Raw genomic sequence first — 44,867 nt, forward strand, 5'->3', positions numbered from 1 at the left:
GCGCGGGGTGTTGGGGCATCTGATCCGGCATCCGGAGCCGCTGCGGGTGGCGGACATCGGCGCGCACCCGTCGTCGGTGGGGTTCCCGCCGGGCCATCCGTCGATGCGGACGCTGCTGGGCGTGGCGATCACCGTCCGGGGCGAGATCTACGGCGACCTGTACCTGTCGGAGCGCCGCGACGGGCGGCCGTTCGACCAGGCGGACGAGGAGGTGGTGCGGGCGCTCGCGGGCGCGGCCGGCATCGCGATCGAGAACGCCCGGCTGTTCGGCTACATGCGGGACAGCGCCGCGCAGTTCCAGCGGCTGCTGCTGCCGACGCTGCCCGACCTGGCGCCGTTCGAAGGGGCCGCCGTGTATCGGACCGCCGCCGAGCCGGCGGGCGTCGGCGGCGACTGGTACGACGCCGTCATCCTCCCGGACCGGGCGTGCGCCGCCGTCATCGGCGACGTGGTCGGCCACGATCTGCACGCGGCGGCCGCGATGGCGCAGGCTCGGAACATGCTGCGCGCGCTGCTGTACGACCGTCGCAGCCCGCCCAGTTCGGTGCTGACCCAACTCGACCGCACCGTGGAGGACATCACCGACCTGCCGGTCACCACCGCGTGCCTGGCCCGGATCGAGCCCGCCGCCGGCCCGGGCTGGACGATGCACTGGAGCACCGCCGGGCACCCGCCGCCGCTGGTCCTCGGCCCGGACGGGCGGACCTGGTACCTGGAGGGCGAGCCCGGCATCCCGATCGGCGTCGACCCCGCCGTGCCCCGGCCCGACCACACCGATCCGCTGCCGAGCGGCGCCACCGTGGTGTTCTTCACCGACGGCCTGGTCGAACGCCCCGACCGGGACATCGACGACGGCCTCGACGCGCTCGCCCGGCTCACCGCCGCGCACGCCGACCGGCCGCTCGACGAACTGGTGCGCATCCTCGCCGACCGGCACCCCGGCGACGGCCACGACGACATGGCGGTGCTGGCCATCCGGACACCGAGCCGTAGCTGACCCGCACCCCGCGCTGCCGGACGGGCGGTGGGCGACGGGCGACGGGCGGTGCCGGACGCGCGGTGGGGCGCGGGTAGCGTGCGTCGGTATGCAGAAGGAACTTGTGGAGCAGGCGCTCCGGGCCGAGGCCGAGGCGCTCGGGGCAGCGATCGCCGGCCTGCCGGACGGGGAGTGGGCGCGGGCCACCCGGTGCGAGCCGTGGACGGCGGTGGAACTGCTGTCGCACGTGCGGGTCGCGGTCGGACGGGTGGAGGCGATGCTGGCCGCGCCCGAACCCGAGCGGGCCGAGGTCGACGCCGTCGGGTACTACCGTCCCGACGAGCGGTTCGACGCCGCCGCCAACAGCGCACGGATCGCGCTCGCCAGGGACACGGCCGGCGAAGGCGCCGATCCCGTCGGCGAGTTCGGGCGGACCTGGCGGGAGGTCGCGGCCCGGTTCGGGGCGGAGGCCGGGACGCGGGTGGTGCGCACCCGGCACGGCGACCCCATGCTGCTCACCGAGTTCATGATCACCCGGGTGGTGGAGCTCGCCGTGCACGCGCTCGACCTGGCCGATGCGCTCGGTCGGCCGGCCTGGCTGACGGACCAGGCCTCCGACGTGCTGGAAGCCCTGCTGCTGACGGAGGCCGACGGTGCGTCGGTGCGGGCGGCGCTCGGCTGGGACCGGGCGACGCTGCTGCGCAAGGCGACCGGGCGGGCCGAACTGGACGAGGCCGAGCAGACCGAGGTGAAGCGCGCCGGGATCACCTGGCTGACGCTCGGCTGAGATGCGGGAGGCACAGCCTCCCGGGGCGGGTGTCGACGCCGCCCCGGGAGGCCGTGACGTTACGCCCCGAGGGGCTCCGAGTGCGGCCACCGGGCGAGGGCCGGCACTTCGGCGGCGGAGACGGACGGCGGCGTGGCGGGACGGTGGAGGGTGAACTCGAAGCCCCGGTGCGCCTTGGTGCCCAGGCCCGGCGGCAGCAGCACCAGGCCGTGGGCGAGCATCCGCCGCACCCGGGGCCGGCTGAGGCCGAGCCCGAGCATCAGCAGCCGCTCCACCCGGACCGGCGCGGGCAGGTCGAAGACGACCCGTATCCGCAGCGGCGCGACGGAGTCGAGCGCGTACAGCGGCGTGCGGACGTCCAACTCCCAGGTGCCGTCCCAGTCCAGGCGGTAGTTGTTCCTGGCGGCGAGCGAGGCGCTGATGGTCAGTTCCCGCACCGCGGCCGGGTCGTTGTTCTCGTACGACACCAGGCGGGACGGCTCCAGCGTGGAGACGTGCACGCGTTCGTGGACGGGCACCTTCGAGGTGCGGTCGCAGTTGACACAGCTCAACAGCAGCCACACGTCGAGGAGTTTGCCACTCGCGTTGACCCGGATCTTCCCCGAAGGGCGGTGCCGGGTGCCGGGGCAGTCCGGGCACGGACGGACGACGGCGGGCAGGGCGGACTGGCGCACGGCCCACAGGGCCTTGCGATCGGTATGCATGAAGGTCGATTTGCTTTCAGGACTCGGCAGGGGCGCTCAGCGGCCGGCGCGCAGGCCGGACCGGGCCCCCGCGGTTCGGCGGGTGCACACGAGGGCGCGAATCATCGCCCCGGGGCCCGGCAGAGGGCGGCGAGGGCGGTCGCGCGACAGAGCTGCTGATACTGCGTGGCATCCACTAAAAGTCCATGCGGCGATGGTGATCGATGCTCCGGACGACGGCAACTCAATTTCCGTGGCGGGGAAGGCCGTTCGAGCCCGCGCAATATGCTGAGCGGATGATCGCATCGAGCAGCCCGGTCGAGCTGGTGATCTTCGACTGCGACGGCGTCCTGGTGGACAGCGAGCGGATCGCGGTACGCGTGCAGCGGGAGGTCGGCGCCCGACTCGGATGGCCGCTCAGCGAGGCCGAGGTCGTCCGGCACTTCATCGGGCGGTCGCACGCCGCCGGCTGGCAGGTGGTCGCCGAACGGCTGGGCGCGGAGGCCGCCGCCGAGTGGGAGCAGCGGTTCGAGCAGCGCCACCGGGAGCTCGTCGACGCGGAACTGGCCCCGGTGGACGGCATCGTGGAGGCACTGGCCGGGCTCGGACTGCAGTCCTGCGTGGCCTCCAGCGGCAGCCACGCCAAGATGCGGCACACGCTCGGCCGGACCGGCCTGTACGAGCACTTCGAGGGACGGATCCACAGCGCGAGCGAGGTCGCCCGGGGGAAGCCCGCGCCCGACCTGTTCCTGCACGCCGCACAGCGGATGGGCTACCCGCCCGAGGCGTGCGCCGTCGTGGAGGACAGCGGGCCCGGCACCCGGGCCGCGCGGGCCGCGGGCATGCGGTGCTTCGGCTACACCGGCGGGCCGACCGGGGTGGAGGCGCTCGCCGGGGACGGTACTGTCCTGTTCTCCGACATGCGGGAGTTGCCCGCGCTGGTGCACGGAATATGACGGACCGTCAATTCCGAGGAAGGTGATCACTCGATGGCGCAGGCAGTACTTCCCGAAGGGTGGACCGCGCGGGCGCTCGAGCCGGCGACCGATCTGTACGCGGTCCAGCAGCTGGTCAACGCATGCGAACGCGCCCTCGGCGGCACCGCGGTGAGCGACAGCGGCGCGATCGCGACCGTCCTCGCCCGGCCCGGGCTCGATCCCGTCACCGACACCCTGCTGGTGCACGCGCCCGACGGCGAACTCGCGGCCTGGGCCTGGACGGACCGGCGCACCGACGCCGACGTGCACCCCGCACACCGCGGGCGCGGGATCGGCACCGCGATGCTGCGATGGATCGAGGAACGCGCCCGCGAACGCGGCACTGCCGAACTCGCCCAGATCGTCCCGGACCGCGACACCGCCGCCACCGCGCTGCTCCGCGCCCGCGGCTTCCGCGCCGACGCGACCAGCTGGCTGCTCGCCATCGACCTCGACGACCTGCCCCACGCGCTGCCGCCGGCGCCCGAGGGCATCACGGTACGGCCCTTCCGCGCGGGCGACGCCGCCGACGAGCGGGCCGCGCACCGGCTCGTCGAGGACGCGTTCGACGAATGGCAGCAGCGCCGCAAGGACTTCGACGAATGGGCCGCCCACACCGTGCGCCGCGACAGCTTCGCCGCCGAACGCTCACCCCTCGCCTTCGCCGACGGCCACCTCGTGGGCGCGGCCCTGTCCCTCGGCCTTCCCGCCACCGGCGAGGGCTACGTGGAGAACGTCGCCGTCCACGCCGCCCACCGCCACCGCGGCATCGCCCGCCACCTGCTCCGCCACACCTTCCACGCCTGCCGCGACGCGGGCCTGCGCAGCTGCACACTGTGGACGCACTCGGCGACCGGGGCGCTGGACCTGTACCTGAAGGCGGGGATGACGGTTCGTCACAGTTCGACGGTGCTGAAGAAGACGCTTCAGTAGCCGAGCACGGCGGGCTGACGGACCGGTCGGCGGTCGGCCGTCGGCGTTCGGTGTTCGGCGTCTCAGCGGTCGAGGAGCGCGAGCAGGCGGGCGGCCTGGCGGGCGGCGGTGCCCGGCGGGTTGCGGGCCTCGGTGGCCGGGTCGGTGGTGAGGAAGACCAGCCAGAGGAGGGCGAACAGGCGGCGGCACTGGAGAAGACGGGCGTCGTCGGCGGGGGAGAGGGTGAAACGGGCGAGGAAGGCCGGGGCGTCGAGGTCGGTGTCGACCCAGGTGGAGATGTGCTCGACCAGCTCGGCGAGTTCGTAGGGGCGGTCGCTGCGTCCGGAGTCCTCGAAGTCGACCAGCCGTACCTCGGCGCCGTCCCAGAGGAAGTTGGCGAGGTTGCCGTCCGCCTGTCCGAGCACCGGCACCGCCACCGCGCTGCCCGCCAACAGCTCGGGCTCCGCGTCCGCCAGCCAGCGCAGGCCGGCGGTGAGCGCCGGGGCCGAGGCGTGCCGGGTGCGGTGTCGGATCGCGGCCACCGAAGCGGCGACGTCCCAGCGTCGTGCGGGGAGTCGGGCGGCGACGTCGGACGGGACGGCGTGCAGGAGGCGGTCGGTGGCGTGGGCCAGGGCGTCGAGGTGCGTGGGGGTGAGGTCGGTGCCGCGCAGGGGTACGCCGGGGAGTCTGGTCATGGTGACGGTGTGGGCGGCGAGTGAGAGGGGGCGCGGGGCGAGGCCGGGGGCGTGCTGGTCGAGGAGGGTGAGGGCCCGCCACTCGCGGGACGGATCGCCGTCCGCGTCCGGGCGGAAGTGCTTGCGGACGGTGGTGGGGAGGAGCTCGACGCCGTGGGTGGTCCATCGGGTGGTCATGGCGTCAGCTTCCGGGAGGAGTGGGCGGGTTGACGGTTCGGGTCACTAGGCTAGGGGCGGCAGAGCAGGAACGACGAGGGGTGGCGGCGGACATGGTGGGGACCGAACTGGCCGAGCTGGCGGCCTCGGGGGCGACGGCGCTGGTCGGCGCGGTGGCCACCGACCTGTGGGGGCAGGTGCGGGACCGGGTCGGGCGGCTGCTCACCCGGGGGCGGGAGAGCCGGGTGGAGGCCGCGCGGATCGAACTCGCCTACGCCGAGGTGCTGGACGCCGAGGAGAACGAGCTGCCCGAGGTCCGCGAGAACGTCCGGCAGGACTGGGAACAGCGCCTGCTCACCGTGCTGCGCGAGGACCCGACGGCCGTCGCCGAACTGCGCGCCCTGCTCGACGAGATCGCCCCGCAGGGCGGCGGGTCGCGGATCGAGGTGACCACCATCCACAACGAGATCAGCGCCGACGTGCACGGCATCGCGCTGCAGATCGGCCGGGTGGGCACCAACAACGTGCGGGTCGAGAATCCGGGCGGTCAGCCCTCCTGAGCGTCGAGGGCGGCCAACAGGTCCGGGCCGGACCAGGACGGCGGGGTCGGGGACGACTCGGCGGCCCGGACCAGTTCCAGCAGGCGGCGGTTGGCGGGCGCGGGCAGGCGGTGGCGTTCGGCGAGGGCCAGGATCTCGCCCTGGAGGGAGTCGATCTCGGTGCGGCGGCCACGCTGAAGGTCCTCCCACATCGAGGACCGGGCCTGCGCGTCGACCCGCAGACTGGCCGCCGCGAGCCGGCGGAAGAGCGCGTCCGGCAGGCGCAGGACGGCCGGCATCCACCCCGCCGGCACGGGGGAGAGACGGGCCGGGCGGAGACCCGCCGCCCGCAGTGCGGCCAGGCCCTCGCGCTGACAGCGGGCCAGCACCAACCGGTAGGGGCGGCTGCCGAGTTGTTCGCGCAGCGGGCGGCCGGACAGGGCGTTCACCGCGTTGTTCAGGTTCATCAACAGCTTGGCCGCCTGCACCTGCGGCATGTCGTCGCGCAGTTCCACCGGCAGACCGGCGGCCCGAGCGGCCTCGGCGAACCGCGAGGCGAACTGCTCGGCGGACGCGGCGTGTTCGGGGGAGGTGGGGGAGACGGGGGACTGCCCTGCGGGCGGCTGCTGTGTGGGGAGGAAGTGTGATGCGGCGGGGGGCTGCGTCGCGGGGGTGGGGTTCTGCCCTGCGGGCGGCTGGTCGGCGTCGGTGAGGCGATCGGTGGGGTTCTGCCCTGCGGGTGGCTGGCGGGCGTCGGGGGACTCGGATGCGGCGGGGGGCCGCGTCGCGGGGGCGGGGTTCTGCCCTGCCGGCGGCCATGCGGCGTCGGGGGACTCGGATGCGGCGGGGGGCTGCGTCGCGGAGGTGGGGTTCTGCCCTGCGGGCGGCCGGTCGGCGGGGGACGTCGGCGGGGTGGGGATGCGGGCGAGCATCAGGTGGCCCTGGGTGCCCTGGTGGAAGGCGGCGGGGGCGGTGCGGACGACGTTGTAGGGGACCATGCCGGCCAGGACGCGGTGGGCGGGGAGCGCGTCGGCGAGCAGGCGGGCGTTGTGGAGGCCGTTCTGGAAGCTGATGACGGTGGTGCGGGGGTCCAGGTGTGGGGCGAGGGCGCGGGCCGCGGCGGTGGTGTCGGCGGACTTGACGGTGACCAGGACGTAGTCGGCCCCGGCGGCGGCCGAGGCGTCCGTCGCGGTGGCCGGCCGGGTGTGCAGGCGACGGTCCCCGGGCCCGGTCAACGTCAGGCCGGCGCGGTCGAGTTCGGCCATCGCGGCGGGGCGGCCGACGAGGGTCACGTCGGCGACGGCGGCCAGCGCCCCGCCGAGGCGGCAGCCGATGCTGCCTGCCCCGAACACGGTGATCCGCAGCGGGGGTACGGCACGGTCCTCGGGCACCGGGGGCTCCTTCGTCGACGGGCGGCGGCCCCCGAGGTTACCGTCCGTCAGTTCGAGGTGGGGCCGCCCTTCGGGGTGTAGCGGGCGGCGAGGAGTGCGGCGACGTCGTCGTCGGCGGGGCCACCCGAGTAGCGGCGCAGGTCACGGCGGAGGCTGTCGAGGAGTTTGACGGAGGGTTCGGCGGTCCAGCGGGCGAGGCGTTCGGCGAGCGGGTAGAACTCGCCGTCGCGGTCGCGGGTCTCGGAGACGCCGTCGGTGTACAGCAGCACCCGGTCGCCGGGGCCGAACGGGACGGTGGTGGCGCGGTAGTCGGAGGCGACCAGCGCGGACAGGTTGAGCGGCGGCAGCGGGGTGTCCGGCTCCAGCAGGCGCACGCCGTCGGGCTGGATCAGGACGGGCGACGGGTGGCCGCAGTTGAGCAGGTGGGCCTCGGGGCGGTCGTCGGGGATCTCCAACAGGACGGCGGTGGCGAAGCGTTCGGAGGCGTCCCGCGAGCTGGCCCGCTCGGCGTACCGCTGCAGGCCGGTCTCCAGGCGGCTGGCGAGCGCCGGCAGGTCCTTGCAGTCGTACGCGGCCTCGCGGAACGAGCCGAGCAGCGCCGCCGCCATCTCGACCGCCGGCAGGCCCTTGCCCTGGACGTCGCCGAGGATGATCCGCACCCCGAACGGGGTCCGTACCGCCTCGTACAGGTCGCCGCCGATCTGCGCCTGTTCGGCGGCGGCCCGGTAGTAGAGGGCAAGGTCGACGCCGTTGATGCGGTCCGGCAGCGGGCGCAGCACCACCTGCTGGGCGGTCTGCGCGACCGAGCGGACCAGCGCCAGGTCGTGTTCGCGGCGCACCCGCTGGGCGGCGGTGTAGGCGGCCGCGAAGGTGACGGTGAGAGTGGCGGCGATCACCGAGCCGGCGGACGCGCCGACCTGGCCCTCCCGGATCAGGGCCAGCACCACTTCCGTCAGCATCGCGAGGGCGCCGATCAGCAGCGTCCCGACCGGGCCCCAGCTGGCGGCGGCGAGCGCGGGGGCGGCCACCACGAAGCGGTCGTAGCGCTGGCCGGCGGGGGTCTCGGTGTCGGCGGCCGCCGCCAGGGCGATCAGCAGGAACGGCGACGAAAGGATGATGGTGCTCAGAACCGTGCGGCGCGGCGTCGGATCCGGCATGTCGGTGATCGTGGGCATGACCCGGTGAACGGTACCCGGGCGAGGTCCCCGGGTGTGGGAGGCGCGGGCGGTGCCCGTCCGATGATCGGCGCGGCGCGCCGACGGCGGCTCAATGGTGGCCGCCACCATGCCGTTCGAGCCTGCGGTGGTGCACCGGGCCATGGGCGGCCGTCCGGACCGCGCCGATGATTCACGCCAACCGTGCTCGGCCACCCCCCACCCCGGCATGCGAGCACACAGCGAGAGCGGAGCCCCCACATGGCACGACACACGAGCAGAGCGGGACGGATCGGACGCTGGGCGAAGGCGCTGGTCGCGGGAGCCGTGCTGACCGCCGGCCTGCTGACCGGCGCGCCGCAGGCCTCGGCCGCCGGACTCGGGCAGGTCACCGGCTTCGGCAGCAACCCCGGCAACCTGGCGATGTACAGCTATGTTCCGAGCGGGCTCGCCACCGGCAAGCCGCTGGTGGTGGCGCTGCACGGCTGCACCCAGACCGCGAGCGACTACTACAACAACTCCGGCTGGGCGCAGCTCGCCGATCGTTGGGGCTTCGCCGTGGTCTTCCCGCAGACCGGCGCGACCAACAACGCGCTGTCCTGCTTCTCCTGGTTCGACAGCGCCAAGGACACCCGCGGCAAGGGCGAGGCGCTGTCGGTCAAGCAGATGGTGGACAAGGCGGTCGCGCTGTACGGCAGCGACCCGTCACGGGTGTACGTCACCGGCCTGTCCGCGGGCGCCGGCATGGCCGCCGACCTGCTGGCCGACTACCCGGACGTGTTCGCGGGCGGCTCGATCGCCTCCGGCCTGCCCGCGCAGTGCGCCACCACGCAGGCCGCCGCGTCCGGCTGTCAGAACGCCAACCAGAACCTGGCGCCCGCTCAGTGGGGCGACAAGGTCCGGGCGTCCAGCCCGGGTTGGACCGGGCCGTGGCCGCGGGTGGCGATCTGGCACGGCAGTTCCGACAGCACCGTCGCCCCGGTCAACGCCACCGAACTGCGCGACCAGTGGACCAACGTGTGGGGCATCCCGCAGACCGCCTCCGCCACCCGGTCGCTGCCCGGCAACACCACGCTGAGCGAGTACAACGACGCCTCGGGCAGGCCGGCCGTCCAGCTGTACAGCGTCTCCGGGATGGGCCACGGCCTGCCCGTCAGCCCGGGCAGCGGCACCGCCGACTGCGGCCGGAGCGGCGCCTACTTCCTGAACACCGTCTGCTCGTCGTACTGGACGGGGCTGTTCTGGGGGCTGGACGGCAGCGGCGGCGGCGACAACGGCGGCGGCACCCGGCTGCCCGCGCCGGGCGGGCTGGCCGTCACCGGCACCACCGACACCACGGCCGCGCTGAGTTGGAACGCGGTGGCCGGGGCGGCGTCCTACACCGTGTACCGGGGCGGCGCACAGGTCGGCGCCGCCACCGGCACCGCGTACACCGACAGCGGCCTGAGCGCGGGCACCGGGTACGCGTACACGGTGGCGGCGGTGGACGCCAACGGCGTGGTGGGGACGGCGAGTTCGGCCGTGACGGCGACCACTGCGGGGAGCGTGTTCACGCCCCGGTGCTTCACCGACAACAACTACAACCAGGTCGCCGCAGGCCGCGCCCACCAGAGCGGCGGGTACGCGTACGCCAACGGCTCCAACCAGACCATGGGGCTGTGGAACCTGTTCGTGACTCACACATTGAAGGAGACCTCGGCCGGGTATTTCGTGCTCGCGGACGCCGGTTGCGGTGCGTGAACACTGGCTAACCGGCTCTGACCAGCGATGATGTGGCCCCGTCGGATTTTCGGCGGGGCCCGCCAGAGTGTCAGGGGGGCAACAAGACGTCTGACAGATTGAACGATTGTCGTACGTCACAGTGGCGACCAGACTCGTGCACCTCACACTCGTGCCGAAACCCGATTGCCAAGGTGAAAATGACCGCCATCCCTGTGGCCCCGCCGGAGAACCGGTGGGCAACGCCCAAGCGCGTGAGCCTGGTTCCCCTGGTCGCCCTGATCTTCTTCGGCGTCTCGGGCGGTGCCTACGGAATCGAGCCGCTGTTCTCGACCTCCGGGCCCGGCATGGGCATCCTGCTGATCCTGATCGCCCCGCTGATCTACAGCGTTCCGCACGCCCTGGTGTGCGCCGAGCTCGGCACCGCCATCCCCGTCGAGGGCGGGTACTACCACTGGGTCAAGCGCGGCCTCGGCCGGTTCTGGGCCTTCCAGCAGGGCGTGCTGCAGTGGGTGTGCAGCTTCGTCGACATGGCGCTGTACCCCGTCATGTTCACCTCGTACCTGTCCAGCCTGATCGGGGCCGTCGCGCCCGGCAAGCACGTGCTGTTCGAGATCGGCAGCATCCAGGTCGACCTGAACTGGGCGATCTGCGTCGGCGTCATCGTGGTCTTCACGCTGGTGAACCTGATGGGCGCGGGCTGGGTCGGCGACTCCTCCGTGGTGTTCGCGATCATCTGCCTCACCCCGATGCTGATCCTCACCGCCATCGGCGCCTACCACCTGCTGAGCGACGGCATCAACCCGGTCTCCTCGCTGACCGCCGAACAGGGCCAGTCCACCTGGAACGCCTTCGGCTCCGGCCTGTTCATCGTGATGTGGAACTACTCCGGCTGGGACTCGGTCTCCACCGTGGCCGGCGAGATGGAGAACCCGAAGAAGCACCTGCCCAAGGCGCTGTTCTGGTCCGTCCTGCTGATCATCGTCGGCTACCTGCTGCCCTCGCTGGGCGCCCTCGCGGTCGGCGCGGACGGCGAGAACGGCTGGAAGAGCTGGCAGGACGGCGCGTTCTCCGACATCGCCGGCGAACTCGCCGGCCCGTGGCTCCAGTACACCGTCACCATCGGCGGCCTGTTCGCCTCGGTCGCGATGTTCTCCGCGCTGCTCGCCTCCTACTCCCGGCTGCCCTCCGCGCTCTCGCACGACGGCTACCTGCCCAAGTGGGTCTCCAAGGAGAGCAAGCGCTACAAGATGCCGATCGCGTCGATCATCGGATCGTCCGTCATCTACGCGCTGTTCTGCTTCTCCAGCTTCAGCAACCTGGTGATCTTCGACGTCTTCCTCACCAACATCGGCATCCTGCTGGAGGTCGCCGCCCTGATCGCGCTGCGCATCCGCGAGCCCGAGCTGGAGCGCCCCTACCGGATTCCCGGCGGCTGGTGGAGCATCGGCCTGATCACCTTCTCGCTGACCGCCGTCAGCGTCTGGGCCGCCATCGAGCAGTACAACGAGGAAGGCTCCAGGGCCGTCGTGTACTGCCTGATCGTGGTCGGCGCCTCGCTGCTGCTCTACCCGCTGCTGGCGGCGCGCAAGGCCGCCCGGGAGACCGCCGCCGCCGAGCGCGGCGCGGCCGACCTCGCCGCCGGCGTGCGGGCGTACGGGCTGTCAGGGTCGCAGTGGGACTCGGCACACAGTGACAAGGTCGCGGACGGCGCCGGAACGGATAGCGTCGAGGCATGATCGACAGCTTCGCCCTGCACGTCCCGGACGCAGAGCTGGAACCCGAACCGCTCGACCCCGAGCAGATCGTCTCCGGCACCCCCGAGGTCACCGGAAAGGTGGTCTGGGAGTCCGCCGACGGCCGACAGATCCGCGGCATCTGGCAGATCACCCCCGGGGTGGTCACCGACACCGAGGCCGACGAGATGTTCGTCGTCCTCAGCGGCCGCGCCACCATCGCCTTCGACCACGGCGCCGTCCTGGAGGTCGGCCCCGGCGACCTCACGGTGCTGCGCGAAGGCGACCGCACCACCTGGACCGTCCACGAGACGCTCCGCAAGGTCTACACCATCAACCTCGGCCCGGAGGCGGCCGAGGACGAGGACCGATAACCGCTCACTGCCGCGAGCACCAGCAGAGCCGGCCCGACCGCCCCCACGGACGGGCCGGCCCGAGGCAAGGAACCGAGAACATGGACCCCGTACACGCCCTGCGGGACGCCAAGCCCACCCCGTTCTGGCTGGAGGACCCCGGACGCCCCGAGGCCCGCTCGGCACTCACCGGCGACGTGCGCTGCGACCTGCTGGTCGTCGGCGGAGGCTACAGCGGTCTGTGGACCGCGCTGATCGCCAAGGAACGGGACCCCGGCCGCGACGTGGTCCTGATCGAGGCCCAGGAGATCGCCTGGGCCGCGTCCGGCCGCAACGGCGGCTTCTGCGCCGCCAGCCTCACCCACGGCCTCGGCAACGGCTACGAGCGCTGGCCGAACGAACTCGCCGCGCTCGAACAACTCGGCGCCCGCAACCTCCAGGCCATGGAGGACGCCGTCACCACGCACGGCATCGACTGCGACTGGGAGCGCACCGGCGAACTCGACGTTGCCACCGAACCCCACCAGGTCGAGGAACTCGCCGAGCTGTACGAACTCGCCAAGGAGTACGGCGACTACGAACTCCTCGACGCCGACGCCGTCCGCGCGCAGGTCGACTCGCCGACCTACCTCGGCGCGCTGTGGGACAAGGACGGCGTGGCCATGCTCCACCCGGCCAAGCTCGCCTGGGGCCTCAAGCAGGCCTGCGAGCGCCTCGGCGTCCGCATCTACGAGCACACCAAGGCCACCGACATCGCCGAGTCCGGCTCCGGCATGGCCGTCCGCACCCCCTACGGCCGGGTGTACGCCCGTCAGGTCGCCCTCGGCACCAACGTGTTCCCCTCGCTGGTCAAGCGGATCCGCCCCTACACCGTGCCGGTGTACGACTACGCGATGATGACCGAGCCGCTCAGCGCCGAACAGCTCGCCGCGATCGGCTGGCAGGGCCGGCAGGGCATCGGCGACAGCGCCAACCAGTTCCACTACTACCGGCTGTCCGCCGACAACCGGATCCTGTGGGGCGGCTACGACGCCATCTACCACTACGGGGCCAAGGTCCGCGCCGAGTACGACCACCGGCCGCAGACCTACCAGACCCTCGCCAAGCACTTCTTCCAGACCTTCCCGCAGCTGGAGGGCCTGCGCTTCACCCACGCCTGGGGCGGCGCGATCGACACCTGCACCCGGTTCTCCGCGTTCTTCGACACCGCCTACCGCGGCAAGGTCGCCCTCGCGGCCGGCTTCACCGGGCTCGGCGTCGGCGCGACCCGCTTCGGCGCGGAGGTCATGCTCGACCTGCTCGCCGGAAAGCCCACCGAGCGCACCACGCTGGAGATGGTCCGCCGCAAGCCGCTGCCGTTCCCGCCCGAGCCCGTCCGCTGGGCCGGCATCGGCATCACCAAGTGGTCGCTGGACCGCGCCGACCGCAACGGCGGCAAGCGCAACCTCTGGCTGAAGACCATGGACACCCTGGGCCTCGGCTTCGACAGCTGACACCCCGGACCCGCCGCCGGCCGCTCCCTCCTCCGGGGGCGGCCGGCGGCCGCATGTGCGTCAACCGCCGTCGCCGCAGAGCCGGTTCAGCTGCTGGAGATCCGCGTTCAGATCGGGGATCACCTCGTTCGGGTCGGCCAGCACTATGCCGCTCAGCCGGAAGCTCAACTCCTGGAACCCCTGCGCCAACCGCAGGATCGTCGGCCGCACCGGCGGATCCGCGTCCGTGCCCGCCCGCATCAGCCCCTGGTACGCCAGGTTCGCCGCGTCCGCCTGCGCCGCCCGGGTCGGCCCCGGGTCACGCCGGTACGCCGCCACCGCCGCCGACGCCTGCGAGCACCCGGCGGGCCGCACGGTGGGCAGCGACACCGGACGCGAGGACACCGGCTCGGGCGAGGGGGACGGCGAGGGGGACTGCGAGGGGGACTGCGAGGGGGACGGCGAGGGGGACGGCGAGGGGGACGGGGACGGCTCGGGCCCCGGCGACGGGGTGCTGGTGCGGCTCGGCGGCGGGCTCGGCTCCGGCGTCCACCCGGTGGAGGACGCGGGCGCGGGTGGCGGCGCGTCCGGGGGCAGCAGGTACGCCACCAGCGCCACCAGCGCCGCCGCAACCCCCGCCAGCGCGCCGACCGCCGCCCAGTCCGGCCGCCGCGTTCCCGAACTCCCCGGCGCCGACGGCGTCCCCGGCTCACTCTCCGTCATACCGCCCATCCTGGCGGCCCGGCCCGGCCGCCGTCCATCACTTCGCGGGCGGGACGCTCTCGCCCGCGGCCCGGGCCGCTTCGCGGGCGGCCTGTTCGAGGCGGGCACGGTGGGCGGGCCACCAGTCGGGGGCGACGTCGGGGAGGACCGGGTCGTCGGGGCGCAGGCCGGTGGCGCCGTCGAGGAGTTCGCGGACCACGTCGAGCTGGCCCGCGTGGCGGTGGGTCTCGGCGACCATGTGGAGGAGGATCCGGCCCAGGCCGAGGTGCAGACGCGGAGGCCAGGGGACCTGGCCGAGGGCGTCCAGGGGGAGGGCGTCGATCGTCTCGTCCGCGTGGGCCCAGACGCGGCGGTACTCGGCGACCAGAATCTCGCGGCTCTCGTCCGGGCGGGCCCACAGGTCGGCGTTGGGCTCGTCGGCGGTGCCCGCGACCCACAGGCCCGGGGCGTTCTCGAAGGGGCGGCCGAAGGTCTCGCCGAAGTAGACGGCCTCGGCGCCCGTCAGATGCTTCACCACGCCGAGAAGATTGGTGCCGGACGGGGTCATCGGGCGGCGGACGTCGTACTCGGAGAGGCCTTCGAGCTTCCACAGGACCGCTTCCCGGGCATCCTGCAGATAGAGCTTCAAGTCGCGCTTGTGGTCGTCGAGTTGGTTCGTCATGGGGTGAAGTGTGGCCCAGGACCTGCGAAAACGCGCAGATTTTCCGCGCCCCCGGCGGATAGGCTGCCGCGCATGGCTGTTGATCAGGAACTTGTGGACGCGGCAATCGAGTTGACCCGCCGACGGTTTCCCGGACAGGAGTGGGCCGGGGCGGCGGCGCTGCGCTTGGACGACGGGACGGTGCTGACGAGCACGGCGCCCGAGCCGCCGAACAACGCGGTGCGGCTCTGCCACGAGACCGGGGCGATCTGCGAGGCGTTCAAGCAGGGGCGGCGGGTGGTGGCGTCCGTGTGCGTCACCGCGGCCGACGAGGGACGGGGCCACTGGGTGCTCGCGCCGTGCGGGGTCTGCCAGGAGCGGCTGTTCGCGTACGGGCCGGACGTCGAGGTCGGGGTGCCGGTCCCGGAGGACCCGACGCGGTGGCGGACGCTGCGCCTGAGGGACGTCCAACCGCACTGGTTCGCGCGAGTGTTCCCCGACGAGACGTGGCCGTACGAGGAGTAGCGGCCTCAGTCGGTGATGGCGAAGACGAGCAGGCCCTCCAGGGGCTCGGGGACCACCTCGACGCCGTCGACCACCGCCCGGGACGGGCCGCGGCGCATCCACGCCACCATCTGCTCCACCGGGCCGTCGTCGCCCTCGAAGACGGCCTCCACCCGCCCGTCCGGCAGGTTGCGCACCCAGCCGACCACGCCCGCGTCCGCCGCCGCGCGCCGGCAGGAGTCGCGGAAGAAGACGCCCTGCACCGTGCCCGAGACCAGTACCCGCCGCCGGATCACCCGCGCCCACCTCGCCCCGCTCGCCACTGCCACTGCCCGCAAGGTATATCGCAGGCGGGACGGCGCGGGGCGGTAGGCACGACCGTCAGTCGGCGACCGCCGCGGCCCGCGGGACGGCCGCGGCGGGCCCACGGTCGTCGATCGAGCGGCTGAACGGACGCCAGGCGAAGGCCGTCAGCGCCGCCATCACCACCGCCGAGAACCAGAACGGACCGGTCAGGCCGAACGCACGGGCCAGCGGGCCGCCGATCAGCGCGCCGAGAGCCGAACCGCCCACCGCCAGCGCCATGAAGACGCTCATCACCCGGCCGTACAGCTCACTCGGCACCGCCCGCTGCACCAGCGTCCGGTCCACGCCCATCCACACCGCGCCGTGCACGCCGAACATCGCCAGCACCGCGCCCGCCACCCACGCCGAATCCGCCAACGCCAGGCCGACATGCGTCAGCGTCTCCAGCACCAGGCCCACCCGCAGCAGCACCGAGGACGAGAACCGGGCCTGAAGACGCGGCGCCACCGCCGCGCCCACCAGGCCGCCCACCGCGCCCGACGACATCAGCACGCCGTAGCCGAAACCCGACAGGCCCAGGTGCTCACGGGCGTACAGCACCATGACGGAGAACCCGGCGATCAGCGTCACGTTCATCAGGCACAGCGCCAGCGTCAGCGTCCGCACCGCCGGCTGCCCCCACAGCCAGCGCGCCCCCTCGGTGAACTGACGGCGCATCGGCGGCCGGGCCGCGGTCCGGGGCTCCGGCTCGTCGCGCGGCAGCAGGCGCAGCGTCGACAGCAGGGCGGCCGCGCCGGCGAAACTCGCCGCATCGACGGCCATCGGCAGCCCGGCCGCCACCCCGAACAGGGCCGCGCCCAGCGGCGGGCCGCACAGCTTGTTGAGCACCGAATACGCGCCGAAGATACGGGAGTTGGCGCTCGGCAGCTGCTCGGACGGCACGACGGCGGGCACCAGCGCGGAGGACGCGTTGTCGCCGAGCGCGGCGCAACTGCCCAGCAGCAGGCCGATCGCGTAGATCAGCGGCAGCGAGGCCGCGCCCGCGAAGACCGCCAGCGCCAGCACCGCCGTCAGCGCGGCCCGGGCCGCGTTCATCGCCACCGTCAGCCGCCGCCGGTCCACCCGGTCCACCAGCACCCCGCTGACGGGGGCCAGCACCAGCCACGGCAGCTGCTGGACGAACACCGACAGGCCGACCAGCACCGGATCCCTGGTCAGCGACGTCACCAGCAGCGGCGCCGCCGCCGCGACGATCCCGTCCCCGAGCGTCGACACCGCCGAAGCCGACCACAGCACCCCGAACGCCCGACCCAGCCCACCGGACCGTTTCATCTTGTTCCGCCCCACGCCGCACCGGTTTTTCGCAAAGCCCCGACGTTAGCCACCGGGTGGTGCTGCCCGCACCCGATTTACCGCCCGGACGGGCAGCGGTGGTCGGCACGACGAAGCCCCGGGACCGTCCTGGCGAGGTCCCGGGGCTTCGTCGTGCTCGGTCAGCGTGCTCGGTCAGTGCGTGGCGGCGGGCTCGGGGAGCCGTCGCGACAGGTTCATCTCCTCGACGGTGGCGACCAGCGGGGCCAGCTCGGGGTTCTTGGCGGCCTCGTCCAGTGCCTCCCGGAGGGCGGCCTCGTTGGTCGGCCTGGCCGCTTCCAGCAGCTCAAGGCCGGGCCCGGTCACGTCGGTGTAGATGCCGCGGCGGTCGGTCGCGCAGAGGTAGCGCGAGAGCAGGCCGCGGTCCTCCAGGCGCGTGACGAGGCGGGTGGTGGCGCTCTGGCTGAGCACCACCGCGTCGGCGACCTGCTTCATCTGCAGGTGCCCGCCCTCGCCGTCGTGCTGGCGGCTGAGCACGTCGAGCAGCGAGTACTCGCGGACGCTGAGGTCGTGCTCGGCCTGGAGGGTGCGCTCGATGTGCGCCTCGATCCGGCCGGCCAGGAGGTGGAGGGCGGCCCAGCCGTTGGCGAGGGCGGTCAGCGCGGGGTCCGTGGCAGTCATGGGCGCGGCTCTCCTTCCAGGTGCATGCCCCCAGGGTAAGCCCCTCCACGTATTACCGGCCATCGCCCACCATTGGCGATGGGCGAATGCCCGCATTTGCGTGTTGCCCGCGTCTGCAACTATTGTCGGAGCATGTAAGGCGCAACAGCAATCGTATGGAGGGCGGCACACCATGCCTCTCGCGCTCCTGGCCCTGGCCATCGGGGCCTTCGGGATCGGCACCACCGAGTTCGTGGTCATGGGCCTGCTGCCCGAGATCGCCGGCGACTACGGGGTGTCCATCCCGTCCGCCGGACTCCTGGTCACCGGCTACGCGATCGGCGTCGTCATCGGCGCCCCGCTGATGACGGTGCTCGGCACCCGAATCAGCCGCAAGAAGATGCTCATGATCCTGATGGGCCTGTTCGTGGTGGGGAACCTGCTCTCCGCCGTCGCGCCGACCATGGGCGTGATGCTCGCCGGCCGCATCGTGGCCTCGCTGGCCCACGGCGCGTTCTTCGGCATCGGGTCGGTGGTCGCCGCCGAACTGGTGGCCCCCGAGAAGAAGGCCGGCGCCATCGCCACGATGTTCACCGGCCTCACCATCGCCAACATCGTCGGCGTTCCGCTGGGCACCTTCATCGGCCAGGCCGTCGGCTGGCGGGTCACCTTCGCCGTCGTCGCCGGGCTCGGCGTGGTCGGACTGCTCGGCATCGCCAAGCTCGTCCCCGCCCTGCCCCGCCCCGAAGGCGCCCACCTGCGCCGCGAGCTCAAGGCGTTCCGCAACCCCCAGGTCCTGCTCGCCATGGCGATGACCGTCCTCGGCTTCGGCGGCGTGTTCGCGGCGATCACCTACATCGCCCCGATGATGACCAACGTCGCCGGGTACTCCGACGGGGCCGTCACCTGGCTGCTGGTCCTGTTCGGCGTCGGGATGTTCCTCGGCAACCTGCTCGGCGGCCGGTTCGCCGACCGCAAGCTGATGCCGATGCTCTACACCTCCCTCGGCGGACTCGCCGTCGTCCTGGCCCTGTTCACCCTCACCGCCCACAACAAGATCCTCGCCGCGGTGACCGTCATGCTCGTCGGGGCGCTCGGCTTCGCCACCGTCCCGCCGCTCCAGAAGCGGGTCCTCGACCAGGCGCACGGTGCGCCGACGCTGGCCTCGGCCGTCAACATCGGAGCATTCAACCTGGGCAACGCGCTCGCCGCGTGGCTCGGCGGCCAGGTCATCGCCGCGGGTCTCGGCTACACCGCCCCGAACTGGGTCGGCGCGCTGCTCGCCGGGGCCGCCCTCCTGCTCGCCGTTTGGTCCGCCGTCCTGGAGCGCCGCACCCCCGTACCGGAGGGCGCCGTGACCGCCGCCCCCGTCCCCGTCCACCACTGACCGACCCTCTCCCGTTCCTTCCAGGAGAAAGCACCGCCATGAGCACCACCCTCACCCCGCTGACCACCGTCGACGCCGAGACCCTGGTCGCCGCCGCCCGCACCGCCGCCGAGGCGGTCGGGGTCGCGGTCGGCGTCACCGTCCTGGACGCGGGCGGCCACCTGCCGGCCTTCCGCCGCGACGACCGGGCCGTGCTGATCTCCGGCGAGACCAGCACCCGCAAGGCCTGCGCCGCGCTCCAGCTGAACGCCCCGACCGCCGACCTGGTCGACCTCGTCAAGCCGGACGGCCCGTTCCACAGCCTGACCACCGCGCTCGACCGGCCGCTGCTGTTCATCGCCGGCGGCGTCCCGGTGCACCGCGACGGCAAGCTCGTCGGCGTCGGCGGCGGCGCCCCCGCACAGGACCACTCCTTCGCCGCCGCCGCGCTGACGGCACTCGGCTGACGGCACTCGACCGGTGACCGCCCGCACCCCGCAGGAGGTCTTCGCCGAACACGGCCGGCGCCTCGCCACCGGCGACCTCGACCTGATCGCCGGGAGCTACGCCGAGGACGCCGTCCTCATCACCCCCGAGGGCGCGTTCCGCGGCCACGCCGGGGTCCGGCGGGTCCGCGGCCGCCTCCTGGCCGATCTCCCGGACGCCGACCGGCAGTTGGACCCGCAGTTCGCCGACGACCTGCTGTTCCTCCGGTGGAGCGCCGCCACCGCCACCCGGCAGGCGACCGACGGAGTCGACACCTTCATCTTCCGCGCCGGCCCGATCCGCGCCCAGACCCTCAACTACACCCTCACCGAAAGGGCTTGATCCCATGACCGTCCCCACCGTCACCCTCAACAACGGCGTCGAGATGCCGCAGCTCGGCTTCGGCGTCTTCCAGGTCCCGGACGAGGAGACCACCGCCGCCGTCGCCACCGCCCTGGAGTCCGGCTACCGCAGCATCGACACCGCCGCGATCTACGGCAACGAGCGCGGCGTCGGCAAGGCGCTGGCCGCGTCCGGGCTGCCGCGCGAGGAACTGTTCGTCACCACCAAGCTGTGGAACGCCGACCAGGGCTACGACGCCACGCTGCGGGCCTTCGACGCCGGCCTCGACAAGCTCGGCCTGGAGACCGTCGACCTGTACCTGATCCACTGGCCCACCCCGGCCCGCGACCTGTACCTCGACTCCTGGCGGGCCGTCGAGCGCCTCGCCGCCGACGGCCGGATCCGTGCCGCGGGCGTCTCCAACTTCCAGCCCGCGCACCTGACCCGGCTGATCGAGAACGGCGGCCTGGTGCCCGCCGTCAACCAGGTCGAGCTGCACCCGGGCCTCCAGCAGGCCGAGCTGCGAAAGTTCCACGCCGCGCACGGCATCGCCACCGAGGCCTGGAGCCCGCTCGCCCAGGGCGCCGTGCTGGGCGACCCGGCGATCACCGCGATCGCCGAGCGCACCGGCAAGTCCCCCGCCCAGGTGGTGCTGCGCTGGCACCTCCAGCTCGGCAACCTGGTGATCCCGAAGTCCGTCACACCGGCCCGGATCCGGCAGAACCTCGACGTCTTCGACTTCACCCTCACCGACGACGAGATGACCGCCATCGCCGCCACCGACCGAGGCCTGCGCACCGGCCCGAACCCGGACGAGTTCAACGCCGCCTGACCGCCCCTCCTCCTGCAAGCCCGGGTGCGCCCCACGCGCCCGGGCTGACGGCGTCGCGGTCGCGGCCGATGCGGGCCGCCGGGTCGGGGCGCCTGGCGAACTCGGCGTCGGTGGCGGCCTGTTCGCGCTCCAGGTCGGCGAAGGCGGCGGCCACGGCGGACTGCTCGGGCGGCACGCCCTCGAAGTCGCCGTCCGGGTCGCCGTACAGCTTCGCGGCCGGCTCGCCCGGCAGCGACCGGATCTGGAACGAGGGCCTGCCCGACGACATCCCCGCCGTCGACGGGCACCGGCTGCTGGTGCTGGACCACCCGGCGTACCCGCACAGTTGGAACGCCGAGCGGTTCTTCCCGAGGCTCCCCGGCCGGGCCGAACTCGGCCGCGTGCTGCCCACCGACGAGGCCCGCGCCCGGTTCGCCCGTACCTGGTTCGCCGGGACCGCCATCGGGAGGGCACCGACACCGCGAGGACACCCGTCCGTCGCCGGACCGCCATCCGGACGGACCGGCGGGGGAGGCGGACGGGGCCGGTAGGATCGGTTAGCACTGACAACGTTGACATTCCGTCGGTGCCGCTGCCCAGCCACCCCGCCGACCCCCGTTGTGGAGCACCCCCATGCCCTTGGCGCTCGTCGCCCTCGCCATCACCGCGTTCGCCATCGGCACCACCGAGTTCGCGGCCATGGGACTGCTCCCGCAGATCGCGGACAGCCTCGACGTGTCCATCCCGCACGCCGGCTGGCTGATCTCCATGTACGCGATCGGCGTGGTGATCGGCGCCCCGCTGCTCACCGTCGGCGCCGCCCGACTGCCCCGCAAGACCGTCCTGGTCGGCCTGGCCGCGCTGTTCACCGCCGGCAACCTGCTGTGCGCGGTCGCCCCGAACTTCGGCTTCCTCGCCGCCGCCCGGCTGATCGCCGGACTCCCGCACGGCGCGTTCTTCGGCGCGGGCGCCGTCGCCGCCGCCGAACTCGTCGCCCCCCATCTGCGGGCCCGCGCCGTCTCGGTGATGTTCTCCGGCCTCACCGTCGCCAACATCCTCGGCGTCCCTGTCGCCACCCTGCTCGGGCAGCACCTCGGCTGGCGCGCCGCGATGCTCGTCGTGGTCGTGATCGGCCTGCTCGGCGCACTCGCCATCGCCCGCCTCGTCCCGCAGCTGCCCACCCACCCCGGCGGCGGAGTGCGCAACGAACTCGCCGCGTTCGGCAACCGGCAGCTCTGGTACGCGCTGGCCACCGTGGTGTTCGGCTGCGCCGGGCTGTTCGCCTGCTACAGCTACATCACCCCCGTCCTCACCGAGGTCGCCGGCTTCGCCGACTCCTCCGTCACCGTGATCCTCGCGCTGTTCGGCGTCGGCATGACCATCGGCAACGCCATCGGCGGGTACGCGGCCGACCGGGCGCTGCGGCCGTCGCTGTGCGCCTCGTTCCTCGCGATGTCCGGCGCGCTCGCGCTGTTCGCGGTCACCTCGCACGCCCGGTGGTCGGCCGCCCTGACGGTGGTGCTGATCGGCATGGCCGGGTTCGCGACCGTGCCCACCGTGCAGACGCTGGTGATCCAGAAGGCCCGCTCGGCGCCCACGCTGGCGTCCGCGACGGTGCAGGGCGCGTTCAACCTGGCCAACGCGCAGGGCGCGTTCTACGGCGGGCTGGCGCTCTCCTTCGGCTTCGGGTGGACCTCGCCCACGCTGGTCGGCGCGGGGCTGGCGTTCATCGGCTTCCTGATCGCGGCCGGGGCGTGGGCGGCGGACCGGAAGGCGCCGGTCGCGGTGGCGGACCGGGCGGTGGCGGGTGAGGCGATGGCGGGTGAGCCGGTGGCGGGTGAGCCGGTGGCGGACGAGTCGGCGGTGGCGGCACACTGACGGGTCCTCATGCGGGGACCGGGCTGACGGTATGATCACCGGATTTTCCGCGTCGGCGTGACGGGTCGCGCGGAACACCCTCCCGAGGAGCCCTCGATGCCCAGCACCGAAGCAGCCCCCGCCCCGGGCCGGACCGCCCCGGCCAGGACCGACGCAGGCCGGATCGGCGTCATGCTGCCCCGCGACCTGCCGGTCAACGACCTCCACCCCTACGCGCGCCGGGCCGAGGAGTTGGGCTTCGACGAACTCTGGGTGGTCGAGGACCTCGGCTGGCGAGGCGGCATCGCCCAGGCCGCGACCCTCCTCGCCGTGACCGAACGGATCACCGTCGGCATCGGCATCCTGCCCGCCGGCGCCCGCAACGTCTGCTTCGCCGCGATGGAACTCGCCACCCTCGCCCAACTCCACCCCGGCCGCCTGACCGTCGGCATCGGCCACGGCATGCCCGGCTGGATGCGCGACGCCGGCGCCTGGCCGGCCAGCCCGCTGACGCTGCTCAAGGAGTACACCACCGCGCTGCGCACCCTGCTGCGCGGCGAACCCGGCCCCGCGAACGGACGCTACGTGCAGTGCGAGGGCGTGCGGCTGACGGAGCTTCCGGAGGTCGTCCCGCCGGTGATCCTCGGCGTGCGCGGCCCCAAGTCGCAGGCCGCGGCCGGCGAGGTCGCCGACGGGCTGCTGCTGGCCGAACCCGCCGCCCCCGCGTACATCGAGGCCTCCCGCCGCCACCTGCGCCCGGACGCCACGGTCGTCACCTACGACGTCGCGGCGGTCGACGCGGACGAGGCCACCGCCCTCGACCGGGTCCGGGCCGGCCTGGCCGCGATCGGCGAACCCGACTGGGCCGCCCACATCGACCCCCTGCCGTTCGCCGCCGAACTCCGCGCCCACCGCGCGGCCTGCGCCGACGGCGCGGAGTTCGCCCGCACCCTGCCCGCCGAGCAGGTCCGCGCCCTCGCCGTCGTCGGCACCCCCGACCAGGCCCGCGCCGCCGTCGCCGCCCGCCACGCCGCCGGGGCCACCACCGTCGTCCTCACCCCGGCCGGCCCCGACGCGCTGGGCTCGCTGGAGTCCCTGGCCCGCGCGCTGCCGACCGGGCCGCCCGGCGTCTCCTGACCCGGCCTCCGACAGGGGAGCCCGGTGCTGCGGGCGCTGGGCTACTGGGCCTCGCCGCAGACGCCCGAACTGCCGGACGCGGCACGGCTGGTGGACGAGACCTGGGACGGGGAGGAACGGTCCCGGGTCGCCGCCCACCTCGACCGGGGCCGGCCGATCCGCCAGTACATGGGTGCCTCCCGCTGCCGCCGGTGCGGCCGCTCCAACGGCAACGCCGACCTGACCGACGGCCGGTACGTCTGGCCCGGCGGCTCGCCCACTACGTCACCGAGCACGCCGTCCGGCTCCCCGCCGAGTTCGTCAGCCGCGCCGTCCGCCGCCTCGACGACCTCGAACAGGCCGAGGCCGACATGGCGTGGTGGAACCGGGCCGGCCGACGGAACGGATGACCGGCGCCCCGCGGCGGAGGTCGCCGGCCTGCGCGGTGCGCCGGGCGTCGGGGCACCGCGCAGGCCCGGTCGGCGGGCAGGGTCGGGTCAGGCGGAGGCGACGTACGGGGTCGTCCCGATCTCGAACGCGGCCGGCTCGTGCCAGGAGGCCAGGCCGAGCAGCCGGCTGCCGAGTTCGGTGAGCCGCGCCGTCGGGTAGCGCCTGGACTCGGGCAGGACCGGGTCGCCCACCAGGGTGCGGTTCCAGCGCGGGGTGTGCAGGTGCCGCCAGGAGTCGACGCGGGACCTGCGCAGCCGTTCGTGCTCCTCCAGCGCGGGCATCATCGACAGGTACTGCACGGCCCGCACGCCCTGCTCGGACAGGTTGCGGGCGACGCCGTGCGCCAGCAGGCCGTTCCAGATCAGCAGGTCGCCGGGGTGCAAGTCCGGTCGGACGACCGGGAGTTCGGCGCGGTCGACGACGGGCCGGACGGGGTTGCGGCCGGCCGGCTGGGCGAGCTTCCACGGCTCGAAGCGCCGGAACAGCTCGGGGCTGCAGTGGAAGCCGCCGGTCTCCGGCGCGGAGTCGTTGAGGGCGACGATGCCCTGCACGCGCTGCGGCGGAACGCCCAGGGAGGTGTCGATGTCCCAGTGCAGCTCGACGTCGGCGCCCCGGTCGGCGGGGTCGATCAGCGCCCGGTCGCGGCTGCCGCGATTGGGCGGGTTCAGGTTGAGCCGGTCCAGGGTGACCCACAGTTCCTCGCAGTCCCAGACGTCGACGAACGCGTCGTAGACCCGCAGGTTCTGCCGGCTGTCCCACAGCAGTTGGTGGTGGTACGCCTCGACGAAGCCGTAGACGTGCAACTGCTGGTCGAGTTCGGAGCGGAACGGCCGGTCGACGAACCAGCTGTCCGGGTCGTGCGGGTCCAGCCCCTGGAACTCGAAGGCGAAGTCGAGCATCCGGCGGGCGTGTTCGGCCGGCACCGCCTCGCGGACGATCACGTAGCCGTAGGTCTGCCAGTGCGCGAAGTCCTCCTCGGACAGCACGCGCAGCGGCCGGGACTTGGCCAGTTCGCGCAGGGTGTGCTGGGCGAGGTACGACTCGCCGTCGGTGCTGAAGTACGGGCGGTCGCTCGCGGCCCGGAACAGGTGGGCGCGGCGGGACGGTACGGACATGGGAGCCCCTCCAGGGAGCAGGCGGAACGAGAGCGCCCGCGCGAGACGAGGCGGGACGGGCGCGGCGGCCCCCGCAGCGGGGCCGAGCAGCGAGATCGGCGGCGGGGAAGGGCGGTGCCGGGAAGGCGTCGCGGCCGCTTTCGATCGCCAGATTGGTTCAGACCATCAGGCTTGTCAAGTTCCTGACCGGTAACCGTAGTCGGCCACGGGTCGCGCTCGCTGCGGCCGCGAGCCGGCGCGTCGACGAGCGCTTTCCTCGTCCCCGTCGGCCCCGGCCTCCACCCGGTTCCGCAGCGCGCCGTCGCGCCGGCCGGTCCGCCGCCGAATCCGCGACCTCCGCCTCGTTCACCGACAACGCCGCCTCCATCGCAGTCTCCCGCAAACTCGGCTACCGCCCCGACGGCCTCGTACGCGAGAACCGCCAGGGCGAACCCGCCCTCACTCAGCGCTTCCGCCTCGACCGCGCCGACTGGCAGCCCACCCGCCGCGAGGACATCCACCTCGCCGGCCTCGCCGACTGCACCGCGCTGTTCGGTCTCCCCGGCTGACGAACCTGCGGAACTGCCCGACCCGGCACGGACGTTGGAGGACCGAGTACCGGAACCGACCCCGGAGCGGTGATGCTGTCCTACCTGATCGTGCTGGCCGTCCTGGCCGCCGTGCTGACCCTGCTCGGCCTGGCCGGACAGGCACTGCGGCGCCACCGCGGAGCCGCCGCCGCAGTGGGCGGCGCACTGGCCGCGTACGAGGAGGCGGTGCGCGGCACCTCGTACGCGGCGCACGCCGAACTGCTCGCCGAGGCCGACCGCAAAGCGCCGATCGAGGTGCCCGGCGGCCGGTTCGACGGCCGGGCGCTGCTCACGACCGGCCCGAGCCGCCCCGCCCGCGGCATGTGGCGGTCCGTCAGGGCGTGGTGGCGGCGCGGCTGACCACCACGTTCAGGTGCTTCATGATCGGCTGATCGCTCTGGCTGCTGAAGTCGCCCAGCGCGCACAGCACGTTCATCTCCGGCATGTACCCGGCCGCACAGCCGCGCGGCAGGTCGTACGGGACGGCCAGGTAGCCGTGCAGCGCGCGCGTCGAGCCGTCCCGGGCCGTCGCCGTGATGTCGACCGGATCGAGTTCGGCCAGACGGCGCTCCCGCATGTCCTCGCGGTTCATGAACACCAGCGTGCGCAGGTTCCGCACCCCCCGGTAGCGGTCGTCGTCCGAGTAGATCGTGGTGTTCCACTGGTCGTGCGAGCGCATCGTGCCCAGCACCAGCGTCCCCGGCTCCGGCACCACGTCCGGCAGCGGAGCGGCGGAGAACTCCGCCTTCCCCGACGGGGTCAGGAACACCAGCTCGCGGGCCGGCTGCTTGATCCGGAACCCCAGCGGCAGCCGCACCCGGCGGTTGAAGTCCTCGAAACCGTCCAGCGCCTTCGCCATGGTGTCGCGGATCCGGTCGTAGTCCTCCACGTACCACTCCCACGGCGTCGCACTGTCCGGCAGCGCCGCCCGCGCGATGCCCGCGACGATGGCAGGCTCCGACAACAGGTGCGGCGACGGCAGACGCTTCCGCATGCCCACCGACAGGTGCACCATGCTCATCGAGTCCTCCACCGAGGTGGCCTGCACCCCGCCGCGCTGCCGGTCCTGCTCGGTGCGGCCCAGACACGGCAGGATCAACGCCCGCCGCCCGTGCACCAGATGGCTGCGGTTCAGCTTCGTCGACACGTGCACCGTCAACTCGCAGCTGCGCAGCGCCCGGTGGGTGAAAGCGGTGTCCGGCGCGGCCATCGCGAAGTTGCCGCCCATCCCGACGAACACCGACACCTCGCCGCGCGCCATCGCCCCGATCACCCCCACCGTGTCCAGCCCCGGCTCGCGCGGCGGATCGATCCCGCACACCGTCGCCAACCGGTCCAGGAACGCCGCCGCCGGCCGGTGGTCGATCCCGCAGGTCCGGTTGCCCTGGACGTTCGAATGCCCGCGCACCGGCGACGGCCCCGCGCCCTCCCGGCCCAGATTCCCGCGCAGCAGCAGCACGTTGACGATCTCCCGGACGGTGTCCACCCCGTGCTCGTGCTGCGTCACCCCCAGACACCAGGAGAAGATCGACCGGTCCGCCTCCCGGTACACCCGCGCCGCCTCCAGCAACTGCGCCCGGCTCAGCCCGCTCTGCCGCTCCAACTCCTCCCACGGCGTGCGCTCGCACAGCTCCCGGTACGCGGCGAAACCCGCGGTGTGCCGCTCGACGAACTCCTCGTCCAGCGCCCGCGGATCGTGCTTCGCCTGCTCCAGCAGCGCCTTCGCCATCGCCCGCAGCAGCGCGAAGTCCCCGCCGATCCGCACCTGAAGGTTCAGCGTGCTGGTCGAGGTGGCCCGCATCAGCGCCATGTTCGCGAACTCGTGCGGCACGATGGTGCGGGTCGCCGCCGCCTCCACCAGCGGATTGATGTGCACCACCTGCGCGCCCCGCCGGTGCGCGTCCGCAAGCGCGGTCAGCATCCGCGGCGCGTTCGACGCGGCGTTCACCCCGAGGATGAACAGCGCGTCCGCGGCCTCCCAGTCCTTCAGGTCGACGGTGCCCTTCCCGGTGCCGAGCGAGGCCGTCAGCGCCCGGCCGGACGCCTCGTGACACATGTTCGAACAGTCCGGGAGGTTGTTGGTGCCCAGCTCACGGGCCAGCAACTGGTACAGGAACGTCGCCTCGTTGCCGAGGCGCCCCGAGGTGTAGAACGCCGCCCGGTTCGGATCGTCCAGCCCGCGCAGCGCCCCGCCGACCAGCTCGAACGCCTGCTGCCAGGAGATCGGCAGGTACCGGTCGGAGTCCGCGTCGTACACCATCGGCTCGGTCAGCCGCCCCTGGTCCTCCAACGCGAAATCGCTCCACGTGGAGAGCTCGGCGACGGTGTGCGCCGCGAAGAACTCCCGCCCCACCCGCTTGCGCGTCATCTCCCACGTGACGTGCTTGATGCCGTTCTCGCAGATGTCCAGGTGCAGGCCCTTGTAGTCGTCCGGCCACGCGCACCCCGGACAGTCGAAGCCCCCGTTCTCGTGGTTCATCCGCAGCACCGCCCGCGGCCCGTCCACCCACTCGCCCGTCCGCGCCAGCACCCGCGCCACCGACTTCGCCGCACCCCACCCCGCGGCCGGATGCCGATAGGGCTCCACTCGCGGCTCGGCGCTGTCCGGTTCCTCGGTTGCGGTCACGACGGCACTCCCGCCTCGGTGAACGGCACCGGGGTCAACGGTGCCGCTGCGGCTGGCAACGACCTTCCGGATCCTGCCGCCCGCCCCGCCCCGACGCCGCCGCCCACGCCCGCCCGCCCCCGCGAACCACCCACCCGCACCACACGCCCCCTGGTCACCACCGGTGGTGCGGCCCCACAATCGGCAGGATGAATCAGACGCGTACGACCTCGGCCGACTGGTCCGCCCTGGCCCGGGATCTCGACGGGGGACTGGTCCGGCCGGGCGAGGAGGGGTACGGGGTGGCCCGGCTGCCGTACAACTCGCGGTTCGAGGTGCGGCCGCAGGCGGTGGTGTTCGCGCAGCAGGCCGAGGACGTGCGGCAGACGATCGCGTTCGCCCGGCGGTACGGGCTGCCGCTGGCGGCCCGCAGCGGGAGCCACAGCTACGGGGGCTGGTCCACCAGCCCGGGGATCACGCTCGACCTGGGCCGGATGAACGCCGTCACCGTCGACGCCGACACGGCGACGATCGGCGGCGGCGCGCTGCTCATCGACGTGTACGACGCGCTGCTCGCCGACGACCGGGCCATCCCCGCCGGGAGCTGCCCGACCGTCGGCATCGCCGGGCTGACCCTCGGCGGCGGACTCGGATCCGTCTGCCGCGCCTACGGGTTGACGTGCGATCGGCTGCTGTCCGCGGTGCTGGTGACCGCGGACGGCCGCAGCCGGGAGTGCTCGGCGGAGCGCGAGCCCGAGCTGTTCTGGGCGTTGCGCGGCGGCGGGGGCGGCAACTTCGGGGTCGTCACCTCGTTCACGTTCCGCACGCACCCGACGACCGAGGTCACCACGGCCTCGCTGCGCTGGAGTTGGCGCGACGCGGGCCGGGTGCTGGACGCCTGGCAGCGCTGGGCGCCGGCCCGGCCGGACGAACAGTGGTCCAGCCTGCGGCTGACCGCCGGGCCGACGGGAGAGTGCACGGCGGAGGCGCACCTGTACGTCCTCGGCGACGGCCTCGACGCCGCCGGCGCCCTGGTCGCCGCCGTCGGGACCGAGCCGGTCGAACAGCGCCACGAGATCGTCCCCTACCGGGAGATGATCATGTCGATGACGGGCCACCCGGGCACCCCCTCGCAACTGCACCTGACGGGCCGGACGCCCGACGCCGTGCTCGACCGGCCGCCGTTCGTCGCCACGTCCAACTTCTTCCCCGTCCCGCTGCCGCCCGCCGGCGTCGACACCCTGGTCGCCGCCGTCAACCGCCGTGCGGCTGACGGCGGTTCGGGCTACGTCCTGCTGGACAGCCTGCGCGGCGCGGTCGGACGCGTCGCCCCCGACGCCACCGCGTTCGTCCACCGCGACGCGCTGTTCTCCGCGCAGTACCACTGCTCGTACGACCCCGGCACCCCGGCCGCCGTCCTCGACGACGCCGCCCGCTGGCTGCGCACGCTCCGGCGCGCCATGCGGCCCTGGGCCGGCGACCGGGCCTACGTCAACTACGCCGACCCGCAGCTGGAGGACTACGCGCACGCCTACTACGGCGCCAACCTGCCGCGACTGTCGGCCGTCAGGGCGGCCCACGACCCGGACGGGTTCTTCGACTTCCCGCAGGCCGTGCCCCTGCCGCGACCGGAAACGGGGTTGCCTCGCGGTCAACGAGCTTGTCCACTGGACACATTGACCGGTCGTTGACCACTGAGAGGGCTTCGCCATGCTCGGAGGAACGCACACCGCCGCACACGAGGTCGTCATCGCCGGCGGCGGGCCCGTCGGACTGTGGCTCGCCTGCGAACTGCGGCTGTACGGCGTCGACGTGACGGTGCTGGAGACCCGGACCGAACCCGACCCGCACTCCCGGGCCCTCGCCGTCCACCCGCGCACCCTCGAACTGTTCGCCGCCCGCGGGCTGGTGGAGCCCTTCCTCGCCGAAGGACTGCGGATGCCCGGCGGACACTTCGCCGCGCTCACCCGCCGGATGGACTTCTCCCGGCTCGACACGCCCTACCCGTTCATGCTCCTGCTGCCGCAGGTCCGCACCGAGCAGCTCATCGGCGCCCACGCCGAGGCCGTCGGCGTCCGCGTGCTGCGCGAGCACCGGGTGACCGGCCTGGCCCAGCACGAGGACGCGGTGACCGTCGAGGCCGACACCCCCGCCGGACGCCGACGCCTGGACGCCGCCTACCTGATCGGCTGCGACGGCAGCCGCAGCACCGTCCGCGCCGCCGCAGGCATCGGCTTCCCCGGCCGGGCCGCCACCCGGTGGTCCTGGCTGGCCGACGTCACGCTCGACGCCCCGCCGGCCATGCAGTCCGCGTCCAACGAGCACGGCACCGTCCTGCTGTTCCCACTGCCCGGCGGGTTCCACCGGGTCGTCGGCAGCGACGCGCGCACCGCCCAGGAAAAGCCCGAGGACCTCGACGTCGAGGAACTCCGCACCCGGGTCCGCAGAGTCATGGGCACCGACCTCGGCATGCGCGACCCGCGCTGGATCTCGATCGTCGGCAACGCCGCCCGACAGGCCGAACGCTACCGCCACGGCCGGGTGCTGCTCGCCGGCGACGCCGCGCACAGCCACTTCCCCGCCGGCGGCCCCGGCCTCAACGTCGGCCTGGCCGACGCCGGCAACCTCGGCTGGAAACTCGCCCAGACCCTCGCCGGCACCGCCCCCGACGGCCTCCTCGACAGCTACCACGCCGAACGCCACCCGGTCGGACAGGAACTGCTGCGCAGCACCAGCGCCCAGACCGGACTGATGACCAGCCACACCCCCGAGAACCTCGCGCTGCGCGGACTGCTGGCCGAACTCATCGGCACCGTACCCGAGTTCTCCGACGCCCTGGCCCGGCGCGCCGCCGGGATCGCCGTCGGCTACCCGCCCGCGGACGCCTCCGGCGCCCCCGACGCCCACCCGCTCACCGGCACCCGCGCCCCCGACCTCGCCGTCCACGGCGGCGGCACGCTGCTGTCGCTGCTGCGCCGCGGCCGCTACGTCCTGCTCGACCTCACCACCGCCCCCGGCGCGCCGTCGCCGCTCGCGCCGCTGGTCCACGACACCACGCCGGGCCTCGACGTCCGTACCGGCCCGCCGGCCTCCGGCCGCCCCGACTGGGCCAGGGTCACCGCGGCCCTGGTCCGCCCCGACGGCCACCTCGCCTGGCTGTCCACCGACGCCGACCCCGCCGGGCCCGCCCGCGCCGCCGTCACGGCGACGCTCGCCCGCCGGTAGCGCCGCGCGGCGCCCGCAGCCCGCCGACCGGCGGGACGTGAGCCCGCCGACCGGTTGTGAGCCGGCCGGCGGGACGATCCGTCAGGGACAGGCGCCGGTCACCTCAGGTGCCGGGCGAAGAACCGTGCGCCGGCGTCGAGTTCGTGGTGCGGGACGCCGGTGTGGCCGCCCAGGTTGGCGTGCAGGGTCTTCTCCTTCGAACCCAGGGCGTCGAACAGATCCAGCGCGGCCTGCCGGTCGTTGCCCTCGTCGTCCCACTGCAGCAGCACCAGCAGCGGAACGGAGACCCGCCGGGCCTCCTCGAACATCGCGGTCGGCACGAAGCTCCCCGCGAACAGGGCGGCGGCCGCGACGCGCGGCTCGACCGCCGCCAGCCGGACGCCGATGGAGATCACCCCGCCCTCGTAGCCGACCGGGCCGTCGATCTCCGGCAGCGCGAGGCAGGCGTCGATGGCGGCCCGCCACTCCGGGACGGCCTTCTCGACCAGGGGGAGGACCAGCGCGTCGACGATCTCGCCGGAGAGCGGCTCGCCCGCGGCCAGCGTCTCGCGCATCCGCGCCCGGGCCTGCTCGAGCTCGGGCCAGTGCGGACGCTCGCCGCTGCCGGGAAGCTCGATGGTGGCCGCGGCGAAACCGTACTGCGCCGCGTAGTGGCGGGCCCGCCCCGCCAGCCGGGGATACATCCTGCGCAGACCGAGCGGCGGGTGACCGACCAGGATCAGCGGAACCGGCGCGTCGGCGGACGCGGAAGGGGGCGTCCAGAGAATGCCCGGGATGTCGCCGAGGGAGAATTCGCGTTCGAGGACGCCGTCGTCGTGGCGCTGCTCGGAAGTGAAGTGCACGGTCGTGCCTTTCGGGAGTGCGGTTTGAAACGGCGCTCCCGGACGACCTATCGTCCGACCGTGACCCCGGAGGAGAGCACCCATGTCGATCCTGCGTTCACGGGTACCACCTCCTTGTTCTCTCGCACGGCTTTCGGAAACGTAGCAGCGGCCGCCCTGCTCCGGCAAACGGATTTCGACGCGAACCCCGAAGGACGGCGGGCGGCCGTACGGAGGTACCGGCCATGCTGGTGTGGATCAACGGACCGTTCGGCGGCGGCAAGACACAGACCGCCCACAACCTGGCCCGCCGCCTGCCCGGCGCCGCCGTCTGCGACCCCGAGCACCTCGGCTTCGGCCTCCACCGGATGCTCCCGCCCGCGCTGCGGGGCGACTTCCAGGACCTGCCCGCCTGGCGCACCGGCACCGTCGAGATGCTCGACCTCGCCGCCCGTCGCCACCCCGGACCGCTGATCGTCCCGATGACCGTCACCGAGCCGGCGTACTTCGCCGAAACCGTCGGCCGACTGCGCGAACTCGGCCACGACGTCCGGCACTTCGCGCTGCTCGCGGACCGCGCCACGGTGCTGCGCCGACTCGCCGAACGCGAACCCGTGCACCACCTGCGCCGCCTCGCGCACCTGCCCGCACCCGCCGGCGGCGAGAGCTTCGCCGTCCGCCGCCTCGACGACTGCCTGCGCCGCCTCGCCGAACCCGCCTTCGCCACCCACCTGCCCACCGACCGCCTGACCGTCACCCAGGTCGCCGACCGCATCGCCCACCTCACCGGCCTGCGCCCCACCCCCGACACCGACACCCCCCTCCACGCCGCCCTCCGCCGCGCCGCCGTCAAAATCCGCCACCTGCGCCTCGACTGAACGCGGTCGGGCGCGGCGCGGCCCCGGGCGGTGTCCGGGGCCGCAGTGCGGCCTTGCGTCGGACACCGGCCGGGGCCGGGGCGGCGGCTACCAGACCGGGGCGAGGAGTTCGCCGGTGGTGGGGTTGCGGACGGCGATGGCCTCGACGGGGCACATTTCGGCGGCCTCGGTGAGGTCGTCGGAGGGGGCGGTCGTGGGGTGGACGGGGGTGGCGCGGCCGTTGGGGGCCAGGGTGAGCGCGTCGGGGGCGGTGCGGGCGCACAGGCCGCTGCCGATGCAGCGGGCCTGGTCGACCGTCACGGCGACGGGTGCGGCGCTCACCAGGCGACCTCCAGGCGCAGCGGGCTGCGGGTGAGCAGTCCGGTGCGCCAGGCGATGTCCTCGACCGGGGTGGCCAGGCGCAGTTCGGGCAGGACGCGGGCGAGGTGGTGCAGGCCGAGTTCGAGTTCCATCCGGGCCAGCCAGGCGCCGAGGCAGTGGTGCGGGCCGGCGCCGAAGGTCAGCGACGGGGTGCCGAGCGGCGCGAACAGGTCGGTCGGGCCCGGCGGGTAGACCTCCGGGTCGAGGTTCGCGGAGGTGCTGTCGCAGGCGATGATCGCGCCCTCGGGGATCAGCACCCCGCCGATCTCGACGTCGGTGACCGCCCGGCGCAGCTGCCCCGGCGCGGAGGTGCGGTCGCCGAGCGGGACGGTGCGCAGGATCTGCTCGGTCGCGGCGGTCGCCGCCGACAGGTCCTCGCCGATCCGCCGCCAGGCGTCCGCGTGTTCGGCGTCCAGCAGGTACACCAGCGCATTGCCGAAGCTGGTCATGGTGGTCTCGTGGCCGGCGATCACCAGGCCGATGGTGAGCGAGGTCAGCTGCGCCTCGGTCACCCCGCCGGTCTGGTCGGCGGCCTGCACCAGCGAACTCACCAGGTCCTCGCCGGGGTTCTTCCGCCGGGCCAGCACCAGCTGGTACCCGAACTCGCTGAACTCCCCTATGGCGGTGCCGATTTCCTCGGCGGTGTAGGCCGTGGTGGACAGCGCGTGGTCGCTCCAGTGGCCGAGCCGGTCGATGTCCAGGCCCTCCAGCTCCATCAGCCGGCTGATCACCCGCACCGGCAGCGGCTTGGTGAGCGCCGCGACGACGTCCGCGGGCGAGCCGGAGGCAGCCAGGTCGTCCACCAACTCCCGTACCACGCCGTCCACCCAGGGCCGCCAGCGCTCGATCGCCCGCGGCGTGAACGCGCGCTGCACGGTGCGGCGGATCAGCTGGTGGTCGGGGCCGTCACTGTTCAGCATCGACGCCGGGTCGTCCAGGATGTTCGGCGTCAGGGTCAGCGGCGGCGCGTCCGGCGCGTACAGCGTGGCCCGGCCGAAGCCGGGGTGCGCCAGCGCCTGCCGGACGTCCGCGTGCCGGGTCAGCACCCACACCGGGGTGCCGGTCGGCAGCGCCGCCAGTCTCGGCGGGCCCGGCTCGGCGCGCAGCAGGCAGTGCAGGGGCACCAGCGGTTGTGCTTCGGATGCCTCGGGGTGCGCGGCGGCGGTCAATTCCGTCCTCCTGGCGAGAGACTGCGGACTGCCGACCGGCAGCCACACCCGACCGTATGCGGCACACCGGCCCCGCAGCAGCATGGAATCCAGCCACCGTGGAATCCCAACTGGTGGACGGGAGACGGAAATTGTTTCGAGTGAATTCGAGTGAACGCGGGGTCCGTCAGCCGGCGACGACGGCCAGCGCCTCGATCTCGATCAGCAGCTCCGGCCGGAACAGCGCCACCACCTGCATCGCCGAACTCGCCGGCAGCCGGGCCGGGTCGAGGTACGCCTCGCGGGCCTCGCGGATCGCCGGGAGGTACCCGATGTCGGTGACGAAAATGGTCAGCTTGACGACGTCCGCGAAGCCTGCACCGGCCGCCGCCAGGCAGCGGTCCAGGTTCGCGAACACCTGCCGGGCCTGGGCCGCCGCGTCGCCGTCGCCGACCACCCGGCCCTGCTCGTCGAGGGCGACCTGCCCGGAGACCTGGACCAGGCGGCCCGTGCCGGTGACCACATGGGTGTAGTGGGCGGCCGGGGCGACGCCCGCCGGCTCGGCGATGTGGGTGAGGTGCGAGGAAGTCATGACGATCATCCTCGCGCACCGGCGCGGGCGGACGCACGCCGATTTCGACCCGGGATCAGCCCTCGACCCGCGGCAGCTCGCGCAGGAACGCCCGGTCGGAGTCGGGGAGTCGGCCGAGCGGGCCGGCCGCCCGCAGCACCACGTCCAGCACCGCGTCCGGCTCGCACGCGTAACCGCCGCTCGCCCAGGCCGCGTTGGCCTCCACCACCGCCCAACCCCCCGGCGTGCGGCCGACGTCCACCACCGCCGCGCTCGGCAGCGGCGCGCACTCGGCCGAGGCCGCCAGCACCTGCGCCGCGAACGCCGACAGCTCCGGGCCGTCCGACTCCGGGCCGTCCGACTCCGGGCCGTCCGACTCCGGTGCGTCCGACTCCGGTGCGGCAATGGACAGTTCGCCGTCGCGGGCGTACCGGGAGGCGGCCCGCACCGCGCCGTCCAGCACGAACAGCCGGTACTCGACGGCGAACCGCACCACCTCGCTGACCAGCACCGGCACATTTCCGTCCAGCAGCTCCGGGCCCGGCAGTTCGCTTCCGTCGCCGTACACCCGCGCCGCGAAGTGCTTGTCCGCCGGGGCCTTCACGAACGCCGGACGCGACAGCCGCCGGGCCGCCGCGAGCGTCGTCAACTCGACGTCACGGCCGGTCAGTTCGCGGGGGAGCATGGCCAGCCACGCGGGCGACGGCTCCAACAGGCCGAGCCCGAGCGCCCCGCCGACCGCGTCCGCGAACAACGGGCCGCCGTACAGGTGGACCTGACGATTCGTCAGCTCCCGTGGGGCGCGCCAGGAGGACGCCGTGAACGCCCGCATCCCGCGCCGGCCCGCAGCCGTGCGCAACTGCAGACCGGTCTCGTTGATCCGGGGCGCGAGCAGCAGGGTGGCGGCGGAAGTGTTCATGGCGACGATCATGATGTGCCGAGAGGCCGTCCGGCCAGCGGTTTTCCCGCCGCCGCAGCAGCCGTGGCCGCAGCAGCCGCAGCCGCAGCCGCCGCCTCTGCCGGGCTGCCCCGGATCAGCAGGCCGGCGGAAGCTGCGGGCACCCCCAGTCCGCGAGGTCGACCGGCGCTCCCGGCTCGTCCGTCAGGTGGCAGCAACTGCCGTACGGCCACGTCGTGACCGAATCCGGCCGATGCCCTGCCGCGAACGGCTCGTGCGACCGGGTCGTGCCCGGCCACCGGCCCTCCTTGCCCGGCGCGTGCGCGACCGCCGTCGACTCCAGCGGCCCCTCACCGGTGTTGCCCACCGCCATGGCCGGTTCCTCCCCCGTTCGTCCGCCCCGCACCGGGGGCGGTGCGGCAGTCGCCGGAAGCCGGGCGGGCCGCCGGGTGGCTCAGAGGGTACGGCGCATCGCCAGCCGCGGCCAGCGGTCCAAGCCGTGCGCGACCTCCCGCGCCCGCACCTCCCGCAGCTCCGGGCCGAGCCGGTCCGCCGGCACCGGCCGGAACCCGCAACGCTCGTAGTACGGCGCGTTCCACGGCACCTCCGCGAACGTGGTCAACGTCAGCGCGGGCAGCCCCTCGGCCGCCGCGACCTGCGCCGCATGCTCCAACAGCGCCCGTCCGACACCCTGCCGCGCGGCGTCCGGATGCACCGACACCTGCTCGACGTGCAGCGCGTCGTCCACCCGCTCGGCGATCAGGTACGCCAGCGGACGGTCCGCGTCGTCCACCGCCACCCACGCCAGCCTCGATTCGACGTACTGCGTCAACTCCTCGACCGACAGCGGCTCGTCCTCCGCGATCTCCGGCATCCCCACCTCGTGGAACCAGCGGCCGGCGGCCCGCTCGATCTCCTGAAGCACCGACAGTTCCTCGACCTGCACCGTTCGTACCCGCATGCCGCCATTCTGCACGCCCCGACCGCTCGCCCCGACGCCCACCCCCGCCACCGCCGCCACCGGGGCGCCCACCACGACCTGCTCCGGTCGGCCACCCCGAGGGCCGCACGCTGCCGCCGGCCGGCCCGTGGCGACCCGGCGGACCTCGGCGGCCTCCAGCGGGCCGCCGCGCAGCACCGACAGCCGATCCGCCGCCAGGGCGTTGTTGCCCTGGCCCACGTGGCCCGGCTGCACCGCTCCGTGGATCAGCGATGTCTCGATCTGCTGCGCGGCTTTCCTCGCGGCAACGAAGCCGACGATGACCTGTGGTCTTTCGTGGACCACCGGCTGCTGCCGTGGTGGCTTTGGCGTCATCACGCCGGCCAGCGAGTGCTCTGGCTGTTCCGTGACAGATGGCGGGGTTGAGGTGCTGGCCGATGGCGGGAACGGGAACGGCCACCATCCCGAGCTGCCGGGCGACCTCGGCGATCGCATGACCCTCGGCGCTTTCCAGCACGATTCGCGAGCGCAGGGCCAGCGCCTGCGCGCTCGACCGGCGACGCACCCACGACTGCAACATCTCCCGCTCGGCCCCGGTCAGCACCATGGGCGGGATCTTCGGTCCAGGACGGCTCACACCAGACCAACGACAAATATCCGACTCAGCTTGACGTTTGACCTCGCTGAGCGTGGTGCTCCTTGATCGACTCAGCCCGTTTGATGGTCTTGCCAACGTCGTGGCGCTTGGCCCGGCACTTGTTCTTCGAGCCGGGAGGCCGTCCCGGTCCGGTCCGGTCCGGGACGGTTTCGGTGCAGCGGCCGGGCGGGTCGCCGTCGCGCGGACGTTGCGAAACCCCCGCCTCATCCGGGCTGGGGTGAGACGGCGGGGTTCGGCAGGGGTTCCCAAGGGCGGCGAAGGTCCTCAGCGAGCGGTCGGGCGAGGCGGAGTTGGGTGTGGGCGGCGATGATCAGCCAAGTCCACAGGTCGGCGGTATCCGCGCGGCGGACCTTCGGGGCGGTCCAGCCGAGAGTGTCTGCTTCATCAGCCGGAAAGTGCGCTCCAAGTCGAATCGTCGCAGGAACGACTGCCACCAGCGGTTCACATCCGCCGAGGCAGCGTTGACGGCCGAGCACCACAACCAGACCGGCTTCGGTTCGTGGTCGCCGGGCAGGTGCTCACTTTTCAGGCAGATCAACGTGCCGTGCAGGACAGGCAGTTCCTCCTCCGCATGGTCGAGCCACGGGCCGCGGTGGGCGAGCCTGGGGTGCATCCGGTCCCATGTGATCGCATCTGCGACGCCATAACGTGCCTCTATGTGTTTGGTCAAGGGGCCGGTGGCTGTCGGGAGGTGGTCTGACACCCTGGCGTGTGTGGGAGACGAGCCGACTGTTCCGGTGCAATGCCGATGAGGGCCTGCGGCCTTGTGACTTCTGTGGTCATTTGAGAGCAATAGTCAAGAGTTGTGGGTGAGCTGATTTTCAACTCTCGCTGCGGTGGCTGAGGGTGGCCTTCGCGGTGTTGCGGATCCGCTTGGTGCGACCGGCTTCGGCGAGAAGCTCGATGGCCTTGGTGTTCGTCCCGGCGGCGGTCTTTAGTTGGAGCCAGTTGGATGACGCGAGCAGGTCGTCCGGCTGCCACGGCAGCTTGAGCGTGACGGCGCGGAACAGTGACCACTCCCGCAGGCGCTGAGCCAGGAAGGGGTGGTCGAGCGTGGCCTGGGTCATCGCCTGCACCCACCCCTGGTATACGGGACCGGGGTAGAGGCCGGCGGCTCGACGGTCCAGGTGACGCAGCACAGCGGACTGGGCCATCGTCTGGTCCGGATCGGTGAGCACGCGGCTGACCAGGTCGACCTCGTCCGGTTCGGCAACGCGCCCCAGCTCGTCGAGGTAGGCCGCGAAGCGGACGTGCTCGTCCGGGTTCTGCAGGACGTCGTTGACGCTCAAGCGGCCTGCTCCCCGCGCTCGACCAGGACCCCGTTCTCGAACCGCGCGCCGGCGCGGACCAGGGACACGAGGTGGGCTCCGGTGATCGCGCGCCATCGCGCCTGAGCGGACTCGACCAGCTTGAACACCATCGCGAGCGCAGCCGCAGGACTGCCCGCACCTCGCGTGACCTTGGTACGGAGCTTGACCGTGGAGAAGGTCGACTCAATGGGGTTCGTGGTCCGCAGGTGAATCCAGTGCTCGGCCGGAAAATCGTAGAACGCAAGCAGTTCGTCCCGGTCCTCGGTGATCTTCGCAACGGCCTTCGGGAACTTCGCCCCGCAGGTCTTCGCGAACGCCTCGATCGCCTTCTCGGCGTGGCTGCGGTCCTCGGCGTTGCAGATCTCCTGCATCGCCTTCGTCGCGCCGGGCTGCGCGGACTTGGGCAGGCAGTTGGTGACGTTGCGGGCCTTGTGAACCCAGCACTTTTGCGGCCTGGCCGCTGGGAACACCTCGGCGAGTGCCTGCCACAGGCCCATGGCGCCGTCGCCGATGACCAGCTCGGGGTCGCGCATTCCGCGCCGGCGACAGTCCCGCAGCAGGTCCGCCCACGACTCGGTGGACTCCCGCAGCCCCTCAGCCAGAGCGATCAGCTCCTTCGTGCCGTCCAGCCGGACCCCGAGCAGGACCAGGACGCACGAGTGGGCCTGCCCGAGCCGGACCTTCGGGTGCACGCCGTCAGCCCAGACGTAGACGAAGTCGCGATCCGACAGGTCCCGGGTCTGGAAGGCGGCGTGGTCGTCGCTCCACTGCTTCGTCAGCCGGGTCACGGTCGCGGCCGACAGGCCGGCCGTGCCGCCGAGGAACTGCTCCAGCGCGGGCACGAAGTCGCCGGACGACAGGCCGTGCAGGTAGAGCAGCGGCAGCACCTCGGAGATCTTCGGCGACTTGCGGCACCACGGCGCCAGGATCTTCGAGGAGAACTGCTTGCGCTCGCCGCTGACCTCGTCGACGCGGCGGTCGTTCACCCGCGGCGCGGTGACCGCAACCGGGCCGGCCGCGGTGACCACGGTCCGGGGCCGGTGGTGGCCGTTGCGGACCACCAGGCGGTGCCCTCGCTCGTCTCGCTCGGCAGCCAACTCGGCTATGCACTGGTTGACTTCCGCCTCCAGTGCGGCGGCCGGCATCCGCCGGGCGCCTTCCCGCACGATCTCGTCGATCAGGGAGCCGGACTGTGTGGAGCCGTCGTCGGTGACTACGCTGAGCATGGGCGTACCTTCCCGACCCGCGCTGCAACACGGGCCTACTCGGAGACCTTACGGATCATTCGGGAAGGTACGCCTTCGGCATGCCCTCCCGGAACCGATCCACAAGTCCTGAGCATTGCTCGTCATTTGGTCGCGGCGGACTCTGTGGACGAGTACGACTGTCCGGTTTGTGGAGATCCGGAGTCTCGGTGATTCAGGACGTTCCGGCTGGCCGGGACTGGTAGAGGGTGCCGTCGCGGAGCATGGCGTACAGGACGTCGACCCGGCGTCTGGCCAGGCAGAGGAGGGCCTGGGTGTGCCGCTTGCCCTGGCTGATCTTCTTGTCGTAGTAGGTCCGTGAGGCCGGGTCGGCGAGGGAAGCGAACGCGGCCAGGAAGAACGCCCGTTTCAGCTGCTTGTTGCCGCGGCGGGAGGGCTGTTCGCCGCGTATCGAGGATCCGGAACTGCGGGTCGCGGGGGCCATGCCGGCGTAGGAGGCGAGGTGGGCTGCGGTCGGGAACGCGCTCGTGTCGCCGACGTCGATCAGGACCCGGGCACCGGTTCTGGTGCTGATGCCGGGCATGGAGGTCAGGATCTGCGACAGCGGGTGCTCGTCGAGCAGTTCCTGGATCCGCTTCTCCAGGAGCTTGCGTTGGTCGAGGACGGCCCTCAGCGAGCCGGCCAGGCTCGGCACGATCAGCGCGGCCGCCTCGGTGCCCGGGACGACGACGGTCTGCTCGTCCGGCGCGCTGAGGATGTCCTCGACCAGGCGCTCGAACATGCGTGGGGCCAGCGGCCGGGCGGCATCGAGCAGGCGGCGGCGTCCGACCTTGCGCAGAGCGGCCGGTGAGCCGAACCGTCCAGCAAGGCCAGGACTGCCGGGTGGTCGATCCTTGGCCCCAGCACGCGTTCCAGGTGCGGGTGGATCTGGGTGAGCAGGCCGCGCAGGCGGTTGGCGATGCGGGTGGCCTCGCCGGCGAGGTCGTCGTCGAAGCCGACGATCATCTCCAGGTCGGCGATGGTCTCGTCGGTGAGCTCGATGCCGCGCAGGGTGTGCGGCATGGTGCGGGCGGCGTCCGCGATGACGAAGGCGTCACGGGCGTCGGTCTTGGCTTCGCCGGGGTAGAGGTCGGCGATGCGGCGCGTCGTCAGGCCGGGCAGGCAGGCGACGCGGCAGCCGGCGTCCCGGGCGACCGCCAGGGCAGGGCGCCGATGGAGGCGGACTGGTCGACGACGACCAGGACGGTGCCGTGCTTGGCGGTGAGCTTGTCCAAGACGGCCCGCATCTTGGGTTCGCTGTTCGCAGCCGCTTGTCGAAGGCCCGTTTGCCGGCCCGGGTGACGGCGGTTCCGTGGTGTTCGCCCTTGCCGACGTCCAGGCCGAGGAAGACGTCCACATCGCTGGTGTCGATCACGCTGATCCTTCACGAGGTCGTGCTGTCCCGGCCTCGTTGGCGTGGCACCGGTCGCCGGCATCCACGTTACGAAGAGCCTCCCAGCGAGCTGGTGGTCCTGCCTCTATCAGCGGTCTACCGATGCCTCCGGTCCGGTGACACCACCCCCCCGGATCATGCGAACTACAGGGGGGAACAGTCATGCCGGGCCGGAGGCCGGGAGCCCCGTTGCGGGGCCACCAAAAAGGTAACGGGGGGGGCAGGGTCTGGCTGGTCTGCGCGGTCGGCGTCGTGCCGTTGAACAGGCGGGCGGTGACAATGCCGTTGGGCGCGACCGACCAGAGGTCGACGGTGCCGTCACGGTTGATGTCGGCGGCCTGCAGCACGGGAAACGCCGCGGCAGTGAGACCGTCGGAGACCTTGACCGGGCGGTCGGGCCATTGTCGGTGCCGAGAATGGCAGCGATCGCCAGGTTGGTCAGCACGGTCGGGCTTGTAGTACCAGACCTGGCCGTTGGCAGCGTTGCGGGCGTACAGCGCCGGCAATCGACTACGGAAAGCAGCATGACGGGAAGGGCGCCGCAAGGCAATATATTCTCGACCAGGCTCGCGGCTACTTGGCGAGCGGAGATTATGCCAAGAAGGACGCGATGTATGACATGATCATGGCCGGGCATTAGGGCAGGTTCATCGCGATCGGATAGGTAGTCGGGGTGGCAGGGGCGATATGACCCCTGCCACTCTGGCGGATTTTGGCCCACTGTGCAGGGATTTATTGGGGGGGGAAATTGAAGCGTCGGTCATCGAATGTTCAAATGCTTTCATTCTGTGCGGTGGCATTGCTCGGCATGTTGCTGATCGGAGCCTGTGCAACGTTCTCCGGGAAGGAGGGCCATCCGGATGTGACGGGAAATTGGGCGGCCGGTGAGGAGCGATTGGAGATCCACCCCGATGGGCGGATGGGGGATGCGAAAATTCTCGAATCCCTGTGCCATTCCGAGCTTGCGCAGTCTCCATCTGTCAGAGAAATCGGTGGCGCCACCTGGCACTACAAGGAACTGCCCTCTGCCGGGCCGGGCATCGGGATCGTCCTGCCGGACTTCTTCAAGCCGGGTCTTCCGTGTGAAGTCGAACTGCTCATCACGAAGAAGGGGGCCGGGGTGGACGAACTGACGCCGACCAGTGGGCCGACGCCGGCCAAGCCGTTCCGCAGGCGGTGAGCCTTTTCAAGGCGGGCACCGTTCGGGTGACGGCAGGGTGCTCGGGATGGGAGCAGAACGAACGAGGCTCCCGGGCGGTTGAGCGAGATGTCTCACGTCTCAACCAACCAGCCAGGGAGCCTCGTTGGTCACATATCCTGCCGCACTGGACCTGCCGCGCGCGCCCGTCGAGTGGGTCACGATGCTCATCGTCACCCGGGAGGGCGACCGCAGGTGCAAGCTCCGGCCCTCGCAGCGGGCTCTGGTCGCGCTGGTGTACCTGCGCAAGCACGACAACCCTCGCCCAGATCGCCGCCGGCTTCCGGATCAGCGTCGGTACCGCCCATGCCTACGTCCACCAGGTCACCGACCTCCTCGCCCGGCGCGCGCCCGGCCTGACCCGTGCCCTGCGTGAGGCCGACCCGGAATACGTCCTGGTCGGCGGAACCCTCGCCGAGTGCGACCGCGTCGGCGACGGCCGCGCCGACCACTCCGGCAAGCACCGCCGCCACGGCGTGAACCACCAGGTCATCACCGGCCCGACGGGCAAGCTCGTGTGGATCTCCCGCGCCCTGCCCGGCCGTACCCACGACCTCACCGCCGCCCGCACCCACCGCATCGTCAGGACCTGCGCCCGGCTACGTATCCCCGCACTGGCCGACATGGCGCACACAGGTGCCGGCGGAACGTTCGCAGTGCCGACCAGACGCCCCGCCCGCAAGGAGCTGACCGCTGGGCAGCGGCCGCCGAACCGGGCCCACGCCCGGCTCCGTCACCCCGTCGAACGCGGCGTCGTCACCGTCAAGTCGCCGCCGTCAAGCGCCGGCGAATCTTCCGCCACGCACGTTGCAGCCCGAACCGGCTGACGTCAGCAGCCAAGGCAGTCCTCGCCCTGGAGCGTCACCGCTGAAAGGCTCAATGTGGCGAATGGGATGATCAACGTCGTCGCCGACTTCTTCGACTGGTAGGCCTGAAAGATGATCGTTACAACGCTTGTCGCCCTGTGCGCCTTGGGGTCCGGAACGGTGGCCGTCCGGCGTGGGATGCGGAGCTGGCGAGGCCAGGCCCCCTTCGCGCCCCGGGCGGTGGTACTCGCCACACCCGCCGTGCAGGCCGGAGTGGAGCGTGCCCTGCTGGTGCTCGGCGTGTTCCACTACTTCCTCGGCGTGATGATCGGCCTGGGCGGATACCTCAAAGCCGTGGGTGCCATAGGAGGCGCGAATCCGCCGCGGCCGTCCGTGGCCCTGGTGGTCGTGCTGCTGATCCTCCTCGTCGGCGTCGTCACCACCTCTTGGACGGCGATCGCGATCGTCTGCTTCAACCGGCCGCGGTTCCTGGTCCCGCCGCACCTGCGGGACCAGCCCGGCACCATGTCGACCCGTCGTCGACACCCAACGGCACGTTAGGAAGGCGAGAGACGTCATGAACGATCGGGCCTCCGCGGTCGGAAGCGTGCGGGTCACCCGTGACTCCACGCGTCTGCGGGACGAGTGGCGGGCCTACACGATCCTGGTCGACGGCGCCGCCGTCGCCACGGTCCGTCGCGGCAAGTCCGTTTCGGTGGATCTCCCACCCGGGCCGCACACGGTTCGACTCAAGATCGACTGGTGCGCGAGTCCGGAGGTCGTCGTCACCGTGGCCGCGGGCGCCGAGCGCCGTTTGGAGTGCGGTCCGCAAACCAGCGAGGCCGGCAACCTGTCCCTGATCACCGCGGAGCGCGACAACTACCTGTGGCTGCGTCCGCCCGACGAGCCGGCAGGCTGAGTCGGAAATCGGTCCTGTCCGCACCATGTTGTTGGTTGCCCCGCGGGACTCCGTGTGGAGGATCTGACTACTGAACTTGATTGAGTG

The 44,867-nt window shown here is 72.7% G+C and carries 45 protein-coding genes and 3 pseudogenes (1 of these 48 only partly in view); 26 read left to right on the forward strand and 22 right to left on the reverse strand.

Annotation, left to right across the window (positions count from 1 at the left end):
• On the forward strand, positions 1-997 hold the 3' portion of the coding sequence (locus tag AMK19_RS31940; RefSeq protein ID WP_073818677.1) for a PP2C family protein-serine/threonine phosphatase. 302 nt of this gene lie to the left of the window's left edge; the window shows 997 of its 1,299 coding nt (coding positions 303-1,299); its start codon lies off the left edge, out of view; the stop codon is at positions 995-997.
• Between the two features lie 88 nt (positions 998-1,085).
• Complete coding sequence (locus tag AMK19_RS31945; RefSeq protein WP_073818680.1) at positions 1,086-1,763, forward strand: maleylpyruvate isomerase N-terminal domain-containing protein; 678 nt, start codon at positions 1,086-1,088, stop codon at positions 1,761-1,763.
• Between the two features lie 59 nt (positions 1,764-1,822).
• On the opposite strand, the gene AMK19_RS31950 is transcribed toward AMK19_RS31945, so the two are convergent.
• Positions 1,823-2,467, reverse strand: coding sequence for a DUF1062 domain-containing protein (locus tag AMK19_RS31950; protein WP_073818682.1), 645 nt, complete (start codon positions 2,465-2,467; stop codon positions 1,823-1,825).
• 275 nt (positions 2,468-2,742) lie between these two features.
• Between AMK19_RS31950 and AMK19_RS31955 the strand changes: the two genes are divergently transcribed.
• Both AMK19_RS31955 and AMK19_RS31960 read left to right on the forward strand, forming a co-directional pair.
• Positions 2,743-3,402, forward strand: a complete 660-nt coding sequence (locus AMK19_RS31955; RefSeq protein WP_073818684.1) for an HAD family hydrolase — start codon at positions 2,743-2,745, stop codon at positions 3,400-3,402.
• 33 nt (positions 3,403-3,435) lie between these two features.
• On the forward strand, positions 3,436-4,356 hold the full coding sequence (locus AMK19_RS31960; RefSeq protein ID WP_073818686.1) for a GNAT family N-acetyltransferase: 921 nt from the start codon (positions 3,436-3,438) through the stop codon (positions 4,354-4,356).
• Positions 4,357-4,418: 62 nt separating this feature from the next.
• Here the strand turns inward: AMK19_RS31960 and AMK19_RS31965 are convergent, their stop codons facing one another.
• Entirely contained in the window at positions 4,419-5,207 is a 789-nt protein-coding gene (locus AMK19_RS31965; RefSeq protein ID WP_073818689.1) for a phosphotransferase family protein, read from the reverse strand.
• A 92-nt stretch (positions 5,208-5,299) separates the two neighbouring features.
• Between AMK19_RS31965 and AMK19_RS31970 the strand changes: the two genes are divergently transcribed.
• On the forward strand, positions 5,300-5,746 hold the full coding sequence (locus AMK19_RS31970) for a hypothetical protein (protein WP_073818772.1): 447 nt from the start codon (positions 5,300-5,302) through the stop codon (positions 5,744-5,746).
• Here AMK19_RS31970 and AMK19_RS37750 read toward each other — a convergent pair.
• A complete protein-coding gene (locus AMK19_RS37750; RefSeq protein WP_241844689.1) occupies positions 5,734-7,116 on the reverse strand; it encodes a 2-dehydropantoate 2-reductase N-terminal domain-containing protein in 1,383 nt (460 codons plus the stop codon). The genes AMK19_RS31970 and AMK19_RS37750 overlap by 13 nt on opposite strands.
• A gap of 47 nt (positions 7,117-7,163) precedes the next feature.
• A complete protein-coding gene (locus tag AMK19_RS31985) occupies positions 7,164-8,291 on the reverse strand; it encodes a PP2C family protein-serine/threonine phosphatase (RefSeq protein ID WP_073818691.1) in 1,128 nt (375 codons plus the stop codon).
• Positions 8,292-8,531: 240 nt separating this feature from the next.
• Between AMK19_RS31985 and AMK19_RS31990 the strand changes: the two genes are divergently transcribed.
• The 4 genes from AMK19_RS31990 (at position 8,532) to AMK19_RS32005 (ending at position 13,571) form a co-directional block, all read left to right on the forward strand.
• The gene (locus AMK19_RS31990) at positions 8,532-10,010 is read left to right on the forward strand and encodes an extracellular catalytic domain type 1 short-chain-length polyhydroxyalkanoate depolymerase (RefSeq protein WP_073818693.1); all 1,479 of its coding nucleotides are present in this window, start codon (positions 8,532-8,534) and stop codon (positions 10,008-10,010) included.
• Positions 10,011-10,243: 233 nt separating this feature from the next.
• Entirely contained in the window at positions 10,244-11,728 is a 1,485-nt protein-coding gene (locus tag AMK19_RS31995) for an APC family permease (RefSeq protein WP_073818695.1), read from the forward strand.
• Complete coding sequence (locus AMK19_RS32000) at positions 11,725-12,099, forward strand: cupin domain-containing protein (protein ID WP_073818697.1); 375 nt, start codon at positions 11,725-11,727, stop codon at positions 12,097-12,099. The genes AMK19_RS31995 and AMK19_RS32000 overlap by 4 nt, the downstream gene beginning before the upstream one ends.
• 80 nt (positions 12,100-12,179) lie before the next feature.
• The gene (locus AMK19_RS32005; RefSeq protein WP_073818699.1) at positions 12,180-13,571 is read left to right on the forward strand and encodes an NAD(P)/FAD-dependent oxidoreductase; all 1,392 of its coding nucleotides are present in this window, start codon (positions 12,180-12,182) and stop codon (positions 13,569-13,571) included.
• Positions 13,572-13,631: 60 nt separating this feature from the next.
• On the opposite strand, the gene AMK19_RS32010 is transcribed toward AMK19_RS32005, so the two are convergent.
• Together AMK19_RS32010 and AMK19_RS32015 are read right to left on the reverse strand one after the other, a co-directional pair.
• Positions 13,632-14,273 (reverse strand): hypothetical protein, encoded by a 642-nt coding sequence (locus tag AMK19_RS32010; protein WP_073818701.1) that lies wholly within the window; start codon positions 14,271-14,273, stop codon positions 13,632-13,634.
• A gap of 37 nt (positions 14,274-14,310) precedes the next feature.
• Entirely contained in the window at positions 14,311-14,934 is a 624-nt protein-coding gene (locus AMK19_RS32015; RefSeq protein ID WP_073818703.1) for a DinB family protein, read from the reverse strand.
• 72 nt (positions 14,935-15,006) lie between these two features.
• Here AMK19_RS32015 and AMK19_RS32020 point away from each other — a divergent pair, with 72 nt between their 5' ends.
• On the forward strand, positions 15,007-15,438 hold the full coding sequence (locus AMK19_RS32020; RefSeq protein ID WP_073818705.1) for a cytidine deaminase: 432 nt from the start codon (positions 15,007-15,009) through the stop codon (positions 15,436-15,438).
• 5 nt (positions 15,439-15,443) lie between these two features.
• Here AMK19_RS32020 and AMK19_RS32025 read toward each other — a convergent pair whose 3' ends face one another.
• The 3 genes from AMK19_RS32025 to AMK19_RS32035 form a co-directional block, all read right to left on the reverse strand.
• Complete coding sequence (locus tag AMK19_RS32025) at positions 15,444-15,713, reverse strand: acylphosphatase (protein WP_198953510.1); 270 nt, start codon at positions 15,711-15,713, stop codon at positions 15,444-15,446.
• An 85-nt stretch (positions 15,714-15,798) separates the two neighbouring features.
• Positions 15,799-17,055 (reverse strand): MFS transporter, encoded by a 1,257-nt coding sequence (locus AMK19_RS32030; RefSeq protein ID WP_073818707.1) that lies wholly within the window; start codon positions 17,053-17,055, stop codon positions 15,799-15,801.
• Positions 17,056-17,229: 174 nt separating this feature from the next.
• A complete protein-coding gene (locus AMK19_RS32035) occupies positions 17,230-17,715 on the reverse strand; it encodes a MarR family winged helix-turn-helix transcriptional regulator (RefSeq protein ID WP_073818709.1) in 486 nt (161 codons plus the stop codon).
• Between the two features lie 172 nt (positions 17,716-17,887).
• Here AMK19_RS32035 and AMK19_RS32040 point away from each other — a divergent pair, with 172 nt between their 5' ends.
• Genes AMK19_RS32040 through AMK19_RS32055 form a run of 4 tightly spaced genes read left to right on the forward strand, consistent with a single transcriptional unit; the run spans position 17,888 to position 20,720 of the window.
• Complete coding sequence (locus AMK19_RS32040) at positions 17,888-19,081, forward strand: MFS transporter (protein WP_073818711.1); 1,194 nt, start codon at positions 17,888-17,890, stop codon at positions 19,079-19,081.
• A 38-nt stretch (positions 19,082-19,119) separates the two neighbouring features.
• On the forward strand, positions 19,120-19,527 hold the full coding sequence (locus AMK19_RS32045; protein WP_073818713.1) for a GlcG/HbpS family heme-binding protein: 408 nt from the start codon (positions 19,120-19,122) through the stop codon (positions 19,525-19,527).
• A 13-nt stretch (positions 19,528-19,540) separates the two neighbouring features.
• Positions 19,541-19,888, forward strand: coding sequence for a nuclear transport factor 2 family protein (locus AMK19_RS32050; protein ID WP_073818715.1), 348 nt, complete (start codon positions 19,541-19,543; stop codon positions 19,886-19,888).
• A gap of 4 nt (positions 19,889-19,892) precedes the next feature.
• Positions 19,893-20,720: an aldo/keto reductase gene (locus AMK19_RS32055; protein WP_073818717.1), complete on the forward strand. Its 828-nt coding sequence runs from the start codon at positions 19,893-19,895 to the stop codon at positions 20,718-20,720.
• On the opposite strand, the gene AMK19_RS36280 is transcribed toward AMK19_RS32055, so the two are convergent.
• Positions 20,707-20,988, reverse strand: coding sequence for a hypothetical protein (locus AMK19_RS36280; RefSeq protein ID WP_073818719.1), 282 nt, complete (start codon positions 20,986-20,988; stop codon positions 20,707-20,709). The two genes, AMK19_RS32055 and AMK19_RS36280, sit on opposite strands and share 14 nt — an antisense overlap.
• Positions 20,989-21,332: 344 nt before the next feature.
• On the opposite strand from AMK19_RS36280, the gene AMK19_RS32065 reads away from it, so the two are divergent.
• The 3 genes from AMK19_RS32065 to AMK19_RS32075 all read left to right on the forward strand — a co-directional run bounded on the left by AMK19_RS32065 (position 21,333) and on the right by AMK19_RS32075 (position 24,082).
• A complete protein-coding gene (locus tag AMK19_RS32065) occupies positions 21,333-22,577 on the forward strand; it encodes an MFS transporter (protein ID WP_073818721.1) in 1,245 nt (414 codons plus the stop codon).
• A gap of 96 nt (positions 22,578-22,673) precedes the next feature.
• Positions 22,674-23,693: an LLM class flavin-dependent oxidoreductase gene (locus AMK19_RS32070; RefSeq protein WP_073818723.1), complete on the forward strand. Its 1,020-nt coding sequence runs from the start codon at positions 22,674-22,676 to the stop codon at positions 23,691-23,693.
• A gap of 191 nt (positions 23,694-23,884) precedes the next feature.
• Complete coding sequence (locus AMK19_RS32075; RefSeq protein ID WP_073818725.1) at positions 23,885-24,082, forward strand: hypothetical protein; 198 nt, start codon at positions 23,885-23,887, stop codon at positions 24,080-24,082.
• Between the two features lie 87 nt (positions 24,083-24,169).
• Here AMK19_RS32075 and AMK19_RS32080 read toward each other — a convergent pair whose 3' ends face one another.
• Complete coding sequence (locus tag AMK19_RS32080) at positions 24,170-25,237, reverse strand: phytanoyl-CoA dioxygenase family protein (protein ID WP_073818726.1); 1,068 nt, start codon at positions 25,235-25,237, stop codon at positions 24,170-24,172.
• A gap of 152 nt (positions 25,238-25,389) precedes the next feature.
• On the opposite strand from AMK19_RS32080, the gene AMK19_RS36695 reads away from it, so the two are divergent.
• Together AMK19_RS36695 and AMK19_RS32090 are read left to right on the forward strand one after the other, a co-directional pair.
• Complete coding sequence (locus AMK19_RS36695) at positions 25,390-25,785, forward strand: GNAT family protein (protein WP_073818727.1); 396 nt, start codon at positions 25,390-25,392, stop codon at positions 25,783-25,785.
• Positions 25,786-25,857: 72 nt separating this feature from the next.
• Positions 25,858-26,166, forward strand: coding sequence for a hypothetical protein (locus AMK19_RS32090; protein ID WP_073818729.1), 309 nt, complete (start codon positions 25,858-25,860; stop codon positions 26,164-26,166).
• Here the strand turns inward: AMK19_RS32090 and AMK19_RS32095 are convergent.
• Positions 26,141-28,432 carry an FdhF/YdeP family oxidoreductase gene (locus AMK19_RS32095; protein ID WP_073818731.1) on the reverse strand — a complete coding sequence of 764 codons (2,292 nt, stop codon included), beginning with the start codon at positions 28,430-28,432 and terminating at the stop codon, positions 26,141-26,143. The genes AMK19_RS32090 and AMK19_RS32095 overlap by 26 nt on opposite strands.
• A gap of 188 nt (positions 28,433-28,620) precedes the next feature.
• Between AMK19_RS32095 and AMK19_RS32100 the strand changes: the two genes are divergently transcribed.
• The gene (locus tag AMK19_RS32100; protein ID WP_083647540.1) at positions 28,621-30,102 is read left to right on the forward strand and encodes an FAD-binding oxidoreductase; all 1,482 of its coding nucleotides are present in this window, start codon (positions 28,621-28,623) and stop codon (positions 30,100-30,102) included.
• A 19-nt stretch (positions 30,103-30,121) separates the two neighbouring features.
• A complete protein-coding gene (locus AMK19_RS32105; protein WP_073818735.1) occupies positions 30,122-31,636 on the forward strand; it encodes an FAD-dependent monooxygenase in 1,515 nt (504 codons plus the stop codon).
• Between the two features lie 98 nt (positions 31,637-31,734).
• Here AMK19_RS32105 and AMK19_RS32110 read toward each other — a convergent pair whose 3' ends face one another.
• Positions 31,735-32,478, reverse strand: a complete 744-nt coding sequence (locus tag AMK19_RS32110) for a dienelactone hydrolase family protein (RefSeq protein ID WP_073818737.1) — start codon at positions 32,476-32,478, stop codon at positions 31,735-31,737.
• A 224-nt stretch (positions 32,479-32,702) separates the two neighbouring features.
• On the opposite strand from AMK19_RS32110, the gene AMK19_RS32120 reads away from it, so the two are divergent.
• Positions 32,703-33,335, forward strand: coding sequence for an AAA family ATPase (locus AMK19_RS32120; RefSeq protein ID WP_073818739.1), 633 nt, complete (start codon positions 32,703-32,705; stop codon positions 33,333-33,335).
• A gap of 87 nt (positions 33,336-33,422) precedes the next feature.
• On the opposite strand, the gene AMK19_RS32125 is transcribed toward AMK19_RS32120, so the two are convergent.
• From AMK19_RS32125 to AMK19_RS32165, 9 genes and pseudogenes are all read right to left on the reverse strand, one after another.
• Positions 33,423-33,656, reverse strand: a complete 234-nt coding sequence (locus AMK19_RS32125) for a ferredoxin (RefSeq protein WP_073818741.1) — start codon at positions 33,654-33,656, stop codon at positions 33,423-33,425.
• Positions 33,653-34,864 (reverse strand): cytochrome P450, encoded by a 1,212-nt coding sequence (locus AMK19_RS32130; protein WP_073818743.1) that lies wholly within the window; start codon positions 34,862-34,864, stop codon positions 33,653-33,655. Before AMK19_RS32130 ends, AMK19_RS32125 begins: the two co-directional genes overlap by 4 nt.
• A gap of 166 nt (positions 34,865-35,030) precedes the next feature.
• On the reverse strand, positions 35,031-35,444 hold the full coding sequence (locus AMK19_RS32135; protein WP_073818745.1) for a RidA family protein: 414 nt from the start codon (positions 35,442-35,444) through the stop codon (positions 35,031-35,033).
• 46 nt (positions 35,445-35,490) lie between these two features.
• Complete coding sequence (locus AMK19_RS32140; RefSeq protein ID WP_143200514.1) at positions 35,491-36,333, reverse strand: ATP-grasp domain-containing protein; 843 nt, start codon at positions 36,331-36,333, stop codon at positions 35,491-35,493.
• 433 nt (positions 36,334-36,766) lie between these two features.
• A complete protein-coding gene (locus AMK19_RS32150) occupies positions 36,767-37,273 on the reverse strand; it encodes a GNAT family N-acetyltransferase (protein WP_073818776.1) in 507 nt (168 codons plus the stop codon).
• A gap of 641 nt (positions 37,274-37,914) precedes the next feature.
• Positions 37,915-38,556: pseudogene (locus tag AMK19_RS37760) on the reverse strand (NF041680 family putative transposase); the annotation flags it as partial.
• 175 nt (positions 38,557-38,731) lie between these two features.
• Positions 38,732-39,199: a hypothetical protein gene (locus tag AMK19_RS32155; RefSeq protein ID WP_073818752.1), complete on the reverse strand. Its 468-nt coding sequence runs from the start codon at positions 39,197-39,199 to the stop codon at positions 38,732-38,734.
• Positions 39,196-40,446 carry an IS256 family transposase gene (locus tag AMK19_RS32160; protein WP_073818753.1) on the reverse strand — a complete coding sequence of 417 codons (1,251 nt, stop codon included), beginning with the start codon at positions 40,444-40,446 and terminating at the stop codon, positions 39,196-39,198. Before AMK19_RS32160 ends, AMK19_RS32155 begins: the two co-directional genes overlap by 4 nt.
• A gap of 193 nt (positions 40,447-40,639) precedes the next feature.
• Positions 40,640-41,839: pseudogene (locus AMK19_RS32165) on the reverse strand (IS110 family transposase).
• A gap of 811 nt (positions 41,840-42,650) precedes the next feature.
• On the opposite strand from AMK19_RS32165, the gene AMK19_RS32170 reads away from it, so the two are divergent.
• The 4 genes and pseudogenes from AMK19_RS32170 to AMK19_RS32185 all read left to right on the forward strand — a co-directional run bounded on the left by AMK19_RS32170 (position 42,651) and on the right by AMK19_RS32185 (position 44,780).
• Positions 42,651-43,037: a hypothetical protein gene (locus tag AMK19_RS32170; protein WP_143200515.1), complete on the forward strand. Its 387-nt coding sequence runs from the start codon at positions 42,651-42,653 to the stop codon at positions 43,035-43,037.
• 124 nt (positions 43,038-43,161) lie between these two features.
• Positions 43,162-43,926 (forward strand): annotated as a pseudogene (locus AMK19_RS32175) (transposase family protein).
• A 133-nt stretch (positions 43,927-44,059) separates the two neighbouring features.
• Positions 44,060-44,422 (forward strand): hypothetical protein, encoded by a 363-nt coding sequence (locus AMK19_RS32180; RefSeq protein WP_073818757.1) that lies wholly within the window; start codon positions 44,060-44,062, stop codon positions 44,420-44,422.
• Positions 44,423-44,438: 16 nt separating this feature from the next.
• On the forward strand, positions 44,439-44,780 hold the full coding sequence (locus AMK19_RS32185; protein WP_073818759.1) for a hypothetical protein: 342 nt from the start codon (positions 44,439-44,441) through the stop codon (positions 44,778-44,780).
• The last annotated feature ends 87 nt before the right edge of the window (positions 44,781-44,867 follow it).

Source organism: Kitasatospora sp. CB01950 (assembly GCF_001905465.1).
Classification (GTDB): Bacteria; Actinomycetota; Actinomycetes; order Streptomycetales; family Streptomycetaceae; genus Kitasatospora.

Coding starts and splice junctions, on each gene's coding strand:
- AMK19_RS32070 (WP_073818723.1), top strand. CDS start 22,674: ATGCCCAGCACCGAAGCAGCCCCCGCCCCGGGCCGGACCGCCCCGGCC.
- AMK19_RS31970 (WP_073818772.1), top strand. CDS start 5,300: ATGGTGGGGACCGAACTGGCCGAGCTGGCGGCCTCGGGGGCGACGGCG.
- AMK19_RS32000 (WP_073818697.1), top strand. CDS start 11,725: ATGATCGACAGCTTCGCCCTGCACGTCCCGGACGCAGAGCTGGAACCC.
- AMK19_RS32090 (WP_073818729.1), top strand. CDS start 25,858: ATGCTGTCCTACCTGATCGTGCTGGCCGTCCTGGCCGCCGTGCTGACC.
- AMK19_RS32055 (WP_073818717.1), top strand. CDS start 19,893: ATGACCGTCCCCACCGTCACCCTCAACAACGGCGTCGAGATGCCGCAG.
- AMK19_RS32045 (WP_073818713.1), top strand. CDS start 19,120: ATGAGCACCACCCTCACCCCGCTGACCACCGTCGACGCCGAGACCCTG.
- AMK19_RS32065 (WP_073818721.1), top strand. CDS start 21,333: ATGCCCTTGGCGCTCGTCGCCCTCGCCATCACCGCGTTCGCCATCGGC.
- AMK19_RS32005 (WP_073818699.1), top strand. CDS start 12,180: ATGGACCCCGTACACGCCCTGCGGGACGCCAAGCCCACCCCGTTCTGG.
- AMK19_RS32140 (WP_143200514.1), bottom strand. CDS start 36,333: ATGAACACTTCCGCCGCCACCCTGCTGCTCGCGCCCCGGATCAACGAG.
- AMK19_RS32040 (WP_073818711.1), top strand. CDS start 17,888: ATGCCTCTCGCGCTCCTGGCCCTGGCCATCGGGGCCTTCGGGATCGGC.
- AMK19_RS32150 (WP_073818776.1), bottom strand. CDS start 37,273: ATGCGGGTACGAACGGTGCAGGTCGAGGAACTGTCGGTGCTTCAGGAG.
- AMK19_RS32015 (WP_073818703.1), bottom strand. CDS start 14,934: ATGACGAACCAACTCGACGACCACAAGCGCGACTTGAAGCTCTATCTG.
- AMK19_RS32100 (WP_083647540.1), top strand. CDS start 28,621: ATGAATCAGACGCGTACGACCTCGGCCGACTGGTCCGCCCTGGCCCGG.
- AMK19_RS31955 (WP_073818684.1), top strand. CDS start 2,743: ATGATCGCATCGAGCAGCCCGGTCGAGCTGGTGATCTTCGACTGCGAC.
- AMK19_RS31945 (WP_073818680.1), top strand. CDS start 1,086: ATGCAGAAGGAACTTGTGGAGCAGGCGCTCCGGGCCGAGGCCGAGGCG.
- AMK19_RS36280 (WP_073818719.1), bottom strand. CDS start 20,988: ATGTCGTCGGGCAGGCCCTCGTTCCAGATCCGGTCGCTGCCGGGCGAG.
- AMK19_RS32185 (WP_073818759.1), top strand. CDS start 44,439: ATGAACGATCGGGCCTCCGCGGTCGGAAGCGTGCGGGTCACCCGTGAC.
- AMK19_RS31985 (WP_073818691.1), bottom strand. CDS start 8,291: ATGCCCACGATCACCGACATGCCGGATCCGACGCCGCGCCGCACGGTT.
- AMK19_RS31990 (WP_073818693.1), top strand. CDS start 8,532: ATGGCACGACACACGAGCAGAGCGGGACGGATCGGACGCTGGGCGAAG.
- AMK19_RS32160 (WP_073818753.1), bottom strand. CDS start 40,446: ATGCTCAGCGTAGTCACCGACGACGGCTCCACACAGTCCGGCTCCCTG.
- AMK19_RS31965 (WP_073818689.1), bottom strand. CDS start 5,207: ATGACCACCCGATGGACCACCCACGGCGTCGAGCTCCTCCCCACCACC.
- AMK19_RS32020 (WP_073818705.1), top strand. CDS start 15,007: ATGGCTGTTGATCAGGAACTTGTGGACGCGGCAATCGAGTTGACCCGC.
- AMK19_RS32030 (WP_073818707.1), bottom strand. CDS start 17,055: ATGAAACGGTCCGGTGGGCTGGGTCGGGCGTTCGGGGTGCTGTGGTCG.
- AMK19_RS32010 (WP_073818701.1), bottom strand. CDS start 14,273: ATGACGGAGAGTGAGCCGGGGACGCCGTCGGCGCCGGGGAGTTCGGGA.
- AMK19_RS32135 (WP_073818745.1), bottom strand. CDS start 35,444: ATGATCGTCATGACTTCCTCGCACCTCACCCACATCGCCGAGCCGGCG.
- AMK19_RS32180 (WP_073818757.1), top strand. CDS start 44,060: ATGCGGAGCTGGCGAGGCCAGGCCCCCTTCGCGCCCCGGGCGGTGGTA.
- AMK19_RS32105 (WP_073818735.1), top strand. CDS start 30,122: ATGCTCGGAGGAACGCACACCGCCGCACACGAGGTCGTCATCGCCGGC.
- AMK19_RS31950 (WP_073818682.1), bottom strand. CDS start 2,467: ATGCATACCGATCGCAAGGCCCTGTGGGCCGTGCGCCAGTCCGCCCTG.
- AMK19_RS32080 (WP_073818726.1), bottom strand. CDS start 25,237: ATGTCCGTACCGTCCCGCCGCGCCCACCTGTTCCGGGCCGCGAGCGAC.
- AMK19_RS32120 (WP_073818739.1), top strand. CDS start 32,703: ATGCTGGTGTGGATCAACGGACCGTTCGGCGGCGGCAAGACACAGACC.
- AMK19_RS32035 (WP_073818709.1), bottom strand. CDS start 17,715: ATGACTGCCACGGACCCCGCGCTGACCGCCCTCGCCAACGGCTGGGCC.
- AMK19_RS31960 (WP_073818686.1), top strand. CDS start 3,436: ATGGCGCAGGCAGTACTTCCCGAAGGGTGGACCGCGCGGGCGCTCGAG.